We start from the raw sequence: 57,671 nt of genomic DNA on the forward strand, positions 1-57,671 counted from the left end.
TCCATCTACACTGTAGTAGAATTGGACAAGAGCTTCTCCGACGTAACGGGCACATGGTCTGAGAAGTATGTTGAATCGATGGCCAACAAGCTCATCGTTGAAGGCTACGAAACAGGCCTGTTCCAACCGAACAAAGCAATCACTCGTGCAGAATTCGCAGCCCTCGTTGTTCGCGCCCTTGGCTTGAGCAACAAGACGGCGACTTCTAACTTCTCCGACGTGGCTGCAGGCGCTTGGTACGCTAACGCTGTAGCGGTAGCTGCAGAAGCCGGCATCATCAAGGGTTACGCTGAAGACAACACGTTCCGTCCGAATGCTGAGATCAGCCGCAAAGAATTGGCTGCAATGGTAGTACGCGCTAGTGAATATGCAGGCACGAAGTTGGCTGCCGACACTTCCGCACTTGCAGCATTCAAAGACGCAGGCAAGCTCGGTTGGGCTGAAGCTGAAGTATCCGCCGCTGTGAAAGCGGGCATCGTGAACGGCTTGAACGCAAGCGTTCTTGCTCCGAACGGTACGGCTACTCGCGCCGAAGCGGCAACGATGCTGCAGCGCTTCTTGGCGAACGCGAAGTTCATCAACGAGTAATCCTAGTACGACATAATGGAGTCACCTTCGGGTGGCTCTATTTTTTTCTGCCGTGGGACGGACAAAAACCCCAACTCGCCCGCGAACTCTATTAAGGAGGAGGTGAATGCTGGGAATCTATTTGTAAAAAGGATGCGAGGATAGGNTATTTTTTTCTGCCGTGGGACGGACAAAAACCCCAACTCGCCCGCGAACTCTATTAAGGAGGAGGTGAATGCTGGGAATCTATTTGTAAAAAGGATGCGAGGATAGGATTAGAGAAAAGACAAGTCGGCGGAGAGGGGAATGGAACTTATTATGGAACGGACGAACAAATGGTTCCGCAAGCTATCCGGAGCCATGGCACTGATGTTGACGGTATCTCTACTCATCCCAATGCTTGCGTACGCGCAGGCGTACATCTTCAAAGCGGCTTACAATCGTTCGACCGGGACGGTGACGGCAAGCGTCTACACGGACGAAACAGTCGCAAGCAGTGTTTATCTTAACGTATATGACAACAACATGAACGTCATCGGCAGCGTGTTTTTGAAAGCGCCTTCGGGCACGCACACGATCGGGAATGCCGTTTATGACCGATATGATTTTACTTATAAAGTAACGGCAAATGTGCATGACGCGCTGAAGCTGACAAGCTGGTACGCCGCCGATCCGGACGGCAACGGCACGGTGACGAGCGACGTCTATACCGTCCGTTCGTCGCACAATAACGGCGGCGGAGGCGGTCACTGGCCGGGTACGCCGGCACCGGGAGCGATCGACGGGAAGGTGACGGCTGACCGGAACGGCGGCATATCCGCAGATGAGCTGGCCGGCGAGCTCGCAGCGTACAACACCGTAACGATCGATGTATCGGAGAGCGGCATCGCCCTGCTTCCGGCGAAACCGTTGATCGAAGCGGCAGGCGACCGCACTCTGATGTTGATCAATGGCGGCATTTCGCTCGAACTTCCGGTTGGGGTAATACATTTTGACAATTTGGCAAAAATAACCGCAACGGACAAGGAAAAGCTAACCATTCGCGCAAAGATCGCCCCGTTAAAGGGATCGGAATTAAACAAGATCGACGCGGAAGCGCGAGCCGCCGGAGCGAAGCTCGTATCCGAACCGGTGGAGTTCGCGCTGACAGCCTTGGGTGACCTTGACCACACTGCGGAAATCGACGACTTCAGACGCACCTACGTGAAGCGGACGCTGCCGATCAACGCTCCGGTTGCGGACGCAGCCAAGCTGGCGGGCGTCGTGTACGATGAAGCTGCGAAGCGCTTCCACTTCGTTCCAACAAGCGTGACGCAGGACGAGGACGGGAAAGTGAGCGCAGCTGTCTTGAAGCGTCCGGGCAACAGCGTATATGCGGTAATCCAGCGGGACAAGACGTTCAACGACATCGCGGGACACTGGGCGGAAGACAACATTGAAGCAATGGCCGGCAAGCTGATCGTCGAGGGCGTCACTCCGCTGCGGTTCGAACCGAACCGGGATATAACGCGTGCGGAATTCGCGGCGCTGCTGGTGCGTGCGCTGGGCATCAAGATTGAGGCAGGCTCCTCCGCGGACTCCAAGTTTAGCGACGTAGCCGGTGACGCATGGTACAGGGACATTGTGAGCGCGGCTGTAGATGCGGAGCTAATCCACGGTTATCCGGACGGCACGTTCGGTCCGAACAAGACGATAACGCGTGCGGAGATGGCGGCCATGATGTCACGCGCATTGGCGTTCGCTGGCGGCTCCGGCACGTCAGTCGAAGCGGAAACCGTCAACGAACTGCTGTCCAAGTTCAGAGACCGTTCGCAGCTTCGCTGGGCGGAGAAGGATTTCGCCATCGTCATACGAGCAGGAATCGTCCAAGGCATGACCGAGACGACGCTCGCACCCCGCAGCAATGCAACGCGCGCGCAAGCGGCCGCTATGCTGCATCGATTCTTGGATTCCGTAGACTTTATTTAAATACGGTTAAGCCCCTGCACACCGGATGCGGGGGCTTATCCATTCTGTGATCGTTCCAGCAAAGCCGACACCACCTGCAAAAAAAAAGTTAATTACACTCACTGCGCCTGCGACAATCTGCGTTTGAATACTTGTTCGATTTCGAGCAATATTTGTTGCGCTCCGCTTCTCTTGGATGCTACGAACGGTACATTGTGCGTTTTGCAAAGCTCGTTCCCCGGTGCGGATCCGTTATGCCCCACATAAGGAACGACGGCGACCACAACGTCGGAGCTTCGGATATATTTCTCCATGCGCCGTTTATTTTCGTCTCCCGTAATATGATAAAGCGTCATGCCGACTTCATGGAAAGCCTGCTGATACCGCAAGCGAAACGCCTCGGCTCCAATAAGTGTGATCGTTTTTCCTTCCAATAAACTGTAATCGATGGGGAATTTCTTTTCGTCTTCTTCCGTTTCTTCAGCTGCTCGCTGTTTTGGTTTATGGTTTGCCGTTTCTTGAGATTGATTTTCGTTTTTTGTTTTATGTTTCCAAATGACGCGAACGGTGTCGAGCCTTTCTTCGTAAAAAGCGATATCTATAAGTTCCCCGTCCTCCATTCCTTCGCAATCCTGCTCGTTGAGGTGGAGTGAGAGAGGTTCGTCCCCCAGTTTGATCATTCCGCCGATAGCCGATCGTCTTATTACGAACTTATGATGTTCGGCATCCCATTCCGCAATACAATAATTGAGCTGTATACGGTTTGGCGGTTCTTTGCCTGCCCCTTTCTCCGCTATTTTAAAAATATAATGTTTTCCTCCGTCGGAGAAGTGCTCGGTGCCTTCAACAGCCAGTTTATCGCCGTGCTGAATGCCTAGTTTCCGAACGATTCTTTCATTGACATGATAGCCGTCATCCAGTTCCGGGAGTCTTCCGCCGACTAATTTTCTTTCGAAAGTATACGCAGCCGGTTCAGCGGCGGGCTTCGACTCCGGCGTTTCGTTGTCCGATTCAGAAGAGGCCGGCGGTTCGGCTCGTGTTTCTGCGGCGTCAAAACTTAGAGAACTTATTTTAGCCGTACTCTCTCCAATATCATAAGGCGGAATAGCTGAAACGATCCGCAAAATGTCCATATACTGTTCCATCGCTGTCAATTGGGATTCTATATTGTCCGGGGTAATGTGAGCGGCGATTTTTTTCAGTTCGCCTTGAATCATAGTGAATAATAATTGTTTCATAATTCTCCTCCTCTCGTTGGGAAATTTTCCTTTTTATTCATTCCATATCAAGATACAGCTTCACAGCGGTTCTAATTGATTGTCTTATTTGTTCCGAATCAATATATCCGCATTGTTGTCCCAAACGCTCTTTGCTAATAGATCTAATTTGATGTGCCATTACTATTGAATCTTCTGCAAGTTGACTGTCTTTACCGTTCAATAGCACTTCAATCGGATACACTCTTCTGCCGGGTTTAAAACTTGTTATCGAGACAATCGTTACGACAGGAAGCACTTCATTGACCACTTCAGATGAAATGACAAGTACAGGTATGCTGCCGGCTTGTTCCGTTCCTGCCGCCGGATTCATATTCGCCCAAAAAATCCCCCATTGATACCTCACCATTCAGAATTCCCTCTGTCGGTTTCTGAATCGATAAATTCGAATGCCTTCATGTTTTCGGTCAAATCGCTCATGAATAAAGGATCTTCCGCCGCTTTTGACATTTCGTGCTTTAGCATTTCTTTCTCAATTCGTTTCGAATATTCCTCTAATGCTTCTTTAACGCCGGCATTTACAGAAGGAATGTAGTTTTCCTTAACGTAAATTTTATATTTGTCAATGAGATCGGGCGGCAAGGTAAATGTGACATTTTTCGCTTTTGGCACATAAACACCTCACTTGATGAATTATATTGCATATTATTATTGTATCGGATTATTGTGATATTCAAATAGTTCTTTACGCTTAGTTATTATTCACATTTCATGACCGCCCCCGCGCCCACCAACGCGCGACGGCTGCAAGGCCCGCGCCGTGCCGGAATTCGCCGTTCGCGATCAAGCGGACCAGCTCTTCCGTCTCCAATATATGTACTTCCAGCTCCTCCCCCGGCTCCAGGTGCTGCTCTCCGGCTGTCAGTTCTTCGGCTGCAAACAGGTGTATAGATTGCGTCGTAAACCCGAACGAAGGATAAAACGCCCCCAAATCCGTCCATCTCTCAGCCGTGTACCCGGTTTCCTCCGATAGCTCCCTGCGGGCCATCACAAGTGCATCAACGCCCTCTTCCAAACCTCCCGCCGGAAACTCCCATTGCCAGCTGCGAATCGCATGCCGGTATTGCCGCAAACATACGACACGGCGGCCTCCGTCGAGCAGCGGCATAACGCAGACGCCCTGCCGTCCCGTCACATATTCATATTTCATCTCCGTACCGCTGCCGGTCTCCACTTCTTCCTCGACCACATCGAAGAAGCGGAACCGGGTCGTTCTCGACTGCTTCACTTTCCACTTCGGTTCCATTCCATGTACTCCTTCCGTTTACCGCGGCTTTTTTTCTCTAATGTCCTACCCGTTATTGTACTAGAAAGTTCGCGAAATCGGCAGATTGTATGTTTGAATGTGCCTACTTTATTACATATAATAAACTTTATATTATCGCGGCATAGGAGGAAAATAATGCGGATGTTGAGCGTGCGGGAGGCGTTTCAGATGTTAAAGGAACGCGGTATCGCACTGAACAAGCAGGAGCTTCGGAAGTGGCTGAACAACGGGTACATAGTGGCGGTGCCGCCAATCAACCGAAGGGTCGGATGGCAAATTTCGGAAGAAGCGTTAAATGAATTCATCGATAAGTATGAAAACGGACATTTCGAGGAGTTGAAACGGCGCCGCCAATCGCAGCTCGAGCAAAAGCCGTACGGATTGGGGGAAGGGACCACCCGGCGCGCATCGCACGAAGCGGCTCCTGACTCTTACGTGCGCAGTCTGGAGCAGGATATGATGCTGCTGCAGCAGCAGTTATATAGTCTCAGGAGGGAAATTAACGATCTGAAGAAGGTCCTCGGCTTCCCGATTCTCATCAACGCCGAGGATGCGTGGGATTCGAACTGAACGGGACGACCGCTCCCCTGCGAAATATTGGGAAGCGGTCGCCTTTTCCGTTATGAAGAGATCATTTTGCGCGTTTTATTTCCCGAATTTCTGCACGATTTTCAATGAAACCAATGGATAACTCTTTGAGAAGCTCTTCATGCCGGCTCTGCCCTTGCTCGATTCTGTCTAGCCTTTCTTTAATTCCAACGACATCCTCCTCGACATTCGTTAAGCGTTTGTCGATCGAATCCACCTTTGCAGCAATAAACTCCTGCCCTGTTTTTAACGCTTTAAGTGTCCCAGTTACTTCCTTCATCCATACTTTCATTTCGTTATCCATAACCTGTCCTCCTCTCCCTTTTTCTGCGTAACTTTATATTAATTTATTTACTGCATAAAATGAATCCCGTCTTCGACATTTTTCTCCCTTTACCCTTCCGCGAATCGCCCACTTTCAGCAACGAATTACACACAAACAAAGAAAACCCGGGGGAGAACGCGCACTGGTGCAGGTGCTGCACCGCGCGGTTCTTCCGCCGGGTTTTTATCCAGCCGGCGCTTGCGCGCCAAGCTTCTTTATTACATCATGCCGTCCATTCCCATGCCGCCCATTCCGCCCATGCCGCCGCCAGGGCCGGCTTTTTCCTTCTCCGGCTTGTCGGCGACGACAGCTTCGGTTGTGAGGAACATGGCCGCTACGGATGCAGCGTTCTGAAGTGCGGAGCGAGTTACTTTCGCAGGGTCGACGATGCCCGCTTGGAACATGTTCACGAATTCGCCTGTAGCTGCGTTGAAGCCTACGCCTACATCTTCTTTCTTAAGGCGCTCAACGATAACGGATCCTTCGAGGCCAGCGTTGGCAGCGATGATGCGAACCGGCTCTTCCAAGGAGCGAAGAACGATGTTCACGCCCGTCTTCTCGTCGCCGTCCGCTTGTACGGCTTCAACTGCTTTATATACGTTCACGAGGGCCGTACCGCCGCCGCTTACGATGCCTTCTTCAACAGCCGCACGAGTGGAGTTCAATGCGTCTTCGATGCGGAGCTTGCGCTCTTTCAACTCGGTTTCGGTAGCTGCGCCGACTTTGATAACGGCTACGCCGCCTGCGAGCTTCGCAAGACGCTCTTGAAGCTTCTCTTTGTCGAAGTCGGAAGTCGTTTCTTCAAGCTGCGTTTTGATTTGGTTCACGCGAGCTTGGATGTCCGCCTTGTCGCCTGCGCCGTCCACGATGATCGTGTTCTCTTTGGACACGCGGACTTGGCGTGCGGAACCGAGTTGGTCGATGCGAGTCGATTTCAACTCAAGGCCGAGCTCTTCTGTGATTACTTGACCGCCTGTAAGAGCGGCGATATCTTGGAGCATAGCTTTGCGGCGGTCGCCGAAGCCCGGAGCTTTAACGGCCACGCAAGTAAATGTGCCGCGGAGCTTGTTGACGATAAGCGTCGCTTGAGCTTCGCCTTCAACGTCTTCAGCGATGATCAAGAGCTGCTTGCCGGATTGAACGACTTTCTCGAGCACCGGAAGAATCTCTTGGATGTTGGAGATCTTCTTATCCGTGATCAAGATGTACGGGTTGTCGAGAACCGATTCCATCTTGTCAGTATCCGTAATCATGTAAGGAGAGATGTAGCCGCGGTCGAACTGCATGCCTTCCACGACTTCAAGCTCCGTGTTGAAGCCCTTGGATTCTTCTACGGTGATAACGCCGTCGTTGCCGACTTTCTCCATAGCGTCCGCGATCAATTGGCCGACTTCTTCGTCAGCGGAGGAAATCGCAGCGACTTGAGCGATGGATTGTTTGCCTTCAACCGGCTTGGAGATTGCTTTCAACTCTTCTACCGCCGCTCTAACCGCCTTCTCGATGCCCTTGCGGACAACCATCGGGTTAGCGCCTGCAGTAACGTTCTTCAAGCCTTCGCGGATCATCGCTTGAGCAAGAACGGTTGCAGTCGTCGTACCGTCGCCTGCTACGTCGTTCGTCTTCGTAGCGACTTCTTTAACGAGCTGAGCGCCCATGTTTTCGAATGCGTCTTCGAGTTCGATCTCTTTCGCGATCGTTACACCGTCGTTGGTGATGAGCGGGGAACCGAATTTCTTCTCGAGAACGACGTTGCGTCCCTTCGGTCCGAGCGTTACTTTAACGGCATTGGCAAGCGCGTCCACACCGCGGAGCATCGAGCGGCGGGCGTCTTCGCTGAACTTGATTTCTTTAGCCATGATTCGTTTACCCTCCTATAATTAAATCATTTATGTGTGATGATAAAATGGTGCGTAAATGCCGAACTGCGTGCGATTGTCGCCGCGCAGCCGGCCGCGCCCGGCATCCTTCATTAGCCGATGATGGCAAGGATGTCGCTTTCGCGCATGATCAAGAGCTCGCGGCCTTCATACTTTACTTCCGTGCCTGCGTACTTCGAGAAGATCACGCGGTCGCCTTCCTTCACGTCAAGCGGAATGCGCTCGCCGTCTTTGAACGTGCCCGCACCCACGGCGACAACTTTGCCTTCTTGCGGCTTTTCTTTCGCCGTGTCCGGAAGAACGATGCCGCTTGCAGTCGTCTCCTCTCTCGCGACGGCTTCGAGTACTACGCGATCACCCAACGGTTTGATCATGACAAAATGGCCTCCTTCAATAACATCTGGTTTTAGATTTTATTTTTGTTAGCACTCGAGGTTGCTTAGTGCTAACATCCACGATTCAGATTTTACTGATTTTGCATTCCCATTTCAAGGGGGGAATGATGAAAAATTTTTTAATGTTTTTGCAACCCCCTCATTGTATCCTTAATTGGAAGCATTTAGCCTCGTCCTGAAGGCGGGTTTTCCATCTCAAAGCTCTTGATTCTCTGTCCGATCCGCGGAAACACTTGAAACGCATTCCGGTAAAAGACGTCTTCATGATGCTTCTCGGGGATGAGCCGCCTCACGAAATCGATGTACACGTCGACCGGAGCGAGCGGCCAATCGGTTCCGAACAGCATTTTCTCATAATGGTCCGCGTACACAAGCGCTCTTCTGAAGTGATCCATGAAGAGAGGCTCGCTCATAAAGCGCTCGAATTTCCGCCGGTTTCCGACGACAAGACCGGACAAGTCCGCGTAGACGTTCGGATTTTTAGCTACGACCTCGGCCGCGTCCATCACCCACGGATCTCCCAGGTGGCATATCATGAAGCGGACATCCCTGTGCCGATAAGCCAACTCGTCGACCGTCAACGGATGGGAATATTTCAACAGTCCGTTCATGGAATACGTATCTCCGGTATGAATAACGACGGGTAAATCGAACTGGTTGGCCATTTCGTAGACAGGTCCGTAGATTTTATCTGTGACGTAGTAATGATAGTATCCTGCGTAAAGCTTAATTCCGGCAACGTCGGAGGAAGCGAGCCTTCTCTCGATCCGTTCGAGCTCCGCCGCCGCCTCAGGAGAAGCGAGCCTTACCGGATTAATCCCGATGCACTCCATCAGGAAGCCGGGCATCGTCCCGGCCGGGACCAAGTCCAGCCTCATCGGGTTTGACGCCCGGAAATCGGGAAATGTCCCGCTATCCGTTTCTTCAACGCCCATCCCGATGCCCAGTATGACGTCATTCCGGTCAAATTCATTCTTTAATCCGGATACCGAATAATCGACCCCGGACAGCTCCCTCGCCGTCTGATGAAAGCTTTCGATGTCGGACAAATGAATGTGAATATCGATGATTTGCATGATTACAGCCCCCTGTTGTCCTCAAAGCGGATTTCCGCCATGCCGCGCAGCTCGCGATAAGTGCACGGTTCGCTTGCAAAAGCAAAGAATACGGGAGTCCCCCATACGACTTCCCCGTCCGCCATCGGCACACTCTGGGACGTCCCGTGGTTGACGACCAGATTATTCGTGTACATCCAAGCGTGCGAGCCCGGAAACCGGTTTACCGCATGAAGAATGTGCGAACGTTCATCCGAACCTAAGCGGATCACGCCCTCGGAATCGATATGCATGCCGATTTTCCCGCAGCCGTACCGGATGCCGTTCTCCGTCTCCATCCAACCGCCGCTTGCCGTGCTGCCGGTTCGGAAGAAGGCGCTTGTCGTACTCTCGAATCGGGCGAAGGACAGACCTGTCCGGTTCGTGACGCGGGTTACGCAGCAAAGCACCGGAGCGCCGGGAAGAAGCAGCATGAACAGCGTGAGTTCGATGCCCCGTTTTTCCCGGTGTTTCTCAATACGCGTGCGCAGCGCGATCCCGCTCCATACATTGCCCAGGTTATCCGTCTGCGAGACAAATTCGGCGCTCCGTCTTTCCTCCTGAAGACTGAGCGGAGATATGCCCTGCACGGACGCGGATATGCCGCCAAGCCAAGGGTTCCACCAAGAGCGGGGACCCGGCTCCGGATAAGAGCTGTCGAGCCATTCTTCTCCGTTAAACGTAAGAGAGTAAAGCGCTGCGCCGAAGCTCGGCGACGCTTCAATGGACAGAGGCCCGTTCGAGCAGCGGTACGTTTCCCCGGCGATTCCCTGCACGACTTCCCGCTCTACCGCCGTTGCGGAAACGGGAATGATTACCGCGGACCGCTCAAACCGCACATGGCCGGCATTGAATTTCATACGCACCGGTTCGATTGTCCCGGACCTTACACCCGCTATCGGATATTCAGACGAAAACAGAGCCTCCTCCCGCCGGTACTCGCCATGAATCGGGCCAAGCGAGCCGCTCGGCGAGGACAATGACATTGCCCCGTCCAGAGGCTGGTTCCGGTGCTGCCGAAGCTCCAGTGCCGCATCCTCATCGACAAAAGGATTCCGGTCTTTGGCACACAGCTCGATGTGATCCCTCAACAGCGGGCGCACCGGTTCTCTTCTCTTTACCGCGCAGGAGCGAAAATCCCACCAATCCGAATACGTCCCGATTGTGAGAAAGACGGACGAGGTGCGAACCGCGTCGCCATCCGCCGCCCGGCCGAGCCGATGCTCGATGCCCAAATGCCACTCCGATTTTACAAGCTTTCCGTCAGGCTGCCAGCAAATACCGAGAGGCAGCTCCTTGCCGCGGCTGAACAGCCAATTCTCGGAAATTCGGTCCAAGTCCCAATCCTCGTAGTCGGACGAGTACCGCTCTTCAAGGTCATAATAATGTCCGTCATATGGGAGCACAAGACGATTCGGCTCATGAATAAATCCGTCAATCAAATACAAATCGTCTTCGCCGTGTTCTCCCCTTGCCGAAGACTCACTCCGGACTTCAAAATAGCGCTCCACGATCCCATTCGCATTCAGGCGGGCAACCGCGGTAAACGCGACGCCGGGAAACTCGTCCGAGCGATACTCCGCCTCCAAAACCATCGCGTCTCCGTCGGGATAAATCTTCACGGATTCCGCCTTTTTCTTGGAAAATTCTTGGGAGTACGGTTTGCCGATTTTTGGAGAGGTCCACCAAGTGTGGGGCCCGCCCTTGAAATGGGACGTCCAAAAATGATTGTTTACTTTATTTAATCCGACCGTATACGGCCCGTTCACCGCGACCCAATGATCGCCTGCCGCTCCGCCGTAACGCCCTGAATTCCCCTTGAACATTCCGTGAAGATTGCGGGTGAACGTAACGGGGGCGCCGGATTCGGGCACTGCCTTCATCTCCACATCCTCGGAATAAAGCCCGAAATCCCGCAGCGTATACGGAAGCTTGACGGAGGCCCTCCCTTTCGCGGGAATGCGGACGGAAATGCGGGTATTCGCAAATTCCGCAAACCGTGCGGAAGGCAGGTCGAACTCAAATTTCGCCGGCTGCTTGTAATTGTTCTCGAACGTTATAAAAGCTTCTTCCGTCGTTCCTATGTACTGCTCGTGACCTGTGACTTCCAGCTTTACTTTGGCGGGGAACTTGGGAGCGATGCCTGTCCGGAATTCCGCTTTCCTCCCGTTAATCGACCACTCGGATGCGACCGCCGGATGCGTCTTCCAGTCGCTCTGCTCCTCCGGCATCGGTTCGAGCTCGAATTCGCCCTCCACCGTCACCGTGTCGTCCACCTGAACGGTTTCGTTCATCGAGAAGCGAATGTTTTTGTCGTCCCTCCCCCGAATCGTGCATACCAACGGTTCCCCCGTTTTGTTTCGGATGACGTAGCGAACCGGATAGCGGCTGCCGAACACAAGATCATGATCTTCGATTTCCGTATGGATCGAGAAGTCATCCGTCTCGATCAGGCGCAGCCCCCTGCCCGTCTTCTCGAACTCGACTCTGAGCGAGATATTGTTTTTGGCCCAGACGTATTCGAAGTAATCAAATCCGTTCTCCGATCGGCCGTCCGGGCGGATCTCCGGATTGAGCCGGCTGTCGGCGTACCAGTCGATGTGCTTGAGGTAAGGCTGTAACGCTTCCGTCTGCAGTACCGTCGGAATAAAATTCATGAGGTGAACGCTGTCGTCTTTCTTCTCCCAGAAGAAACCGCACTTTTTATACATCGGAACCGCTTTCGTGTTTCCCGCCCACGTGAACAGATCGAGTCTGGGCCAACCCATCTCCACCGTCGTTTGCACGGCCCGGATAATAAGCGATTTTCCAACCTTGCGGCCATGGTAGTCGGGTCTTACGTTCAGCAGCGGCACATAAAGCGCGCCTTCGTCCTGCTTGTAATGGGAGAAGCTGCAAAATCCCACGACTTCATCCCCGTGAACGGCGAGGAACACTTTCAGGTTTCCTGCGTTCTCCATTTCACGGGCAACGCTCTCCGCGCTGCGGATGCGATTGCCGCCTCCCCAGCTTTCCCAGCTGGCGTTCCACATGTCGGCGACAGCCTGGGCGTATTTCGGTTCATACTCCACAATTTGTACGGCATCCATCACATCTGCGGAATTCATGGGCTCACTCCCTGTCAGGATTTTACATCTGAATTGTATGGGAGTTCGGGCGGCTGGTAAAGAGAATTTTTATATATATTTATTTGTGGTCCGGCTCCGATTTTTTGGCGCATAAAAAATCAGGGGAGGCGCGGTGTAATGCGCCCCCCTTGATTTTAAGGCGTTACGATCTGCCATTGTTGGTTGTTGCTGCTGCTGCCGCTCCACTGGGCCGCGTCGGAACCGTTCGCGGTGCGGCCCATGCCGTCCAAATACAATCCTGTCGCGCGGAAGAATGCATGCTGCTGGTCGCGCGAGCTCTCCTGATTTTGCCCGTTCTCCCATATATAATGTTTTAAGACACCGTTGTAACCGTAGTCGGGAATCGTCCCCTGAGAACCTAGATGCTTAAAAGTAGTGAAATACTCATTGTCGCCGATCTGATCTCCCGAAGGCGACCGACCGGAAACGTACGGAATATCGTCCGGCCTGTGCGCCTGCCCTGTAAAGTAACGCAGCGCCCTGTCATACATGGTCCGGTTATCGAGGAATACGGCCATTGTGATCATCGCTCTCCAGGCAATCATATCCTGGTTGCCGTGCCGCCGAATCCCCGTTATAAATTCTCCATTGAACTCTCCCCTTCCTACGCTTGACGCTTAGAGGGAGGGGATACTTGGGAGCAGCAAGCTACTGCTTGCTTCATATCCAAGCGATCCCTGCGGTTCCCGCAGTTCGCCCGCCTATGCGAGCAGTCGAAGTCCTTCTTGCAAGATGTTTCGTGCGGCATTTACATCCCGGTCATGATGTTGTCCACACTCGGGACACGTCCACTCCCGCAAATTCAGGTTCTTCACTTCCGGGTTTGGGCACCCGCAGCAGGAACATTGTTGACTGGATGAGAACGTCTTGCCAATGATGCTTATCGTGCGGCCATACCATGCGGATTTATATTCCAGCATCGTGCGAAACGCCGACCAGCTTGCATCAGATATGCTTTTTGCCAAATTGTGATTCTTAACCATGTTCTGCACCTGCAAGTCTTCCAAACAAATCACTTGGTTTTCATTGATCAGTTTCGTTGACAGCTTGTGCAGGAAATCATTGCGGGTGTTCGCTATTTTTTCGTGCAGTTTCGCGACTTTGACGCGGGCTTTCTCCCGGTTCTTGCCGCCTTGTTTCCGTCTTGACAACATACGCTGCGCTTTGGCCAGCCGATTCTCGTACTTACGGAAATACTTCGGGTTTCCGATCTTCTCTCCGTTCGAGAGGACTGCAAAGTCCTTCACCCCTAAGTCCACGCCAACGGCATTCGGAGATGGAGACAAAGGCTTGACGTCTGTTTCACATAGAACGGAGACAAAGTATTTGTCGCTTGGATTGCGCCGGACGGTTACCGACAGAATACGTCCTTCGATCTCTCGGGACTTGGCGAATGTAACAAGTCCGAGCTTCGGCAAGCGCAGATCATTTGCTTCGGCTCGAATAGTTCCATTATTCACAATCGTATAGCTTTTGTTCGGATTGCGCTTGCTTTTGAATTTCGGAAAATCGTTTTGCTTGCGAAAGAACGCCTGAAACGCTTCATCCAACGCCCGGAGACTGCGCTGCAAGGCGGTGCTGTCCGCTTCTTTGAGCCATTCCTTATCACTTTTAAGTACGGTCAGCTCCGCGCAACAAGCAGCGAAATTCAGCGTTTTTCGCTCATGTTCGTAGACTTCCTTTCGCCGAGCCAGGAAATGGTTAAATACGAATCTGGCACAGCCTATCGTTTTGTCGATTAACGTCCGCTGCTCCGGCGTAGGATATATTCTGAATTTGAACGCCTTGTGCATTGTTTTGTCACTTCGCTTTGTGCATGATATGTGCATATATTCATTTTATCACATTCATGCCCGTTTTGCGAACGTAGGTTCTATTATTAACATAATATCACAAAAATTCACACGAGATACCCTGTCGTTTTGATGAATAAGTTCGATGACTTCAAAGAACTAAGCGGATACGACTCGTACGGAAGCTATTTTGGTTTTAATCCGAAAAGGGAATTAGAACAATCGGGCTATCGAGAGGGCTAAAACCCTCCCTCTGCCCGAAGTCGGTTCATCCCCGACTTATAGAAGATCGGGGCATTCTCAACTGTTTCCGGTAAAATGTTCCGTTGTTGGCAATTACCGTATCAGGCTTACCCGCAGTGGAATACCCCGGATAAACCAGCATATCCTTAAACTTTTGCAAATCCGCGGGAGTCCAGCCGTTATAGGTGCTTTTGATGATTTCGGAGGCTTCCACCAGCTTCCAGGCGTATAATCCCGCATTTAATGCCTCTGTGCCTCCGCCTGTAACTTCGGTTAAATTGCTCCACGTATTAAAGATTTGAACGGATTTGTCGGCGTGGCGCGTATCGCCTGTAACCGCCCACATCAACGCATTCAAGTAGGCTGCGGTTACATCCGATTCGAATTCGCTGCCGTGGGTGGAATGTAACCGTTTTCAAATCAATCTCGAACCAAGGGCCGGCGTCAGCCGACCCTCTGTGTAACATCCGAGATGCAAAAGAATATGATTCGAGTTACTTCGTGCGGATCAAACCGACGCCGGCTCCAGCGACTGAATCGCGTTCAGAAGCTTAGAGGCCGCATCGTCGATTGTCGCTTGATCCGCATCCGCAGGAAGCGCATTCGCTTCGGCGACCGCGGCTTCAAGCGCTTGCCAGCTCTCTTCGGTATATTGCGTTTCATCGAGAGCGGCAGCTTCAGCCAGCAGCACCTTGACCAGGCTGTCGTCAATCCATGGCTTCGCCGTGTTATTCATCGCCGCCTGAATATCTTCCGCACTCAAGACGTAATTATATACGCGGAATTCGTCGATCAAACCGTTGAACAGCGGATCGGGCCACTGGCTCTTGCCGATATAGTTTACTCTCGGTTTGAAATCGCTCGGCTTGATGGTGGCATTGGTGTTGGTAGCTTTCAGTTCGCCGTTCACATACAGCTTCTCCATACCGCCGCCAAGCGTCACCGCCACATGCACCCATTCATTCGCCGGCAGCTGCGTCGTTTGGACGAGCTGCTCGCCCCCGCCGTTCTTGATCGCGAAACGCAGCGTATTGCCGCCGGATCTCGGCGTAAGGAACAGGTATTGACTCGTATTGTTGCCGAAGTCGAAGATACGCTGCCATGCGTTTCCGCCTCTCCAGTTCACCCACGCGGCGACTGTGACAGTATCGGCTGTGGACAAAGCGTGCCAGGAAGGCAGCGTGACGAAGCTGTCGGTTCCGTTCAGATCGATCGCCTGTCCGAATTTTCCTTCCGCGTAAACAGGCGTTCCGTTAGCGGTTCCGTGCGATCCGCCGAATGCGTTGTCCGCATTGCCCTCAAACGAATAGAGCGACATAGGAACCTGAACCAGCAAAGCTTCGGCCTGTTCGCCGATCCGCTCCAGTTCTTTCAGGTACGTGTAGTAGCTGCCCTTCGTATAGTTAATAGGCTCGCCGATGTAACTCTTCGCCGTTCTCTCGCTTTCCAGCTTGAACGGCGCAGTAGCCGTAACGTACAGATTACCCGGAGCAACGCCGATTTGCGGGATGCTTACGGTAGCGTACGTGCTTTCGGTGACGGTTGCGGCGCCGAGCGCGTCGGTATCCGACGAGTTCCGGTATACCTTAACAACCGTTCCTTCCGCCGCAAGCCCGGAAACTTGAACCGTATCCGCCGATCCTTCCTCGTTATTCGTTACTTTGATATCGGTTTCGGAAAGTGCAGCGGTAATGTTGTCCGTCTTGTATTTCACGATCAATTGAGGTCCGAATTGACCCGGGACGCTGGTGCCGGAAGTATATTCTTTCGTCAACGGGTTCACTTCCGCGCTAGGAACCGACAGCAAGAACGTCGCTCTGGCGCCATGGTTCGCTTTTATGATCTCCGTCACGTCCAGGTACCAGCTTCCGTTGACGCCATACACCGTATTCTCACTTTCGGGCGTTATCATTGCCGATGCATTCGGTCCTTCGAAGAAAGCCAGAGCATCTTCCGTGCTTCCATTGAAATACTCGGCTTTCAATTCCGCTCCGAGAGTGCCGCCGCCGCCAGGCTCCTTCCAGTCGTCCCACTCGATATGGTGCGCGCGAAGAAGCGACGATCTTGTGTTGGAGCGATACATTTTCAAAGTCACGGACTCGATATTTTCATCCTCGAAATCCGGTACGTTGTTAAACGTAACGATTCCGAATCTTTTATTCCCTTCTTCCGTCCCATTGGAAAGAATCGTCATCCACGTTGCGTCGCCGGGCCCCGTAGTGTTAAACCGCAGTGTGGCATCCTTCTCGGCCTTCAAATGGATGAGTCCGTTTTCGCCCGGGTATGACTTGGCCGTTCTGGCGCTCTCCATCTTGCCGGGAATCGTTGCGGATACGTACAGAACGCCCGACTCCGAGCCGATTTGCGGAATGCGCACTATTCCGTAGGTGCTTTCTGTTACGGTTGTGCCAAGCACGTCGAGATCCGTAGGCGTACGGTATACCTTCACTACGGTGCCTTCCGGCAGACCCGACACTTCGATCTCGTCGTCCAGACCCTCAAGGTAGTTTGTCACCTTGATTGAGGATACGCGAGGCGCCGGCGTTTCGTTAGGCAGATAAACCGCATCGGAAAATCGAGCACCGTTCCGTCCGCGGAGATCGCTGCAATCTTATACGCCGGGAAATCTTCGAAGCCCGGTCCGACGTCCGTATACGACAATAACGGAGATTGCGAAACAAGGGCCGTCCACGGGGAGTTGTCCGCCAGCTCCAAAGTGCCCGGTTTGAATACCGGATCGGTTAAAGCAGCATCCTTGTCATACGTGCGGAAGAGACTGAATTTCACCGCTTGCTTCGGTTTGTTCCATGCAAGCGAAATGCTGCTGCCGTCTCTCTTCACATACGGATATACTTGTCCGCGCGGCATTTCTTCTACGCTCACGCTGCTGAAGCTCGCATCTTGGACCGCAACGACACCCGCATAGACCGCATACGGGAACGGGGTAAACATTCGCTTCACCATCTGCCAATTCGCGCCGTCCTTGGACACATACGCGTGAATGTAATGCGAATCGTAGTCGCGAACGAGCTTCAGGTACGGATAGTCTTCCGCGCGAAGTCCGATCAGCATTGCGTTCATCGGGCTTTTCTTTTCTTCCGAGAAGGCGTGGCGGGAATCCCTTGTACGATTCTGCAGAACGAGATTTCCGTCCTCATCGGCGCCGAAATAAATATACCGGGTGTTCTCTTGCAGCTTATCGCGCAGCATGATGCCGCTAGCGCTGCCGCTCCAGCTGTCCAGCTTCGCGCTGACGGCGCTGCTGCCGGCCACAACCTTGTTTACAAAATGCAGCGAATCCCGCAGATCCCGATCATATATGATCAGGTCGTTGCCTTCTCCGAGGCCGCGTCCGTTCGCGCCGGCGATCGCGATGCTCGAGCCCGACACCGTCGCGCTGCCCGCCGTCGTGCCGATGCGGTCGTCACGCCAGTCGGTATCGGTCAGTCCGGACTCGGGAACGGTCAGGTCAACCTTTGCCCGATAGGATTCGTCTCCCGCTCCTATCTCGTTCACACCGGAAGCTTTATAGTAATATACCTTGCCGTTTTGAACCGTCGAATCTTTGTAGTAGTTCCCTGTAACTCCTGTTGCAATGAGCTCGTACTTGCCGTTTTCGGTTTCCGAACGCGTGATGTTGTAGGATTTTGCTCCGGCTGTGGTTTTCCAGGTGATTCCCGCATAGCCGTTGCCTGCCAACGCGCTTGCAAAGTCAACGGTATCCGGCTCCTTGTCCTTGTGATAGTCGGACGTCAATTTCAATACCATTGCGGTTTTAGGAGGTACGGTCACTTTCCCGTTGCGCGCAATCGGAAGCTGCTGCCCGGATACGAGATCAAGGACTTCGCTTCCTTTGTAATCCGTAGGTATTGTCACTTCAAAGGATCGCTCGTTTCCGTACACGTCGCGGGTCGTATTGAAAATCATGAAATACTTCCCGTACCTTGCAGTCAGCAAATCCGGATAACCGGCATAAGGCGTATCGGCCTCAAAGTTATCGCGGTCCGTCTTGCCGACGCCGGGCTGATACGTGATCGGGATAATTTCTCCCGCCATCGATTGCGGCGCCTCGGCGCCATTCGTCAACTGGTCCTCGAAGAAGACCATATCGATATTGTCCATGCGAATCCAATAATCTTGATATTGGAATTTGCCGTCGGTCGCGATGTGGACAATATGGTCGTAATTGTCGCCAAGAACGTGAAGTCTGCCGTTTGCCCGATAGCCCTTGTTGAGCTCGTTCAGGTTGGCGAACATTCTGAAATCGCCGTCGCGCATCGAGATGAACATATTGTCAATGTCGGCCCAAGCAAACTGTTCGTAGTCGGCCGGGTTCACACCAAGCACCGCTATTTCTTCTTCCGAATAATAGTCGAAATCCGTCTGCGGAAGAACGACGCCCGCCGCTGCGCTGTCAAACCGGTCAACATCGGCGCGGGTTTCCGTAATGTATTTGTACGTTTCCGCCAGATGGTAATCTTCTCCGCTATTTGTGCCTCTGGTTCCGAAGGTGAAATTGAACAGTTGGCGATCCGCAAGCTGCTGCTGCGCGAAACCGACCGCTTCCTTCGCATACCGCCAGTACTCGTCCCATTCCGGACCGCTGTACTTTTGCTCGTTATGAACCATCGCCATTTCCAGGGAAGCGTACTGCAGCGCCATTCCGGTTGAAGTTCTCGCGCCATACGCGTAGAAACCTGGCAGAGCCGTGTTCCGCTCATCCGTGACTTGTTCCGCTCTCATAATTCGTTTCCCGTCGTCATCCACACTCGTGTACCGGGTGAACCCTCGGGCATGCATGTTTTTCAATGCCAGTTTCAGAATTTCATCGTTCAATTCCTCATCGCCGGGGTGGTTTAACGTTTTGTAGAAGTACTTCACAAGGTAGTTGGCCGCCTCGCCGTAATTGGCGACATATCCGTTTTCCCTTGTCTGCCCCGCTTCCGTCAGGCCGTAGTAATGCTTGCCGTACGGCAGCCGCCTGACGACGTTCCCGTTCGCATCCAGCTTGCTCTTCGCGAGTCCCTTAGCGACAATTTGCAAGTAATCTTCCGTAAATCTAGCCGTCCGGTCGTGATAGAACAAGGAATGGTACAAATCCAATTCTTCGCCGCCCGGACCGACCAGCACTTCTTCTCCGAGGAACGGTTTCCCCCCTAACGCTTCAAGAAGAATCTGATGGCTTCGCTCTTTGCCTTCATAGAAAGGGGAGCCGATCATGCGCAGTCCTTCGTGCGCTTCCCATGCGCCTTCATACGTATACACGACTTGATTATAGATGTAGGACAGTCTGGAACGGGCAAAGTCGAAATTCGCTTTCAGCACACGCTCCCACGCTTCACGACGGGATAATTCACCGCCATTCCAGTCTGCTCCCGCAAGCGAGTACAGTCCATCGACCGTTCCCGTCACAAACGGCTGATCGAGGAATGCGTTGAATGCGGCCTCGCCATAAATGGCGTCATCCTTGATGAGCTGTTCGACAATATACAACGCCTCGCCTAATGCGCCATAATAGCCGCCCCAGTCGCCTTGATGGCCGCCCCATGTCACGAGCCTGATGTTGCCGTAATAGTCTTTGACATGGTTGTCGATGACTTTGAAAATACGTTCCAGCGCTGCTCGTTTCTCTTCCGCCGTCTTGGCAGGAGACCAGTCATAATGGAGCGCACTCGCATAAAACTTCAGTTCGTCCTTATACCGTTCGATCGATAATTTGGCACCCGCGCTGCCGTCTATTCTAGCGGAATACGAATTGAAGTTATTGATCAGGTTTGATGTATACTTGTCGATGATGGACTGCTTCTCTTCGTCCGTTATATCGTCTCTTACATAAGATTGACCTTCCTGGAGTTTTGTGCCCTGCACCTCGCCGGATACGTCCAGATACGCTTCGGTATGCGTATAAGCGTTATAGTACCCTCTTGAGGGCTGATCCACGATCGCACCGAAGTTCCCGCTGAACGTCCTTAATGTTATTTCGACAGCGTTGCGCCCGTATGTATGCTCTAACGGAAGCAACGTCGTACTGTAGTAGAAACGGTTCGGCAAAGCGCCGCTTGAGCCCATCTGGAGCGCCTGATAGTCTCCGACGCGGCGGTACCCGATTTGCTCGCCGTTGATGTATACCATCGTTTTGTAGCTTGACGCGTCGCTGCCCCAGAACTTAACGGTGAAATAGTTTTGGGCAGCCGGGTCGACTTTCATCGTGAAGGACATTTCTCCGCCCTGGATGTCGGCCGGAGTGCGCGGAAGCGCGACCCGCGCGGATTGGCCCAAAGCTCCGGTGATTGCGTCGGTGAACTCGCCTTCGAAATCGTGTGCCTGTTCCGATTCCGGGTTGCCGAATATGAGCTTGTCCAGGTGGCCGCTCGTTGCTTGTTCCTCCTCAGCCATAACCGTGCCGGCTCCGATCGCCCCTGTCGCGGGCATTGCCAGTGCGGCGATAAGAATGACAGCCAAGATTTGTTTGGTACGCCTGAATGTCTGCATGAAACCGGGTAGCAAATTTCTTTGCATCATGTACCTCCTTGTGTTTTGAAAGAGCTGATTGCGGCGAAAAGCAGATTCGATCACATATGCCGTCGGACCCCCCTTTATATTGCGGTTGTTGCCGCTGCAGCATGAATGCGTTTACATTCGATGCTGCTAATTAGCATATCATGGATACAAATTAGTATGGATGTACATTTTTTAAGTTTTGACTGCAAGATTTTTAAGAGATTGCGAGAGATTTGGGTTCGGACAGGCAGAGGCGATACCCCGGTTTCGGCGGCTGCAACTGATATGCCGGTCGTACAGAGGCAAAAAAATACCGCTACAGCACCCATTCGTCGAATTGGGTATCTGTAGCGGTCATTTGTTTCCGTTGCATATGCGGTGACGGCGCATATTGGCGGTTTGCGGCAGCGAAGCGGTAATATGTTTCCGCTGCAGGTAAGCAATCGGCGATATTTACTCCGTAGCGGAAATTTGTTTCCGCTAGCGTCCCGAACGGAGCCGCTTAGTCCGGGAGGCGCTTATCCTTCGCCGAATCGGACGGCTTATCCTCCGCGCGGACTTCCGTAAATTGTCCTTCCACCTCGGTTCTCTGTTGGCGGTCGGCTGCGGTGGTGCGGGAACCTTTTTCCGCCTCGGGGTTGTCGTCGTCTTTGAGCAGTTCTTTCGTTCCCTCTTTAAACTCGCGCAAGGTGCGGCCGAAGGCGCGGCCGAGCTCGGGCAGCTTGTTCGGTCCGAATAGGATGAGCGCAATGATGACGATCAGCAGGATGCCGACCGGTCCTATATTTCCAAGCATGGGCGTTCCTCCTTCTTATTTGAGCAGCCCGCCGTAGCCCATGGCGACGATGTCGGGGCGCTCGATGCGCTCGCCCGCGCAGATGCGGGGCAGCAGAACGTCGAACGAGGTGAATTTCTCGTGCATGACGGCGCCGGGCAGTCCAAGTATCGGCGTATCGCCGAGGTATGCCATCATGAGCATGGAGCCGGGCAGCATCGGATTGCCGTATGAGACGATATCCGCGCCGGCCTTCTTGATCGCTCCCGGCGTCCGGTCGTCCGGATCGACGCTCATTCCGCCGGTGACGAGGATGAGATCGGCACGCTGCTGCTGGAAATACCGGATGTGCTCGACGATCGTGTCGGTTGAATCGGGCGAAAACCGCTGTCCGATCACTTCGGATCCGAAGGCGGCGAGCTTGTCTTTGAGCACAGGCCCGAATTTGTCTTCGATCCGGTTGTTGAACACTTCGCTTCCCGTGGTGATAACTCCTGCTTTCAACGGGCGAAAAGGCTTCACCGTAACAAGATGATGCCCGAGCTTCTGTTTGTGTTCGGCGGCTTTCCGCTCGAATTCGGCAATCGTTCGCTCTTCAACGATGAGCGGCACGACGCGGGTCGCCGCCAGCGCCGTGCCGAGTTGGACGACGGCATTGTTCAGAATGGTCGAGAACACGACGTGCTCGATCGCGTTGACGGTATTGACAAAGCTTGCGTCGATTTTCGCCAAGCCGTTGATGGTCGACTTCAGCGAAATTTTCCCTTCCGCCGGCGGCGTCAGTTGTAAGTTTTCCCCGGCTGCGGCGGACGCCATTCTGTACGCGGCGTCGTCCTCGTGCAGCCACCCGTCGGGTACGTCAAGTATGTAAATATGCTCTTTGCCGATGTCGAGCAGCAGCGGGATATCCTCTTCGGTGATAATATGGCCCTTGCGGAACGCCTGGCCTTTGAACTCGCCGGGCACAATCCGCGTGAGATCGTGGCCGAGTCTAAGACCGATTGCGTCCTGCACCCTTACTTCTTTCAGCATGTGGTCAGGCTTCATTCGTCCCGCTCAGCCTCCTTCCCGTGCAAAGTTTCGAGCGCTGCGGACAGTTCGTCCATTATGGAGAGCATGGCCAAAGATACGCCCTTAGGGCTGCTCGGCAGATTGACGATGAGCGTGTGCCCGCGCACGCCGGCCGTTCCGCGGAATTGTGCGGAGAGGCGCCCTTTGGCTCTTGCGCCCGATCTGATGATCTCGGCAAATCCGGGCACCTCCCGTTCGACGACCCGGCGCGTCGCTTCGGGCGTTATGTCCCTCGGTTGAAGTCCGGCGCCGCCGGTCGTAAGAATGAGATCCGCATGATGATAATCGGTCATCTCGATCAGCGCCGCCATCACTTCGTCGGTTTCGTCCGGCACGACGCGGTCGTCAACGATTTCGCCGTTCAGTTCTTCTTCGGTCAGCTCGCGGATGACGAGCGCGCTGGTGGACTCCCTTTCCCCCCGGGAGCCTCGGTCACTTGCCGTTAAAATCGCCACTTTCCACCGCATGCTTCGTTCCTCTCCCTCTGTCTCGTACAAAATCTCCGCTTTTTCCGCCTGTTTTTCTAGTTAGCAAGGTCGGGCCGATTTCCATCGCTTTGTCCAATGCCTTGCACATGTCATATATGGTGAGCGCAGCGGCCGAAACGGCGGTCAGCGCCTCCATCTCGACACCGGTTCCTCCCGTGGTGCGCACGGTTGCGTCGATGTACAGCTCGTCGTTGCCGTTGTCCTCGAATTCAATGTCTACGCCGGTAATGAGGATCGGATGGCACATCGGTATGATGTCCGGCGTCTTCTTCGCGGCCATAATGCCGGCCACTTGCGCGACGGCGAGCACGTCTCCTTTGGTGACGGCATGCTGTTTGATCGCCTGCAGCGTCTCCGGCTTCATGACGACGGTCGTCGATGCGGTAGCGGTACGGAGTGTCGCCGTCTTGCCGGATATGTCGACCATGCGCGCCCGGCCCTGTTCGTTCATATGGGTGAAGTTGTCGTTATTGTGGTCGGCCATCGCTTCGTTAGGTTCCTCCTTTCCGCGAAGCCTACACCGCTCCACCGCCGTGCTTCGTGGCGAAAGCGGCAGGCCGCGATTGGCGATCATGACTAATTATGTATAGCGTCAATTACTAGGGACGTGAATGATCCGCGCTTCCGTGACGACGAAGCGCACGGTCGCGTCGTGCGGCTCGGCCGGCACGGCGTCGATCAGCTGCGCCTCGAAGGCGGGCGCCACGGTAACGGTGGCGCCGGCGCCGATGCGTTCGAGGAGGCGGTCGTAGTAGCCGCCTCCATAGCCGAGACGCCGGCCTGCGGCGTCGAAGGCGAGCCCGGGGACGAGCATGAGCGAGATCGCCCCCGTCTGTTCGAGCCGCGGCGTCTGCGGCTTCGGTTCGCGGATGCCGTAAGCCCCCGGCTCGAGGTCTTGTTCCCCTGCCGCGACGTGCAGGGTCAGCTCCCGCGTTGCCCCAGGGTCCACCCTCGGCAACGCCACCTTCACGTTCCGCTCCCAGCACCAGCGGACGATGCCCATCACGTCCGCTTCCGAGCGGAACGGGACAAATGCGGCGAGCGCCTTACCCTCGCCACGCCCTTGCAGCAGCGTCTCCGCCCACGCCTCCAAAAACCGGAGGCATATGGCGTTCGAGCGCTCCGTTCTCTCCCGCTCCGTCAATCCGTCGCGGATCGCCGCCATCCGTCTGCGCAGCGCCGCCTTCTGTGCGGCAAGCGCCGGGTCGCGGTTGCTCTCGGTGTTCGCGGAATTTTGCCGTTGATCGTCATTCACGCCCATTGTCCCTCAATCTCACTGTATTGCTGGCTTTCTTTCTATATTGTACCATAAGTTCTCACCCCGCCCGCAACAAACGTTCGCTTACCGGTGGCACCGGACGCCGGAATTCGTTACACTTGGAAATAGCGTGAAATGATTCGAATGCAGTACCGTTTTTTACGCTATCTATAATAATTCGAAACATATGAGGAAAATAAGGGTATTCTTTACCACTATTTATTAAATTTTTTTGACGAAAATGTCATCATGCCTTTCATGGGACGCGGAGGGACCACATACTATGCTTCTTCAAGCTTCGGGTATCGGCAAAAATTTCGGAGCGACCACCATCTTGTCCAATATCCACCTGCAAATACAAGAGCGCGAACGCATCGGTCTTGTCGGCGCGAACGGCGCGGGGAAGTCGACCCTGCTGCGCATCCTCGCCGGGGAGTCGTCTTACGACGAAGGTCAGCTGTTTCTCGCCAAAGGCATGTCTATCGGATACTTGGCGCAAAACAGCGGCCTTCAGTCCGACGAATCGATCCAACATGAGATGCGCGCCGTCTTTGCCGATTTGCTTGCGGTTGAGTCCGAGCTGCGTGAGTTGGAAGCCCGAATGGCCGATCCGGCTCTGGCTGCCGACGAATCCGAATATAACTCCGTGTTGGCGCGTTACTCCGCCAAATCCGATGCGTTCCGCGAACGGGGCGGTTATGCGATAGAGGCGACGATTCGCGGGGTATTGCACGGAATGGGATTCAGCGGCATGCCGCCGGACACGATCGTCTCCACCTTAAGCGGCGGCCAAAAGACGCGCCTGGCGCTCGCCCGGCTGCTGCTCGTCAAACCGGACATTCTTATGCTGGACGAACCGACGAACTACCTCGATATCGAAACGCTCACTTGGCTGGAGTCGTATCTGCGCAGCTATCCGGGCGCCGTGCTCGTCGTTTCCCACGACCGGTATTTTCTCGATGCGCTCGCGGACACGATCTATGAAATCGAGCGAACGTCCGCCAAGCGGTATACGGGCAATTACTCTTCTTTTGTAGAGCAAAAGGCCGCCGAATACGAACGACAACTCAAATTATACGAGAAACAGCAGGAAGAAATCGCGCGCATGGAAGATTTTGTACGCCGCAATATCGTCCGTGCGACGACCACGAAGCGGGCGCAAAGCCGCCGCAACATGCTCGAACGCATGGAGCGCATCGACCGGCCGCAGGGCGATTTGAAGAAAGCGTCTTTCCGCTTCGAAGTAGATCGCTTGTCCGGGAAAGAAGTACTGCAGGTGCGCGATCTTGCAATGGCTTATGAAGGCACGGCCCCGCTGTTTTCCGGGGTCGGCTTCGACTTGCGCCGCGGCGACTCCGTCGCGTTAATCGGCCCGAACGGCATCGGCAAATCGACATTGCTGAAGGCGCTGGTCGGCCAGATGCAGCCGGCGAACGGCACCATCCGCTGGGGCACCAACATTACGATCGGATATTACGACCAGGAACAAACCGGGCTGAACTTGAACAATACAGTTCTTGAGGAATTATGGAGCGAGTACCCTCACCTGGAGGAAGTGCGAATAAGGACGGTACTCGGGAACTTTTTGTTCAGCGGAGAAGATGTTTTGAAAAAGGTTTCGACATTAAGCGGCGGCGAGAAAGCCCGGGTCGCTTTGGCGAAGCTGATGCTGCGGAATGCGAATGTTTTAATATTGGACGAGCCTACCAACCACCTCGATCTGGTAAGCAAAGAAGTGTTGGAATCGGCGCTGCTCGATTACGAAGGCACGCTCTTATTCATCTCTCACGACCGTTACTTCTTGAATCGAATGGCTGAACAAGTGCTCGAATTAAGCCCCCGCGGGATTCGACATTTCCTGGGAAATTACGACGACTTTCTTGCCAAAGCGCAGGAATTGGATGAGGAAGCCTCGGAACGTGCCGGAACGGCAAAGCCCGCTGCCGCCGTTCGGAAGGCGGCGGTCGAAGAGCCGGCGGCGATCGGCGCGCAATCGTACGAAGCCGAGAAACAAGCCAAACGCGAAGAACGGAACCGCCAGAGGCGTCTTGAACAGCTGGAGAAGGAAATCGCATCGGCGGAAGAAGAGCTTGCATCGTTGGAGGAACGGTTGACCGATCCGGAAATATATAACGATTATGTCTCGGTGCAGAACCTTCAGTCTGAAATTGATGAGCTGAAGGCGAAGCTTCAAAAATGGTACGAAGAATGGGAAGCTTTATTGTCTTAGAGCGGATGGCATAAGAGGCGCATCACCTTCGTTTGGGGAATGCGCCATTTGCCTCTTAGTGCACACATTTTATCCACAGTTTCGGGGTAACTGCCTGTGGATAATGTTGATAACTAATAATTAAGCCCATTAAATACGCAAAAATTGATGTGGACAAAAAAATGCCGCCATTTCTTTGGCGACATTTTTCTTTGAATTTTTCTTTGATTATCGAATAACGAAAGCACGTTTAATTTTTTTGTTTGCCAAACGCTCGCGTATCTGACCCATCTTTACTTCCCGGCGGATATCGAGGATCGTCTTTTCCCATTCTTCAACCGAAACTTTTTCGGTATTTGCCTCGTGGTACATCCTCGCGTAATCGTGCATCGTTGGGTAATCTCCGATTAATTGACGAATAGGCGCATAATAGTTTACGAGCTGGACGGCTGCATCATGGAAATATCCAAAATCATCAACAAGATGTTCGACAATAGCTTCCTCACAAATATCAAACTCGTGGAATGCTTTGGTCTGTTTCTTCATGATATATCCACCTTCCTTTTGTAAACATGTAATGTCCTTCTAATCGTAGTAGGCGCTCCAGATGTTCATTGGAAAAAACGAATTGATACCCAAGTTGTAAAGAATCGAGCTTTTGATGTTCTTTATCCCGGGTGATTTGGTCGTAGAACCAGTGCATGCCTTTATTCCATTTTATTGCTTTTCGAACAATTATGCTAGTTCGGTTATCGGCCATGGGTCCCATGATGATGTCGGGATGTGGTTTGCAGGGATCCTTATCCTTATCACGATTTTTTCGATGTGAGAAGATGAATGATGCCCAATTCAGGCTTTCTGCACCGAAATAAAGAATAAAAGGTTGGAAATCAATTTGTGTTTGATTTAACTTGATTCGTAGCACGCTTGGTTGTCCTTTTAGTCCTCGGGTTTCCTCATATGTAGAAATTGCCCACTGTTTTGCCTGTTCAAGCGAAATAGTGGTGTAAAATCCAGCGCCAAAATCTCGGTCGGGAACCCAATATTCTCGATTCAGCAATTTCTCCCGGAACGATGGAAGGCGGTTGCTGAGAGTCCCGTGAAAAAGGGTTTCCGGGGATAAAAACTGTTGTATCTGCATGTCACATCTCCTAATAAAGAGACCGAGGCCTCGCCCCGGTTCTCTGTCCCTCAATTTCGCAACTGTGTGACAATAACATCGTTGGTGTCGCCGGCAATTTTAAACGGCACGTCGTGACGTTCCACATGGCCGTTATTCCACGTGACGGTAAATCGCATCGTATAATTGCCGTCGCTCAGCGTTTTCGAAAAATCCGTATTGACCATCTGTGCCGTGTAGTTGACTTGGTTTCCGCTGCTCATATTCACCGTGTCGCCGGTGGCTGTTAACGTTGCGGTAACTTGCTTCGGCTTCGTCGCGCTGGTTGAAGTATCGGTCACAGCCGCTCTTAACTCGAATGCCTCACCCGCCCAGAAGGTATCCGGCGAGCGTGCTTTGTTAGGGAACTTTGCGTTCCAAGCTTGCCGGTAATTCTCCCATTCCGGAGTATGCAGCACCTGACCGGTGATGCTTAAGTCGCCTACAACGATCGTCTTGACTTCCGTGTCTGCAGCGCTATGCGGGTCCGTCACCGTTAAAGAAACGGTCCATGAACCGGGACGGTTCCGGGTATCCGCACCCGCGATCGATGCATCTTTCGTTGTAAACGTCTTTGCATAGCCGCCAGGTCCGCTGACGGTCCACATGTACGTGAGCGCATCCCCGTCGGGATCGCTTGAAGTATTCGTGAGAACGATGGTATCGCCTTCCCACGCCGGATTCGGCGTCCACGTGAAATCGGCGACCGGAGGGCGATTCACCATAAGCCAACGATAGTCGGACCAATTCGACCAAACGAACCAGTCATATACTCTTACTCTCACCTTTAATTTTTGCCCCGCCGGCAAGTCGGTGTTTGGTGTCCAACTGTTTGAAGCAGCCGAGGTGTTCTGCCAAACTTGGCCCGAACTTGCCACCGTCCATGTATTGGCTTCATTAATAATTTCCACTTCATAATATTGGAATACCGTTCCCGGATCCGGATCCGTCTGCGTCCAAGTAATCGCCGGCCGTTTGGTTTCGACGATCGTCGGCTGCGCCTGTGAACCGGTCGGATACGTAATCGTTGCAGTCGGAGCATTATTGATAAAGAGCCACGTTTGAGCGGACCACGCCGACCAGTCGGCGCCGTCATTAACCCTGACACGTACTCTCATCTTTTGACCCGTCGGAAGATTGGATGTCGGTGTCCAGCTTGCAGCAGTTGAGGAAGTCGACTGACCTAACTCTCCTGAGTCAAGGATATACGCAGTATTTGATTCATTTGTAATCTGGAGCTGGAACCCGCGAAAGACCGTTCCGGGATCGGCGTCCGTTTGCTGCCAACGAAGCAGCGGACGCATTGATGTTTCCATTGTCGGTACTGCTTGAGTGCCGTTCGGGTATATCATGGAGGCAACCGGTATATTATTTGGCGGAAACGGATTCGTAACCGTAATGCTCGAAACCGCCCAATTGCTCCATGCCCCGTATTCATCCATGACCGCTAATCCAATCTGATACGTTCCGTATTCCGACGGCCGGATCAACTGCGCCTCAACATATGATCCGCTCGGCGTGACGTAGTAATATTTCCTGTCGAAAACACCTCTTGTCGTTTGATAATTTTTCCCGTCCTCCGGCGCCGAGTAAGTCCATGCATTGGCCCATCGATCCGGATCATAGCTGCTGTCATTGTACCCTACTGTATTGTCGGCTTTCAGGTATGTTGTTAATTGTGCGACCGGTTTCCTATGAACGATGATCCGCTTTGTAAACTCGTTAGACGGCTTCCTGTAGCCGGCGAATACATTGCTCGGATAACGGTAATTCGGATGCGGATCGTCTAAGGCCGACAAAGTTACGTCGTATACGCCGACTTTATCAAAGTAAACTTGGTTGCTCGAGTACGTTTGCCCGTGAAGAGCCGAATACCCCTGATTGTTGATGAATTTCGGTGTATGGCTGTACCTCCATTGATAACTGCCGGAGATCGGGTCGTTTTCCAGATCGCTGTAGGTAATGTTGGAGTAACGAACTTCCGCTCTCGCCGATCCTTCTTCCCACAAAGCATAGCTTTGATCCCAATGTACCGATGCAGGGGATATAGCTTTAGTTGTTACCATTCCGAATCGAACAAACGACTTGTCGGAAAACGGTCCGATTTTTCCACTGCCGTACTGGGAGTCTGACACACTGAAATAAGGGACGCCACCGACGAATACATCAATTTTTGAGCCTAATGCGCGAATCATAATATTCTCGCTTGTCTTATCTTGGAACGGGTAATTGCTTTGACGAAGCACCGTTCTGGCGCCGTTCACGTATTTCGACAAATACAACGTTGCCCCGTCTGTTTCTACCGTATACTTATTGATTGAATCGGCCGCACGAAACGCTATCCCCGCCATATCACGGTCCCCGTCGGCGTCATCTAAACTCATGCTGAAATTGATTTCCACGTCGCTTACGGAAAAACCGGAAAGGAACTGTCCAAGTGAAAACGGTTTTGCAATTGCGGGTAGGTCAGATGGTTCCCCATATGAAATCCAAGGAATGAGAGTATACGAGCTTGGCTCATCCGCACCTGTCACCCTGTTATGAAACGATAAATACAAACCATCACCGATATACGTCCCAAACCTTTCCCTATCGGCCATAGTCGCTATAGACGAGCCAATCGATACTACACCACCTGGATCGAATTGAGAATACACGGAACCGTCTTGCCTATAAACTGTACTTCGATTAGTCCATAATCCATCGGGTGTAAATTGCCCAGACTTAGGCGCTTGATAATTTCCGTTCCAATCGACCAGGAAACTGGATCTCATTGAATCAAAATCATAAGTTGCGCGATCCGCTAACGTTGTCGCGCCTGTTGTCATATTTATTCTTTCAACATAATTCGCGCTGTCACCCCAACCGTCCCAATCATATGTTCTTACGAGAACTTCTTTTTTTAGAGGATTTTCAGCTATGACTGGTTTACCTTCAGGTTCATCTTTGCTTCGGATTTTATTGCCTTTGAGTTTTACCCTCCATGCTAGCGTATAATCCGAATTAATTTTTGTCAGGTATGTGATTCCACGATTGCTATAATTGCTAGAATGCCCAAATTCATAAATATAAAGATCGCCATTTTGTCCTTCGAAAAACTGATCAGGAGACGTGTTTATTGTCTCTTCTTCATAATTTATAGTGATATTAACATTCCCTAACATCGGAACGATTTTCGTACTTACAACTTTTGCGTTTCTATCAAATTCTTCAAATACCCAATGCTCACCAAGTTCAGCGCTGTATGAGGAAGATACTATGACAAGGTTATCTCCCTTAACAAATACATTGTCAACACCACTGATGTAATCATCGTAAGCTAACGATGAGTTAATATAAACTCCGGTTTTTAAGTCGTAAGCATGCAATACCTTAAATGAATAGTCATCCCATTTCGAAACATTATAATCCTCATCACATTCACGACATGAAAGCTCAACAACATGATACAGTGTATTGATTCCGGCCTTAAATACCCTCGTATTAGGATTAATATCAACTCTAGTAATAGAAACATTACTTCCGAGTGCATCTTTTTCCGCTTGAGAATAAAATTCCCACGTATTTTCGTGTCTGTATTGTTTTTTTACATAATACGTCGGGATGTTATCTGTATTATCTTCCTGCCAAATTCGATCATACGGTGAACCATCCAGGTATATGTGTTTCCTCTCAACGTAATCCATGTCATAACGACTTACTTTTGATTTGTTAAATGCATAATAATTCCCTTCAAACTGAAAATATAGATGACTTCGGGTTGTATAATAGTTTGGTTGGGCGTAATTATTAAAACTAACATATTTCCATCCACCCGCACCATTAGGTACTAATAAAGGCCCCGAATATTCTGTATTCTCTAATTTGATTGCTCGATATGGATTAAGACCGTTATTTCCGTAACCGTTGTCGCTTAATCCGAACATCCACGGGCCATACGACTCGTCACTGTCACGGAAATAAAACTGTCTCTCCGGTTTCCGTCCTAATCCACCTACCAAGTTGTTACTACTTACTGACCATTTTTGCCCTTTCGATGATATGACTCTAGGCGACGTCGTTTCATACAACGTCCAGTTATTAAAGATACTGCTTGGAGAAAATGGCGTTATGGGATTCAGATCCGTCTCAGGATTCCGACCTTCAATTGCAAAGGATACCTCCGGGGCCAAGTTTATTACGTCAAGGATAAGCCCAGTCGGTTCGGAAAGGGTGTCGTCTGATTTTCCGTAATCCTCTGTCGCCTTAATGTAAAATTGATACTTCCCTACCTTTGTCGGCCTGTATGTCGCCTTGGTTAAATCACCGGTGAGCACTTGCCATGGATCATCGCTAAATCCATTGTTATTGCTGTCGTACCGCACTTTATATTCGACGCTTCGAATAATATCCCCATCGATGCTGTATGACCTGTTATATAGCGTATATGTGTTGTTCCGGAGCCCGAGCGGCACGATCTCCCCTTTTGCAACAGGCGGCTCGTCCGGCAGGACGGTAAGGGTGTGCGAGTCCGGTCTAAGCGATTTTAAACCGGTATTGTCGTATACATGAAGCTCTAAGGTCACAGTTCCTGGCGTGGTGTACCTGTCCCGTTTGTTCGTCCATTCGTCCCTCGTATGATCAATGGTACGCCCCGACACGGGACTATAACTTTCCGCAGAAGAAAACGGGGAAGGCAGCGGCCGGTTTTCCTTCACCACATCCGGACCTGTAATGACAGGGATTGGGTTAGGAGGTACAACCTGCACACCCCCCTTAGCCGTCAAGCCTTTCCACTCAATAACTACTCGAGTATTGCCTCCTTCGATCCCGGTTACGTCGCCTCGCCAATCAACGGAAGCAATACGTGGATCCTCAATCGTCCATGTCGCCTCCGAGTCAGGGACATACTTCCACAAGGACCATTCCGCAGTTCCAACCTGGCGTTCCTTATAACGGCCGTCGAAATCCGCCGAATCTCCGATGGCGATAGCCCTGGAATCAGGATCCACATCTAACATGTATTCTATCTCAGGTTCCGGCTCCGGTTCTGGATCGGGAGTAGTTTTAGCCAAAACGTTCAGCGTCGCGGTGTCAGACAGAGCGTTCCACGTCCCACGAACCGTTGTCGTGCCGGCCGATTGCCCTTCGGCTACCCCAACCGCGTTTATCGTAGCGATCGCGCTGCTCACGGTTGACCAGCCAATCAGGGAGGAGGAAATAGGCTCCCATGTCGTTGTTCCTTTTACGCGGGCCTTGGCCGTATAGGATCTCGTTTCGTCCACATACATTGTCCAAGGATCCGGCTGAATTTCCAGGGCATCGTACTCCTTATCTGGCGGCGGTGCTGCAGCCGGTTCGTAATAGAAATAAACGTAATACCTGCTGAACTGCGAGCTGTCATAAGTGAAAGCTCCTGGTCCCTCTCCGCTTACCCACGTTGGACCAGCTGGAGGCGGTTCATCTTGCTTTTTCTTGTAACCTATGTAGGTATAGTCCGCATTCGTGGGATTCCTGTAGTCGTACTCTTGCCCATGAACAAGCGTCTCATCACGGTCATCGAAGATCCCGTCAAGGCTTTGTCCGTCAGTGGTAAAATGGCGAATGTACGCCGTGCCGGTTTCCGGTGCTATTGGCTCTAGTGTAATCGTATAAAGAATTGGAAAGTAATATCTGTATGCTTCAACTGCATCCGCAAATTCGCCAGAAATAGTTAAGTCTTCACCTAAATCTTCTGGATCGATTGTTGAAAGCCATCCGTTTCGCACAGACACGCTTCCGGAAACCGAATCTGTCCCATAACCTGAAATACTGGATAAATCAACCGTAAATGTGCGATCGGTAACGTAACGTTCAATGTCGGTATAATTTTGACCGTATCTAGACTGCCTATAAATCTCCGCACCCGTTAATTCTCCGTCTTGCATAGAAACATCAAATCGCTCAGCTGTAATATTTATAATCTTTCGCCCAGAAATCGTAATATCCAAGCTGTATCTGAAAAGATCCACTGGGTCTCCCGGCTTTTTCCCTTCCCCAGTCCATTGTCCCGCTGTATTTTTCCAAACATCATAGTAGCCATTACCGACCCAATAATGGACATTGTGATCCGAACCGCTGGCAACCGTCGCAATTGTTGCAGCTTCGGCCTTGTTAACAATAGGTGAAAATGTAAAATGGATCGAAGTAAGCAATATGGAAAAACACAAGGTAAGGGCCAAATATTTTCGATGCTTCACGACGCCTCTCCTTAAAACGGATTTTCCATCAAAACGATGTACTCTCCTACATGGAAAAAGCCGACATACACCACTTTATCAAGGGTAAATGCCTTATAATTTTTATCTCCACCGCCTGTATTATCCCGTGGGGTAACAATGGCATATTGTTGTTCCAAATTTCCATCGGGGAGTTTCACATCTTTGCCAAAGACGGAACTCCGAAGGCGAGGTTCATATTGGTCCCCTGTAAGCAAAGCAGTTTCGCCAATTGCACCGCTGTTTTTTATGAAAAACACCTTTTGTCCTTTCCAGATATCATGAACAACCACGTCCCCAATTTGGATCGGAAGATGTTCTTTTGTAATGACATACAGTTTTGTGTATGGTTCATCTTTTTCAAAAAATTTACCCATAACATCAGTAGTTAAATATTTTTTGTAATTCTCACTGCCGAAGTATTTGCGAAAATGATCTACACTTTTAGATTGAATCTCCATTTCTTTCGGGGTCAAAAACACCTTTTCCCCTACATAGACGTACTTGCTATATCCATCCCACTCTACCGTCTGGCCAAGTGCTTCGCTCACGAATCGAAGCGGCACGAACGTACGCCCTTGACGCACAACGGCAGCTGTGTCAAAAGCGACTTCCTCGCCATTCACAAGAGCCTTCTTCTCACCGATCACAAGTGCAATGTATTTTCCATCCATCGAAATTTCTACGCGATCCACTTCATCATGCCATGCTACTTTCGCCCCGAGATTTTCAGCAACGAAGCGAACCGGTACAAGTGTCCGATTATTAGAATCCACAAACGGCTTTGCGTCGGGGAACTTTAAACGTTTTCCGTCCATAATTACGTTAATATTTACAGTAGCCGGTGCAGCATCAATTCCAGGTCCACTGAATACGGTCATACCAATCACGGCAACAAGTGCAGTTAGCAATCTTCTTTTCATAACAATCTCTCCTCACAAATGCTCACTTTACATGTTTATCGACGGATTGCGGAAAGGTTTTTATATTGCACGATAGATAACAGGCTCAAACTGCTCGCCTCCCCTTTTACACTAGAACGAATAAAGCAAAAGGCGCAAACACCCTCCACCTACCGAAACCTCACACTAGCCACGCTCGATAGCACGATCGGTTCCACTCGTCCGGTGCCCGTCACCCGATGGTGCACCTCCACAACTGCAATCACCGACGGACCGTACACGGTCACATCGACGTTACGCACCGTCTCTTCCGCAGTCCCGGCCCGCACAACTACACTCTGGTGCAGAACAACCGGATATGACGGAGCGCTGACGAACTGAAGCATATGGACAACCGGCGCTTCCGTCAAATAACTGCCCGTCTGCGGCTTTCCCTGGCTATCCAATCGCATATTCATATGCAAATATTTATAAAAATCCGCCGTCCCCGCAGCCTGATCCCACACTAATCTGCCATAAGCAGCCTCCATGGGATCAATGTTAATGGCGGCGGCATGCGCTGCACGATCGAGAACAAGCTTCGTCTTCGTCTTATTTGCAGATTGCAGCATCCAATCCAGCGACACTACAAACAAAGCCACTGAAAAAATAACCGCCATCAATCCGAACAGCAGGACGTGCGCGCCTCCGCGCTCGTCCCGCAGCAGCGACACCCCGTTACTCATAAGCCTCGCTCTTCCCATACAGAACTATCCTGTAAAATCCTTCATTCTCGCCGGAGCCGCCGCCAAAACCAAGCGCGCCCAGCATCCGGGTAATATTAGGAGCCGGATATTTAACAACCAGCCTTATGGTCGGATCGGCGGAATCCCGGTACACCTTGGAGACGGTGCTCCCTTCGAACGACGGATATGTCACGCCTCCGACCGTCACCGCCCCCAAACCCAAACCGGACAATCGGTTCGCCGCGGCAGCCGCCACAGCCGGACTCACATATCCGAGCGCCTCGGCTTCCTTCAACGCATGGTTCGCCACAACATTCAAGTGGTTCGCCTTCATTATGTACACAAAGAAAGGAACTCCCGCGAAGCTGATAAAGAGAAGCAGCGGGACGACGAACATCGTCAACAGCAAGCTATCGGCGCCTCCGCGCTCATTCTTTACCATTCACAACGCCTCCTTGCTCGTTTCTGAGCACTACGCGTCAATCTGCAGATTGACTCCTAATTCGTTACATAATCGAAACCGCGCACCGTATTCGTCACCGATTGATGACCGTCCCGGACGGCGTCGTTCAAGCCGGCCCCGCCTTGAAAAATAAATACCGCTATCCCGAACAACAACACCAGCAGTCCTAGAGAGACCAATAACTTCGTCATATTACGGAGTCGTAGAGGTTACCGCGCCGGAGCTTGCATCAACACCCAAGTTACCGTTAGTCAACGATGTACTCACATCGCGTCCACGATCCACTACTTGCGTCGCCACCAAGTCGCCTATAAAAAGTACCGCACCCAACAACAAAACCGCCAACGCCAATGCCACACCGATTTTGCTCATATCATTTTCCTCCCAAATGAATAAAATTTTATTTTTAAAACGCATTCCGTATTTGATCCCTCGTCGACACTCCGGCATCCCCGACCGCGGGTACGATGAGCTCTCCGAACGTGAATAGCGCGGCTCCCAACACCAATACCGCAAGCGCGATCGTCGTAAGCAATTTCGCCAAGCCAAATCACCTCCCTACCCGCCTGTAAAACTGACCGTCAACTGCTCCAGCACCGTTAAAACCCACGGATACACAAACAGGAACAAACATACGAGAAAAGGAATCATGATATAAAAGCTGATCCAAACCGGAGCGTTCTCGATCCGCTTGTTCAGTTCCGCCTCCAAAGTCGAATCGATGGATTTCGAGTGCTCGATAAGCAGCCGACTGACGTCGGACGGTTTCGCCGCCGATATCGCCATGAAGGCATTCACGAGCGGATACACTTCCGAAATGCCTACTCCGTCTTTGAAGGCCATGATCGCTTCTCTCTGGTCCTTCCCCCACTGCGCCGCCAACTGCTGGATATGGGGACGCAGCAGGCGAAGCGGCCGTCCCGCTCGCAAAATCATCTCGCGAATATCGGTATGATCCGTTACGCAAATCGACAACCGATGCGCAAACTTCGATATTTCCAGCAAGCACCGCGACCTCCGTCTTGCCGCAGAAAACATCAAAATCCATTCAGGAACGAACCAAAGTATAAATCCGGCCAGCGCCGCGAGAACGAACAACCGGAATATTTCCGCCATTGCAACGGCGCCGACAACCCCGAATCGGGATAAAGAAAGCATCAAGATTAGGTACACTCCGGCGCAAACCGAACCATACCGGAACTGCCGGTATTGCCGGTATGTCCAACGAACGCCCGCCAGTCTAGCCTTCTCTATAAATGCTCGTTCCTTAACGGAGAGAACGGGCAGCAGCAGCCCTTCCTCCCGCCGCCCGGCCCTCTGGCGGAAACGTTCCACCAGCGCGCGGATCGGATCACGCCTGGTACGGGCGAAAGGAAGAAGCAGCACGCTCCACACCATGCCCGATCCGGCGGCAAACGAGGCATACCACAACCATTGCATGCCATCACCTCTCTTCGCGCTTCAAAAAGTTTTCCGACCGGAACGAACGACCATCACCATCGATACAAACATCACAGCGGACGAAATCATGAGCGCAAGCTTGCCCATCGGATTGACGAAATAATGCCGGTAATTCATCCCGTCGGCATAGATGTTGAAAAACACGATAAAGAAAGCAAACGCGATCATTACGACCGTCCCGATCCGGTACACGGTCACCATCGCCAGCCGCTTCTCCTCATTCTTCCGGGCCGTCTGCATGTCGATCACCAGCTTGTGGAGCGAATCGATGACATCGTTGCCGTACTTATGCTTGATGAGCAAAATATCCGCCAAATCTTCCGCCCACACATTGTCCACTCTTCGTGCAAACTCATAGAGTGCGTCTTCCAGCGAGTACCGCATGTGCGACTGCAGCTCCAGAAGCTTCCACTCGGACCGGACGTGATCGGGCATTGTCGGCGACGACCGGGCGATTATGTCTTGGACCGTGCGGCCGACGCTGTAATGAGCGATCATATTTTGAACGAGCTTGATCATGTCCAGCGCGATGCGGTGACGCTTTCGCTGCAGCCGGAATTTCACGTAAAAGTATGGCAGCGACCCAATCAGAATTGCGATAAATCCGTTTAGCAGCCACGTGTTTGTGGGAATCATCTTGTCCGCATCCAATGCAAAACGTTCCCGCAGCCCCGACACCATCCCGTTCACCGCAAACCAACCGATAACCCCAATAAACAGCATCGCTCCCGCTACAGCTTCCACCGGCGCTTTTATTTCGGCTATTTCCATGTCGTCCGCTAATTTTCGTACAACAGGAATTTCTTTCAACGACACGCCCGCCGCTTCGGTACGGGACGGCCCAAGAACGATACGCCGGCGCCTGCGTTCTTTCAGCCGGTGAGAACACCACGCCAGCCACGTAACGATAATGAGACCGGCACCCGCAACCCATAACGCATAAAACACCGCCGTAGCCCAACGCACCGTCATTCCCACACCCCCAATGCTCTGAACGGCTCGCTTTCAGCTCCATAAGAGTACATATGATTGCGTAACGGCGCGCTTAGCTTGTGGCCGGTGAAGCGCCACGTTTTCGCCTCGAAATCCCACAGGACAAGCGGCCGCACTTGCGGGTTTGCCGATTCATCCACCGACAATTCCGTTATTTCGGTTACGATGCGGCGAACTTTGCCGCCGATGCGCACCAACCGCAAGAAGACGAGAATATTGAAAGCGCGCGCTACCCGGCGTTCCACGTCTGCATAATCATGCATCCGTCCGTCCTGCTTCACCATGTCGACGACATCCGACAGGAACGACTCCCGGTATTTCGTATGCATCGTGCCCATGACGTCGTGCCCGCGAAGCGCCCCTTGCACCATCTGCGACACTTCCGCGCCCTTCGCCTCCCCGACGATCACCCATTCGGGGCTCATAACCAACAGCGGCTTGAACGCTTCTTCCATCGACAATTCCGAATCCGACGACTCCCGGGCCGCCAGGATATTCCGCTGCCCCCGAAGCCTCTCGCGCAGCGCAATTTCAAACTCCTTCTCCAACGTCCGGATGCGTTCTTCCTCCGGAATTTCCGATGCGATCGCAAACAGAAAAGTCGTCTTGCCGGTGTTCGTACCCCCGCCGATCAGAAAGCTTGCGTGATATCGGACGAATAGTCGGAGCAGCTCCGCCATTTCGCCGTTGATTGTCCCGAGCTCAATAAGCTTCTCGAGCGTTACGTCCTTCACGATGAAGTTCCTTATATGAATGCTAGGAACATCCGTGTAAGGTTCCCTCGTCATCACGAGCCGGGAGCGATTCCATAAATACGACTGCACGAAAGGCTGCCGTTCGCTGATCGGCTTCTTCCCGCATAAAGCGAGCCGGTCTTGCAGCAGACGGACTTCTTCCAAGCTTGCGAAGGAACGGTGATGGAGAGTCTGCCTGCCGTTGCGAATGAGAAAGATGCGACGTCCGATCACCTGCACCTCCTCCACATCCGGCAGCTGCTTCAAATCTTCAATGAGCCCGGCGCCGCAAGTCATCGCGAATACACATTCCGTAGGAGAAAGGGTGTCTATTAGAGTAGCCGGATCGATCTCTAGCCGATATTCGGTCAACAGAGTATCTATTACGGCTTTCATCCTGGCCTGTGCGCCGGGTTCTCCAAGCCCTGCTTGCAATATGTCCCTATGAAGCTCCTCGTCCCCCTTCGAACGATTCGTAAGGTGCTCATATATGATCTGGGAAGCGTCTTCCAAGGGCAGCCGGTTGTTTGTACCGTCAGCATGCTGCTCATGCTTCCCGTGAATTCTTGGAACACCGGCATTTTTCGATTCGATGTAATGAATATCTCTTACATAGTTAGCCGCATTGAAACGAACTCTCGCTTTCAACCCAGTCATCCGCTGCCCCCCTAAGAAAACAAAGCCGAAAGAATAGAGAATACTCCGTTTCGGCGGCCCTTGTTTTGCTCCGGCAAAGGAGAAGCGCCGGCGGCAACCGATAATACCGATGCTAGCCGGTGTACGCCTGACGCAAACGATTCGGCTCCAGGCATGTCGCATAACGGAATTCCTTCTTGGACCGCCTTAACTCCCGCACCTCCCGCAACGTTCGGAAGCACCCCGGCAACGTCCATACGCAGCGAGCCGGCAATCTTCTCCGGCTTCTCTCCTTGCGGATCGTATCCGTTCAGTATGAACGACATTCGGCCCGGATCGAGACCGACGTATTTCCAATAGCAGTCATACCACTCGTTCCAGCTCCACAAATACGAACCGAATCTTTGCTGTGCAACAAGCCATCTTACGTCCGCATGCCTTACCGCGCAAATCGTAGCCGCATTATCGGGAATAGCGGATACGTCCACGATCGTGATATCGAAAGTCGTTCTGCATACGTCAAGCAAGTGCTTGACCATGTCCGGGGTGACATCGTCCGCCGTGTCCCTCCGGTGCGTCCCCGGCAATATTCGAAGCTGCGGGGATTGACGATACGGAATGCACGTATCCCAAAGCTCGGACCGCTTCAGCACTCCGGTTTGCAATTTGGACCGAAGCGTCAGGTTGGAGCGGTCCCTCTCCGGCAAATGCAGGCACGCCCGGATTTCCGGGTTTTTCAAATTAAGATCGAGCAGCCCGATCTGGAGCGGAGAATGACGGGCAAGCGCCAAAGCCGTGTTGATCGCCACGGCGGTCGCGCCGTCTTTGCTGGCAGCCGACCATATGGCCGTGACAATACCGGGTCCGGCCGTCGTTGGATCGTTATCCGAATCGTTCACGACGCGAATGATTTCTTCGTCGCTTATTCCCAGCGGCGCGATCCGTATTCCGGCTTCATCCGCCAGACGGTAGAGAATCTCCAGCCACAAGGAGTCATAGACTGTTTCGTCGGGAATGACCGTTATTTTGGCTTGGGGCTGCCGGTTTCGAACCGTTGCGACCCATTCCCAAGGATACGATTCTTGGAACAGGCTCGAATGAAGAACGATTTCATCATATGAACGATCCAATTCGGAGAAAAATGCCGCCTTCTCATGCACAACGGTCAATGAGCCGTCAACCGCCATGGAAGATTGCACAGCCGTCAACAGATCCCCCTGTTTCATTCCGAGAAGCGCGCTCATTTCGATTCATCCCCTTCCGCTGGCAATGTTTTCGACAATAACTCATAACCTGGTGTAACCCGAGCCGGAGAAGTATCCTGCAAAGACAAATCCGGAAGCGCAAGCTTAATGGTTCCCATGATCCGGGCCAACGTGTAAGCTTCGTAAACCTCTTCCGACATAATAAACGTGTTCACATCCGGTTTGCCGTTCGCCGCCCCTCTTACTCTCTGATGCTGCCGGCCGGTCGGTTGGAACGCTGCATCCAAAGAGGCGGTATCCGTCACTTCGGCTCCCTCCGCCGTCCGTACGCCGGCTACTCGTAATCCTTCTATAATTTTGAGAGAGCCGACCAGCTCTCCACCGATTTCCTTCGCTTCGGAAAACTCCACCCATACGTCCACACGGTCGCCTCTGCGAATCATGTTGCTTACGTTTGCGACGTCGTCCGTCTTAAAGGAGATGTAACGTTCCCCGTCCCTCGGCGTAATTTGATCGTCCGCCAGCTTCCAGGGCAATATTTGTTCTTCCGGTCCTATGGGGGCAACCGCCGTCTTTCCGACGACATCCGCCGCTTTCGTGACGGCCCCCGGCTGCAGAGCATTCACAGGTACGGTTGCTTTGCGCAGCATGGACGCGTCGATGATTTCTCCGCTAGCGATAAGTCTCGCCGGCATTAATGCTGCGGTTGTGTCGATTTGCTTCTCCACCCGGTTGGCATACCACGAATAGCCGTACACGGATGCCGCCATCATGGCGATACCCACGATCGTCACGATCCACTTGCGCATAGTAAAAAATCACTCCTGGTCACAAAAATCCTGAAAAAAGAAAACGCCCAGCTACCGCTTTCATTCAAGCGGTAACCAGGCGATGCTTTCGCTCTGTGAAATATTCAACTGCCTAAAATTTAACACAATGAGAAAAGGCTCGTCAACACATTATTTTCGTTGCTGAGGCATAGAAAAATATACCAAAACCCCTGCAACGATATTATTATTAACATAAATTACTTTCAACAACAAGCGAGGTACATATGAAAAAAACGTTTGCGGCGTTATTTTTGTCAACGGGTGCGGCTTTATTGGTCTATGTTATGTCCGGAATTTCTTTGCTCGCGACTACGTTTGTTATATTAATTTGCGCACTGGTTATCGGAAGTTTCATATGGCGCAAAAGCTCGGAAAATAAGCGGCTTGACTTGAAGAGGCGAGTAGTAACCGGTCTTATAGCCGGCGCTCTGGCAACCGCTCTTTATGACGTGTTTCGTTTTTTACTCATTAAAATAACCGGCATTATGTTCTGGCCTTTCGATATTTTTAACATTTTCGGCAAGGCGCTTGTCGGCGCGGAACAGGCCGGTTTCTGGGTTACGATTTTAGGATTCGTATTTCATATCGCCAACGGCATCGGCTTTGGGATCGCTTATACGATTGCCTTCGGCGAGCGGGGCATCTGGATGGGTATTCTTTGGGCCATGATCCTGGAAGCGATGATGGTGACCGTATACCCCGGTTGGCTTGGGCTAAAGGCTTTGGATGAATTTTTGTCGGTGTCCGTATTCGGTCATTTTGTCTACGGAATTACTTTGGGGTACATGGCTAAGAGACTAATTCTTAGGAAGGAGGTTGCCTCTTGAGCGATCAAAGTAGTTTGGCCGCGAAAATTTCGGGTATATGGTGGGTGCGGGTACCTCTTTTGGCAAGAAGGCTATCAACAAAACTGACTCACAATTTGCTTGACGGCTTTTACTTGAATGCTTGGCCGGTCGTTTCCGCTATTGCGCCGCCTCTTGTGCTGTTGTCGGGTTTGGCTGCCGGGTGGCTGGAGCCCGAAAGCAGGCAAGTATTTTCCGAATCACTTACGCTGATGATGCTCATGGCCGCAATCGGCACCATGAGCGCCCAGCTTGGAATGATGTTTCTGCTGGGATATATTGCGGGTGATGTTTTTGCCGGCAGCGCGCTGAAAGATATCATTTCCAGCCCCATACTGTATGGAATACCGAAGATCATTGAATATGCAATCATGGCGATTCTGCTCATCAAGTTTCCCGTGGCTATCAAAATGCTCGCAGCCGAAATCAAGCTGCCGGGCATCCGATTGAAGGCGAAATTCGTGATCGCCGCCATTCTCCACGTTGCATTAACCGGGGTGCTCGTATATTTATGGACGCAGGCGACCCCTGTATTGCTGCGGCCGTTGTTCACATGGCGCGGATTTGATCCGACGGTGCGGGCAATGGCTCCGCTGCAGCAGCATGGGATGGTGATTGTCGTCATCGCGGTTACGGCTTCGGCCGCACGGATGGTGATTCAAGGGTGGACCGCGTTTGAAGCAAATCTCAGCTCCAAGCTGGATCCTCTGCAAGAACGGCTGTTGTCGGCGCCTGTTGTGCAGTCTTTAACCGAGAATCTGAACAAGTGGTTCCTTTTGATCGCGGCGACGATATGGTCTTGTTTATTGCTGTCGGGCGTGTACCAGTCGTTCTTTGATGCGGTTGTGATCGCCGGCGTTACCTTTTGCCTTCTCGGAATAAGGAAAGGAGTCATTCCGTTGCCGCTCGGATTTTGGGCTCGGCTCATGGAACGAATTCCGCTGCTCATACGGCTTGGGATCGGTTTTTTCATTGTTCACTATCTTTCGCAAACGTTATTGGCCGGTCTTATGGGTCAAACGAATACGTTCAGACCGGTCCTGTATTTAACCGTGGTTTCGATGATTATCATCTTTTTGCTCACTCCGGGTACGGCGGAGAAACCGGTCAAGGAAGGGGATGAGCAAAAGACATGATGCGCAGGTGGACCGTAATACCGATTTTCATCGTCTTTTTCGCGTTGTTTCCCGAGATTGCGTATGCGGATAACTGCAGCAGCTTGGGCGATTGCTTCGGCACGCTTAGAGCCGCGGTTGCCGCGACAGTCGGCCTTGCCATATTTGCCACCATCCTCAGCATCGGTCTTGATTTTATTCCTATTGTCGGCACTGCGAAAGGGATTATCGAATCCATCACCGGAAGAGACCTGATAACCGGAGAAGAATTGGCCAAATGGGAAAGGGCCATGGGCATTATTCCGTTCGTCGGAGCGGTGCCGGGGCTGGTGAAGCTAGGGAAGCTGGGCGACGATCTGGCCGATGCAAGCAAGGCGATGGATACGGTTGGCGAGGCAGGCAGTTCCCTTAAAAAGGTGGACTATGGAGACCACTATACGAAAGTTGACGGCAAGAAAGCGTTGAAACCCGACATTGAGTACACAACCAATGAAGGTTACCGCTATACAACCGATAGTAACGGAAGAATAGCGAGCGCGGAGGCCAATTTGCAGCTTGGTAAAGCAGACCGGAATAAATATGCGCAAAGGAAGGTCGGCGGGGAGGACAGGTTATCGAGCGATGACGGCGGACATCTGGTGGCGAGCATTTTCAAAGGTTCCGGCGAAATTGACAACATGGTACCGATGGATGCTACACTGAACAGGAGCGAGTATAAAGTGTTGGAGAACACTTGGAAAAAGGCTTTAGAAGAAGGCAAAACGGTTGAAGTCAGAGTTGAACCTATATATAGCGGGGACTCGGCCCGTCCTTCGAAATTTGAAGTGGAATATAAAATCGACGGCAAGAAATATGAAGTGAATTTAACGAATTATGAAGGGGGTCCGTAAATTTGGAAACAAAACAAATGGAAGCTTTATACCAAAAAATAGCCAACGTCTTGAATAATATGATTCCGGAAGATTGGAAAAAGATCTTGCTGTACGCGGAGTTCAGAGAAGGATTTTCTCAAGTGTTTTTTTATTACTATCCGCAGGAAAACCGGGGAAAACCGGTATATAGCTTGGATATAACGGATATTTTTAATGTGGATAGACGTCATCACAAAGGTTTAAAGCAAGAGCTCTATGAATGCTTCGAGCAGCTTTGGAATGAATTCAAGGCGCAGGAACAAGAGCAATGGACGAGTTTAACTTACACGTTAGATAACACGGGCCGAATGAAAATCGACTATGGGTATGAGGACATTTCGCAAATAAGCCCTGTTGAGAAACAAGAGAAGTGGGAAGCTCGATATTTAGACTGAAACCTATGACGGCATAATATTTATAATATAAATGACATAAAAATCCGTTTGGCAAACATAGGGCATGCACTGCACTTTATGCAAGCAAGGAGGAGTTTGAATGTCCTTATTTGACAAATTTAAACAGGGTGCATCCGAGGCTGCAAAAAAAGCGCAACAAACCGTTGAACTTACCCGTTTAAAGACACAAATTTCCGTGAAAGAGAAGGAAATCGAGAAGAGCTATAACTTCATCGGCAAAGCGGTTTTTGAAGCATTTTCGAAAGGGGATATGTCCCAGTCCGAAAGTGAAGTTCGTGCCGTATGTCAGCTCATTTCTCAGTTGAAGCAAGAGATAAAGTTACTGGATCAAAAAATTATCGACGTTCGAAATGAAAAAGAGTGTGTTTGCGGTACATCCGTCTCGGCAAACGCCAAATTTTGTCCCGAGTGCGGGAATAAATTTGACTACGGCACAAATCTTGAGGACTGAGCGGACTGCTCGTCGACGAATACAATGTCAAGCTCGCATCACAGACCATTCTTCCAACGAAAACAACGGCTCCGCCTTCATGTCGAGCGGGGTGAATTCTCCGCGTTTCCACTTCAAATAAGCGGCCGCGGCGATCATGGCCGCATTGTCCGTGCACAGCGAAAGAGGCGGCACCGCGAGCGGGATGCCGGTTTCATCGCAGGCTTCGCTAAGTTTGGCGCGCAGCCCTTTGTTCGCGGCCACACCGCCGCATAGCAGCAATTGCTCGGCGCCGAATTCCTTCGCGGCGCGGAGCGCCTTCGTCACAAGCACGTCGACGGCGGAGTTCTGGAAGCCGAGGGCAAGTCCGGCTTTATTGACGACGTCGCCCTTCATCTTCGCTTGATTTACGACGGCAAGCACCGCGGACTTGATGCCGCTGAAGCTGAAATCGTACGACTCCTGCTCCAGCCAGGCGCGCGGAAGCTCGATTTCCTCGTCGGCTTCCTGCGCAAGCTTGTCCACGTATGGGCCGCCCGGGTACGGAAGTCCCATGGCGCGCGCGACTTTGTCGTACGCTTCGCCGACGGCGTCGTCGCGCGTTCGTCCGATGAGGCGGAAGCGGCCTTCAGATTCGACATGCACGAGCTCCGTATGCCCGCCGGACGCGACAAGCGCGACAAGCGGATAGCGCAGCTCCTGCACCAGCGCGTTCGCATAAATATGTCCGGCAATGTGGTGCACGCCGATAAGCGGCAGCTCAAGCGCGAACGCAAGGGCCTTCGCCGCGACGATGCCGACGAGCAGCGACCCGACAAGTCCCGGGCCTTGCGTCACCGCGACGGCGGTCAAATCGCGCAGCTCCACGCCCGCTTCCCGCACCGCCTCTTCCATGATGCGGGTCATCGTCTCCACGTGCTTGCGCGACGCGATTTCCGGCACGACCCCGCCGAAGCGCCGGTGCGTCTCAATCTGGCTCGAGACTATGTTCGAGAGAATATTCGTTCCGTTCTCCACCACCGCGACCGATGTTTCGTCGCAGCTCGTCTCCACCGCCAAAATGAGGCACCGTTCGCCGTTCGTTATGTCCGTTGCCATCCTCCGGCCTCCTTTCGTTACACTTATCGTTATAAAAATGCCTCCATACAGTCGTAACCGGAGTTTGTCCGGTTACGACCTGGCCAACAGCCGATTTCGACTCGCTTAACCGGAGTTTGTCCGGTTACGACCGGGCCAACAGCCGATTTCGGCTCGCTTAACCGGAGTTTGTCCGGTTACGACCGAGCCAACAACCGATTTCGACCTTATACCGCCGGCAAATCCGCCCACATGATCAAAGCGTCCTCGCCGTTGTCGGAGTAGTACCCGCGCCGCACGCCGACACCGCGGAAGCCGAACTTCGCGTACAGCCGCTGCGCAACAACGTTGCTCACCCGCACCTCGAGCGTCATGCGCGCCGCGCCGAGCCGGTACGCCTTCACGGCCAACTCGGCCAGCAGCCGCTCGCCGAGCTTGCGGCCGCGATAAGCCGCACGCACGGCAATATTCGTAATGTGCGCTTCATCGATAATGATCCACATCCCGCCGTAGCCGATGATGCGCCCTTCGTACTCCATCACTGTGTAATGGGCAAAATGATTTTGCGTCAACTCGTTCATAAACGCCGCTTCCGACCAAGGAGCGGTGAACGATTCCACCTCAATCTCGCATATCGCCGGAATATCCTGCTGCCGCATCATGCGAAACGTCACATCAGGCGCTGTCGCCGCCATCGTCTACTACCTTCCTCTCGTTATTCCGGTGCGCGGGCGATCAATTTCGCCTCCGCCTCGGCAAGCTGCGTATAATTCGGCGCGAGATCGTGCGGATCGCGCACCAGCGCCGCCGCCCCGTGCCTGCGCGCCACGGCGGCGATATCCCGCGCCCGCATCGCATGCGGCACGCGCAGCGCCACCGTGCCGCTTCCCTCGGCAGCGGCGCCGACCTCGCCGGCGAACGAATCCTCGTCGCCGACGACGAACACAACCGCGCCCGGCCGTTCCGGCGCGCGCATCACCTGTTCCGCATACCCCCGGAACAGTTCAATGCCGTCGGCGCGCACTCGCGACCACGCGCCGCCAACGTCCACGGCGTACACCGCCGTGTAGGCTTGCCCGCGCCGCGCGTCCAGCGCCGGCACCACCCAAGCCGGGGCGCTCACAGTCGGCGACGCGCCGCAAGCCGCCAACCAGCCGCCGAGCGACAGCGCCTCCAAGCTCGACACCGCATACAGCGGCAGTCCGAGCGACCACGTGAACGTCTTCGCCACCGTAACGCCGATCCGCACGCCCGTGTACGATCCAGGGCCCACGCCGATCGCAACCGCACGCAAGTCGCGCGTACGCACCCCGCATCCCTTCATCAATTCATCGATTTCCGGAAGCAGCCTGACGGAATGGTTCCGCTCCGAAAGCGACTGCGTCTCTCCCAGCACTTTGTGCCCCTCGACAATTGCGACCGACATCGCGGCCGTCGACGTATCCATCGCGAGCACCGGCCCGTCTGCAAGCCCTCGGCCCGCCGCGGCTGCGCCCGCTCTCACATCACTCACTTGCCAGTACCCCCAATTCCGCCAACTTCCCGCACCATGCCTCATACCCGAAGCCGCGGGGCGTCAGCGCAAACTCCCGCTCCGTCGCCCCCAGCACCGAAATATACATATCCAGCCGTTCGTCGGGCAGCAGCTCCGGAATGCGGCTCGCCCACTCGACGACCGTCACGCCGCTCCCGAAAAAATACTCCTCCAACCCGAGCTCCTCCGCCTCTTCCGGCGAAACCCGGTACACATCCATATGATAAAAAGGCATCCGCTCGCCCTCATATTCCTTAATAATCGTAAATGTCGGCGAATTTACCGTCTCCTTCACACCGAGCGCTTTCGCCAACGCTTGCGAGAATCTCGTCTTTCCCGCGCCGAGGTCGCCGTCAAGCGCAAGCAGGTGCCCCGGACCCGCCCGCATGGCAAGATGCTTCGCGAGCCGCTCCGTCTCGTTCTCGCTTCCGGCGTAAAACCTGTACCGCTTCCCCGCCATCGCCCGCAACCCCTTCCATGGGAAAAATGTTCCCGCCAATCTCAACTAAGCAAAGTGATTGTACCCGCGCTTGGCGACCGCTTCAACCCGTCCGTCAGCCGTCAACAGCTCCACCCCGGGCTCGCCCTCCCGCACTTCGCCGATCACCGCCGGAGCGCACCCCGCATCGGCCAGCGCCGCAAGCAGCGCGTTGGCGCCTTTCCGTGGCGCCGTGCCGACGAGCTGGTAATCCTCGCCGCCGTACAAAATAAAGTCCAAAGCATCCCTGCCGACGTCCGCAGCATACCTCGCCAACGCGCCGTCCACCGGAATCACGGAAGCATCCAATGCGATCCGGACGCCTGATGCTTCCGCGATCTCCCACGCTTCGCTCGCGAGCCCGTCGCTGATGTCGTTCAACGCGTGCGCAAGCCCCACCGACATCGCAAGCACGCGGCCCGCCGCCACTTGCGGATCAGGCCTGCGGTGCGCCCGAATCAGCTCCGCGTACGGCAGGTCGCCTTCGACTTCCTGTTCGGCCGGCAGCCGACGACGCATCAAATAATCGAGGCCCGCCGACGACAGGCCTAGCGCCCCCGTCACGAAGACGACGTCGCCGGCCTTGGCGGCGGAGCGCAGCAGCGCGCGCTCCCGCTCCACGCTCCCGACCGCCGTTACCGTGACGACGAAATGCTGCGGGGACGATGTCGTGTCCCCGCCGATCAACGCGACGCCGTATTTCGCGGCGCACGCGTATAACCCCTCGTACAAGCGCTCCGCCCGCTCGGCGGAAAACCCCCGCGGCACGCTAATCGCCGCAAGCGCGTACAGCGGCTCCGCGCCCATCGCCGCCAAATCGCTGATGTTGGACGCCATCGCCTTCCAACCCGTGTCCTCGTCGCGCATCGTCCACGGGAGGAAGTGCACCGTCTCCACCATCGTATCGCACGTCAGCACCATGTGTTTCCCCGGAGCCGGCTCCACGACCGCCGCGTCGTCGCCGACGCCGACCACAACTCCCGTTCGCTTCGAACCGCCCGCGCCCGCATCCGCACGCCCAGCCGTCAACCGCCGGATTAACGCAAATTCGTCCATGAAGCACCGCCTGTTATCCGTTCCTTAATTCCCTTGTGTTCCCTCATTATATCGGCAGAAAGCGGCGGCAAGCAAGGGAGGGGACTTTCCCCGCTTGCAAAAAGGCGCCCCCGGCAGCATCTCGCCGGCAGGGCGCCTTCCTCCAAACTTACATCCGCGTCGCAGCTTTGCCGACCTCGGTCAGCTCCTGAACCCGAACCGTCATCGATTCGCGCGGCTGGTCGCCTTCCTCGTGCACCGTCGCCATCTGCGTCGTAGCGTCGACGCTGTCGATCCACACTTGTTTCCCGTTCATCTCCACTTGGAATCTTTCGGGGCTCTCGATAATTTCTTTCGCGCGGTTAACATCCATGTCCAGTACCTCCGTTAGTCATCGGCTGGCAGCCGTAGTTCAACCTGTAGTGTTTCCAGCTCCGCCAAAATTATCCGGCCCACGGCAACGGGCTCCTCCAGCCTCTGAGCATAAACTAAGTCTTTCCAATGAAAAAATGTTTTGTTTTGGTAACGCTGTCTTACTCAAAATGTGGCTTCGCACCGTTTGGTGTGACGCTGAAAAGCGCATAATAGATATCAAAATTAGGAGGACATCCCATGCATACGATTTGGAAAGGCGCCATCTCGTTCGGACTTGTGAATATACCTGTTAAAATGTATGCCGCGACCGAGGACAAAGACATCTCGATGAGAATGCTGCACAGGGACTGCGGCACGCCGATCTCGTATTCGAGACGGTGCCCCAACTGCGAAATGCCGGTGGAGAACGAGGCGATCGTGAAAGGCTTCGAGTATGAGAAAGGACGTTTCGTCAGATTCGAGAAGGATGAGCTTGACGCACTGGCGGCGGACGCTTCCCGCGAAATTAAAATTTTGGATTTCGTCGATTTGGAGGAGATCGATCCGATTTATTTCCAGAAGACGTACTATTTGGGCCCCGGAGATACGGGCGCCAACGCGTACGGTTTGCTGCAGCAGGCGCTTAAAGACACCGGGAAAATCGGCATCGCCCGGGTGACGATCCGCAACAAATCGTCGCTCGCGGCCATCCGGATCGTGGGCAACTGCATCTCGATGGAGACGATTTTTTATCCGGATGAAATTCGCCCGGCGGCGCAAGTGCCGAACCTGCAGACGACAATGAACGTGAGCGACAAAGAACTGACGATGGCGAAGATGCTCATCGAGCAGTTGTCCGTTCCGTTCGAGCCGGAGAAGTACCACGACGAATACCGCGAGCAAGTGATGGAGCTGATCGAGAAGAAGATTGCCGGCGAAGAGATCGAGATCGCTCCGGAACCGCGCCGGACCAATGTGATCGATCTGATGGCCGCGCTTCAGGCAAGCTTGGAAGCGGCGAAAGACAAATCGCCCGATGTGGCGGCGGCGACGGACAGAGGCGCTGCCGGAGCAGGTGCGCCGGGTGCGGGTGCGGGTGCGGGTGCGGCCAAGCCGAAGCGCACGCGGAGGAAGGCCGCCGGAGCCGAGGACGACGCGAAAGACGGCGCCGGGAAGGAGCCGGCGCGCCGGAGATGAGCAAGCCCGTCTTGCCGCGGGAGCCGTTCGGCCCGATCTCGCGCGACGATATTCCGAAGGGCGACGAATGGGGATATCAGCTGAAATGGGACGGCGTCCGGGCGCTGGCGATCGTGGATGACGGGGAAGTCGAGCTGTATTCGAAGAAGCTGCTGCGCAAAGACGCGACATATCCGGAGATCGTCCGCACGCTTCGGCGATTGAAGGGAACGTTCCTGCTCGACGGGGAGATCGTATACTTCGATCCGGTCGAGCAGCGGCCGGTGTTCCAGAAGGTGCTGCAGCGCGAACGCACCCGCACCGCCGCGGCGCTTGCGCGCAGCAGCGAGGAGCAGCCCGTGTGCTACGTGCTGTTCGACCTGCTTCATATCGGCCGCGACGACATCCGATACCGGTCTTACAGCGATCGTCTCGCCGCGCTGCGCGAAGCGTTTCCGCCCGGCGGCGATTCCGCGCTGCTCGTGACCGACCTGTTCTCGGACGGCGAGACGCTGTGGAATTGGGTCGAAGCACACCGGTGGGAGGGCATCGTGAGCAAGCGCTTGTCCGCGCCGTACCGCGAAGGGAAGAATCATCAGGACGCGTTCAAGAAGCGCGTCATCCAGCGCTACGACGTGACGGCCGTTGGCGTAACGATCCGCGAAGGCCGCGCGGCGAGCCTCGTTACCGTGTACGACGGCGCCTACTTCGGCCGCGTATCGCTCGGGCTGAACGGCCGCAGCCGTTCCGCCCTGGACGCTTATGCCGCTGCGCACCGCGCCGAAGCGATGCCGTTCCGCGCCTTGCCCGCGGACCTCAAGCGCGAAACGGTCGCCTGGCTCGCGCGACCGTTCAAGCTCTCCGTCACCGGTCTGGAGGTGACGCCTGACGGGCTGCTTCGCCATCCGAAGCTCGCCGATCCGCCCGCGCTCGAGCGCTTCCTCGCCGCAGCGTTAGAGTCTCCCGGCCCGACCCAGCGATAGGCTCGCTCGTCTCTTCCCGCTCGAGTCCACCGCGTCCGTCCCCGGGCTCGAGTTAGGGTCAAAAGTTGACCTTAATCGCCGAAATAGGGTCAATTTTTGACTGTATTCATTGTCCGGGCGCGCATTTTTCCAGGCGAGTTGGCGGATTAGGGTCAATTATTGACCCTATGGAGACTCCGTAATCCCAGCCAGCCAAACGTAAGGTCAGATATTGACCCTATCCACAAAAATAAGGTCAATATTTGACCCTCTGAATCAATACCTGACAAATAACTTCATTTTTTGAAGTTATTGCGCGCTCGACATCCGCCCGATTTCAGACAAACCGCCATCAGCCATCAACCAACGACCGAAACGAAAGGAGGCGCGCGACCGACCATGGCAACCGCTTCGAAAGACAAAGGGGTCATCACGATCGACGGACACGAGATCATCGTGACGAATCCGAACAAACCGCTGTGGCCGGAAGAGGGCATCACAAAGCTCGAGTTCCTCGACCGGCTCATCGCGTTGTCGCCGTACCTGCTCCCATATACCGCGAACCGCTACTTGACGACCATACGGTGGCCGCACGGAATTCACGACGAATCGTTTTATCAAAAAAATTGCCCCAAAGGCGCGCCGGAATTCGTGCGTACGGCGCAGCTCGGAGGCGTCAATTACGTCGTGCTCGACTCGATTCCGACGCTGCTGTGGCTCGGCAATCTAGCGTGCCTTGAATTTCATCCTTCGTTTCATTACATCAACGACGAACTCCCCGCGGAATGGCTGATCGACATCGATCCGTCCGTGGAGGAGGAGCCGCGCATCATGCGCGCCGCCAAAATCGTCGTAGACTTGCTGCACTCGCTCAACATCCGCTGCATCCCGAAGACGTCGGGCGCCACCGGCGTGCAAATTTACGTTCCGATCCGCCGCGGCTACACGTTCGAGCAGCTGCGCAAGATCGGCAAGTTTCTTGGGGACTTCCTCGTCCAGTCGCATCCGAAGCTGTTTACGATCGAGCGGATGAAGAAAGACCGCGGCGACTTGATCTATTTCGATTATTTGCAGCACTGGTACGGGAAAACGCTCTCCGCGCCCTACACCCCCCGCGCCAAACGGGGAGCAACCGTCTCGACGCCCCTCTTTCCGGATGAATTGGACAAGGGAATCACGCCGAAGGATTTCCACCTCCGCAACATCGAGAACCGTCTTACCCGCCTCGGAGACATTATCCGCACCGTCGAGCCGCAGTCTCTGGATCACGTGCTCTCCATATTAAAGTAGCGGGGACACAAGCCTTCCCAACGCTTCCTTCACCTTCTGAATGACGGGACGGTTGGCGAACGAGGCGAGCGTCACCTCCACACTGTCCGACATATCGCGCATGAAGTCGTCCGCAAGCTTGCCGATCGTGCCCGCATCGAACACGGCCGCAATGATTTCAAAATTGCTGTAAAAGCTTCGCAAATCCATATTCGCCGTACCTACACATGCAAAATGGCTGTCAACGACGATCGTCTTGGCATGGATGAAACCTTTTTGATACCGGTATATCTTCACTCCCGCCTGCAGCAGCTCATCCACATAAGAAAGCGACGCCCAGAGCGTCAACCGGTTGTCGGCCACTCCGGGGATGACGATGCGGACGTCCACCCCAGCGATAGCCGCCGTCTTCAAAGCCATAATAATGCTGTTGTCGGGAATAAAATACGGACTCGTTATGAGAATGCGCCGCTCCGCCGAGGAGAATGCCGAGAAGAGTACTTCCTGAATCGCGTCCGCATCGGTGTCCGGTCCGTCAGGCAATATTTGCAGCGCCTCGGTTCCCTGGACGTCGTGCTTCGGGAACAGGGCGTCCGAATATTCGAGCCGCTCCTCGCTGACGAACCTCCAATCGCTGATGAACGTTCTCTGGAGTCCGTACACCGCATCTCCGCGTATGTGTAAGCAGGTATCCCGCCAGAACCCAAGCTTCTTATCTTTACCCAAGTACTCGTCGCCGATATTGATTCCGCCGATATAGCCCCAATAACCGTCAATGATCGTAAGCTTCCGGTGGTTTCTGTAGTTGATGCGTTTGTCAAAAAAGGCGATATGGGCCGGAAGGAAGCATTTGACCTGCGCCCCCGCGTCACGCAGCTCATTCCAGAATGTATTGGGCGTTGAATAGGAGCCGATCCCGTCGTAAATGATGCGCACCTTCACTCCTTCCAGCGCTTTGCGGATCAGCGCTTTCTGGAATGTGCGGCCGACGTCGTCGTCATTCCATATATAATAGAGAAGATGGATATGGTCTTTCGCGCGCTCGATCCGTTGAAGCATATGTTTATACGCGGCTTCCGCCGATGAAAGCACTTCGGTCGCATTCCTTATTGTGACCGGCGCATCCGGAAAGCTTCGCAGCATGCCGAACAGCCGTTTCTGTCCGTGCATGGCCGGATTCGGGAAATGCTCCGGCGATTCGACGGACGGCAGCCGCCACATGCGCTGCCTCTTGCCTTCCTCCGCCGCCGCGCGGCTCTTCCTGCGCACCTTCCTGCGGCGCCCGTATTCTTTCGCGAGAAAATAATACATGATGAAACCGACCAGCGGAAACATGACCAAGATCGACAACCAAGCGACGGCTTTGGACGGACGACGAAACTCTGCCGCCATGATCGTAATGAATTGGAATAAATACAGCACCAAAATGACGACGAGCCAAATCAATCGTCCCACCCCCTAAGCTTACTCATGGTTTGCTGTTTCTTTCGAAGCACGCCGATGCAACGAAAAAACTCCGCTTCGTCTTACGGAAGCGGAGATTGGTTGTAAGAAAAACTTCCGCTGAATGACGTACCCGCAAGAAAAACTTCCTCTATTCGCGGTCTTGCTTCTATGCATGTGCTTCGAAGAAGTTTTTCTTTAAGTACATCGATAGAAGTTTTTCTTAAGATTCGCTTAATTTATAGTCTGCGCAAGACGGCTTTTCGCGATTTTCAAATAGCCGTACACGTTCTGCAGCTCGCTGTCTTCCACAAAGCGAAGCCGCATGGAACCTGCCTCTTCCAGTATATACGGTTTTAACGCCGCGGCTCCCCCGCCGATTACGTAAAAGCATTGGATATCGGGGTATTTGTTCCACCGCTTCTTGATCAGCTCGACCATCTTCCGCGCGGCGCGCGTAAAATAGGAGTCGACAATGCCTCGAATATCCGCCTGCCCTTCGCCGATTCGTTGAATCGTATAGTTGCGGTTCTTGATTCGCTGCACAAGCTTCGCACGGCTCGGGAACGTGTAGCCGTACATATCTTCAACATCGCGGATGATGCCGTCCAAATACGTGGACATCCCCATCTGTTCGCCGTGGCTGAAATGATTGTCGACCGAAAGCCGCTTCACAACGGGGAAATCCGTCGTCAATGCACCGATTTCGCACACTCCGATGCAGCCGTAGTACAGTTCTTCTTCCTTCACCTGGAGCGTTTCATGCGTCGCCATATGATATACGGCCGCCGCTCCTTCGATCGCAACGACGGCTTTCCGGATGACGACCTTCACTTTCCGTCCTTTAAACCGGGGGGTCGAATGGAACGTCACTTCATGCTCGCCGGCGAGCCGCTCCTCGAACGTTCGGTTGAACTTGGCGTACGTGCGGACCGGGAGTCCGGTTCCGACGACATACTCCACCTCTTCGGCGGCATTGTTAACGGCGCTGCCGTACGCTTGCGACATGATGCCGGCATAGGCCAGCGCGGTGAGCGCCACAATGAGCGACTGGTCGGATACCGCTTTATTATCGGTTTCCTCGAGCTCGAAATTGTCTTCATGCTCGACGGCCAATGCGCCTACGAAATAACGCCTGCCGTTCTTCCCGAGAGACGGACTGTGAACGGATACGTCCAAAGCTTGCAAAGGCGACTCTTCTTCTTGAAGCACCAGACGTTCATATCCCGGCGCAATTACGTTCGGAACGACAATCGGCTCCCGAATGCCTTCCAACACAATTTTAACACTATCATTGCCCACATCAATACCGACTAACTTTGCCATTCTTCATCTTTCCTCCTTCCGATGTGCAACCCGATGAAGATCGAAGCGAAAAACCTTACAAGTCATTGAAATTTCGAGATTGTTCGACGAAATTCCTGCTTTTTCTCTATTTTACTGGGTATTTTTTCTTAGATAGCAGGAAAATCGTCGAAATATGGCGAATATTGCTAAGGCTTTTCTTGACAAAAACGCTCATACTATTTGAGTCAAGCGAATACTTCAACTGACCTAAGGAGACGATATGCTTCCCCATTGGAAAGAGAAAAAGCTGACACTCGTTGTAATCCCTGAAGCGAACAGCCAGGTGCGGCAATTCCGGTTGCCGGTTCTCTGGATGTATTTGATTCCTGCCGCCCTGCTCATTCTTGTCGCCATTACGGCGGCTCTGGCACTGCTTCAAGGCGTAATGCTCAACACCAACGGCCAATTGAAAGCCAAATGGGACATTGACCGCGAATCGATGGAAAAGCTTGTAGCAGCCAAAGATCAGGAAATCCAACAGCTTCAAAGCGAGTTTGTAAAGCTGCTCGCCGAAGCCGATCAGATGCGGTCGAAAGTGGAAGATTTGCAAGGCTTGGAACAAGAATTGCTGTCCATCACGGAAAGCGGCGGCCCGGCCAACAAACCCGGCAATAAAGCGGTTCCCGTCGCGGTCAACGCTAAAGCAAGCCTCACGCAGGAAACCGAATCCGTCGGCGGCGAGCTTTATCCGATCGAATCCGAAGACTTGCTCGCCCGGTCCCAAGAGACCCGCGTGGAAATGCAGACGCTCGGCGGCGAAACCGAAAGGCTTCAAGCCGCTCTCCATGAAGCGAAGAAGGATGCGGAACGCCTCGCTTACATACGCAGCATAACGCCGTCCATCTTCCCGACGGAGTCGAAGCGGATCACCTCGATGTTCGGATACCGCAAAGACCCGTTCACACGCCGCTCGGCGTATCACCGCGGCATCGATTTTTCCGGCGATGTGAACGATCCGGTGTACGCGACAGCCGCAGGAAAGGTGAGCCGCACCGGATATGACCGCGCGATGGGAAACTTCGTGTTCGTCAATCACGGCAACGGCTTGGAAACCGTGTACATGCATTTAAATAAAGTTTTAGTGGACCATGGCCAACGCGTTGCGAAGGGCGAGAAGATCGGTCTGCTCGGT

General features: G+C 53.3%; 53 protein-coding genes and 1 pseudogene (1 of these 54 running past the window's edge). 13 read left to right on the top strand and 41 right to left on the bottom strand.

Annotation, left to right across the window (positions count from 1 at the left end; all coding sequences use genetic code 11):
- Together JET16_RS28175 and JET16_RS28180 are read left to right on the top strand one after the other, a co-directional pair.
- On the top strand, window positions 1-588 hold a 588-nt coding region (locus tag JET16_RS28175; protein WP_199624357.1), incomplete at its 5' end, for an S-layer homology domain-containing protein.
- 285 nt (window positions 589-873) lie between these two features.
- Window positions 874-2,535, top strand: a complete 1,662-nt coding sequence (locus tag JET16_RS28180) for an S-layer homology domain-containing protein (protein ID WP_199624360.1) — start codon at window positions 874-876, stop codon at window positions 2,533-2,535.
- A 98-nt stretch (window positions 2,536-2,633) separates the two neighbouring features.
- On the opposite strand, the gene JET16_RS28185 is transcribed toward JET16_RS28180, so the two are convergent.
- The 4 genes from JET16_RS28185 to JET16_RS28200 all read right to left on the bottom strand — a co-directional run bounded on the left by JET16_RS28185 (window position 2,634) and on the right by JET16_RS28200 (window position 5,037).
- Entirely contained in the window at window positions 2,634-3,752 is a 1,119-nt protein-coding gene (locus JET16_RS28185; protein ID WP_199624363.1) for a DUF2325 domain-containing protein, read from the bottom strand.
- Window positions 3,753-3,789: 37 nt separating this feature from the next.
- Window positions 3,790-4,140: a type II toxin-antitoxin system PemK/MazF family toxin gene (locus JET16_RS28190; protein WP_199624365.1), complete on the bottom strand. Its 351-nt coding sequence runs from the start codon at window positions 4,138-4,140 to the stop codon at window positions 3,790-3,792.
- Window positions 4,134-4,403, bottom strand: a complete 270-nt coding sequence (locus JET16_RS28195) for a hypothetical protein (RefSeq protein ID WP_199624367.1) — start codon at window positions 4,401-4,403, stop codon at window positions 4,134-4,136. Before JET16_RS28195 ends, JET16_RS28190 begins: the two co-directional genes overlap by 7 nt.
- Before the next feature lie 97 nt (window positions 4,404-4,500).
- On the bottom strand, window positions 4,501-5,037 hold the full coding sequence (locus JET16_RS28200) for an NUDIX domain-containing protein (RefSeq protein ID WP_199624369.1): 537 nt from the start codon (window positions 5,035-5,037) through the stop codon (window positions 4,501-4,503).
- Window positions 5,038-5,193: 156 nt separating this feature from the next.
- On the opposite strand from JET16_RS28200, the gene JET16_RS28205 reads away from it, so the two are divergent.
- Window positions 5,194-5,628 carry a hypothetical protein gene (locus JET16_RS28205; protein WP_199624371.1) on the top strand — a complete coding sequence of 145 codons (435 nt, stop codon included), beginning with the start codon at window positions 5,194-5,196 and terminating at the stop codon, window positions 5,626-5,628.
- 61 nt (window positions 5,629-5,689) lie between these two features.
- Here JET16_RS28205 and JET16_RS28210 read toward each other — a convergent pair whose 3' ends face one another.
- The 15 genes and pseudogenes from JET16_RS28210 to JET16_RS28280 form a co-directional block, all read right to left on the bottom strand.
- On the bottom strand, window positions 5,690-5,950 hold the full coding sequence (locus tag JET16_RS28210) for a hypothetical protein (RefSeq protein WP_199624372.1): 261 nt from the start codon (window positions 5,948-5,950) through the stop codon (window positions 5,690-5,692).
- Window positions 5,951-6,189: 239 nt separating this feature from the next.
- The gene (gene groL / locus JET16_RS28215; RefSeq protein WP_199624374.1) at window positions 6,190-7,827 is read right to left on the bottom strand and encodes a chaperonin GroEL; all 1,638 of its coding nucleotides are present in this window, start codon (window positions 7,825-7,827) and stop codon (window positions 6,190-6,192) included.
- 113 nt (window positions 7,828-7,940) lie between these two features.
- Window positions 7,941-8,222 (bottom strand): co-chaperone GroES, encoded by a 282-nt coding sequence (gene groES, locus JET16_RS28220; protein WP_199624376.1) that lies wholly within the window; start codon window positions 8,220-8,222, stop codon window positions 7,941-7,943.
- 185 nt (window positions 8,223-8,407) lie between these two features.
- Entirely contained in the window at window positions 8,408-9,319 is a 912-nt protein-coding gene (locus tag JET16_RS28225) for an amidohydrolase family protein (RefSeq protein WP_199624377.1), read from the bottom strand.
- Window positions 9,320-9,321: 2 nt separating this feature from the next.
- Entirely contained in the window at window positions 9,322-12,444 is a 3,123-nt protein-coding gene (locus tag JET16_RS28230) for a GNAT family N-acetyltransferase (RefSeq protein WP_199624379.1), read from the bottom strand.
- A gap of 155 nt (window positions 12,445-12,599) precedes the next feature.
- The gene (locus JET16_RS28235; RefSeq protein ID WP_233532389.1) at window positions 12,600-12,983 is read right to left on the bottom strand and encodes an RICIN domain-containing protein; all 384 of its coding nucleotides are present in this window, start codon (window positions 12,981-12,983) and stop codon (window positions 12,600-12,602) included.
- A 183-nt stretch (window positions 12,984-13,166) separates the two neighbouring features.
- Entirely contained in the window at window positions 13,167-14,258 is a 1,092-nt protein-coding gene (gene tnpB / locus JET16_RS28240; RefSeq protein ID WP_199624381.1) for an IS200/IS605 family element RNA-guided endonuclease TnpB, read from the bottom strand.
- Between the two features lie 268 nt (window positions 14,259-14,526).
- Window positions 14,527-14,892 (bottom strand): annotated as a pseudogene (locus JET16_RS28245) (alginate lyase family protein); the annotation flags it as partial.
- A 117-nt stretch (window positions 14,893-15,009) separates the two neighbouring features.
- On the bottom strand, window positions 15,010-17,016 hold the full coding sequence (locus JET16_RS30995; RefSeq protein ID WP_199624383.1) for a LamG-like jellyroll fold domain-containing protein: 2,007 nt from the start codon (window positions 17,014-17,016) through the stop codon (window positions 15,010-15,012).
- On the bottom strand, window positions 17,013-21,023 hold the full coding sequence (locus tag JET16_RS28255) for a fibronectin type III domain-containing protein (protein ID WP_199624385.1): 4,011 nt from the start codon (window positions 21,021-21,023) through the stop codon (window positions 17,013-17,015). The genes JET16_RS30995 and JET16_RS28255 overlap by 4 nt, the downstream gene beginning before the upstream one ends.
- A 481-nt stretch (window positions 21,024-21,504) precedes the next feature.
- Window positions 21,505-21,798 carry a twin-arginine translocase TatA/TatE family subunit gene (gene tatA / locus JET16_RS28260; protein WP_199624386.1) on the bottom strand — a complete coding sequence of 98 codons (294 nt, stop codon included), beginning with the start codon at window positions 21,796-21,798 and terminating at the stop codon, window positions 21,505-21,507.
- Between the two features lie 15 nt (window positions 21,799-21,813).
- Complete coding sequence (locus JET16_RS28265; RefSeq protein ID WP_199624387.1) at window positions 21,814-22,824, bottom strand: molybdopterin-binding protein; 1,011 nt, start codon at window positions 22,822-22,824, stop codon at window positions 21,814-21,816.
- A complete protein-coding gene (locus JET16_RS28270) occupies window positions 22,821-23,315 on the bottom strand; it encodes a MogA/MoaB family molybdenum cofactor biosynthesis protein (protein ID WP_199624388.1) in 495 nt (164 codons plus the stop codon). Before JET16_RS28270 ends, JET16_RS28265 begins: the two co-directional genes overlap by 4 nt.
- Window positions 23,281-23,820 carry a cyclic pyranopterin monophosphate synthase MoaC gene (gene moaC / locus JET16_RS28275; protein WP_199624389.1) on the bottom strand — a complete coding sequence of 180 codons (540 nt, stop codon included), beginning with the start codon at window positions 23,818-23,820 and terminating at the stop codon, window positions 23,281-23,283. Before moaC ends, JET16_RS28270 begins: the two co-directional genes overlap by 35 nt.
- Before the next feature lie 108 nt (window positions 23,821-23,928).
- Complete coding sequence (locus JET16_RS28280; RefSeq protein ID WP_199624390.1) at window positions 23,929-24,597, bottom strand: 5-formyltetrahydrofolate cyclo-ligase; 669 nt, start codon at window positions 24,595-24,597, stop codon at window positions 23,929-23,931.
- 280 nt (window positions 24,598-24,877) lie between these two features.
- Here JET16_RS28280 and JET16_RS28285 point away from each other — a divergent pair, with 280 nt between their 5' ends.
- A complete protein-coding gene (locus JET16_RS28285; RefSeq protein WP_199624391.1) occupies window positions 24,878-26,824 on the top strand; it encodes an ABC-F family ATP-binding cassette domain-containing protein in 1,947 nt (648 codons plus the stop codon).
- A 207-nt stretch (window positions 26,825-27,031) separates the two neighbouring features.
- Here JET16_RS28285 and JET16_RS28290 read toward each other — a convergent pair whose 3' ends face one another.
- The 14 genes from JET16_RS28290 to cpaB all read right to left on the bottom strand — a co-directional run bounded on the left by JET16_RS28290 (window position 27,032) and on the right by cpaB (window position 42,126).
- Complete coding sequence (locus JET16_RS28290; protein WP_199624393.1) at window positions 27,032-27,349, bottom strand: hypothetical protein; 318 nt, start codon at window positions 27,347-27,349, stop codon at window positions 27,032-27,034.
- Window positions 27,315-27,944, bottom strand: a complete 630-nt coding sequence (locus JET16_RS28295) for a DUF3990 domain-containing protein (protein ID WP_199624395.1) — start codon at window positions 27,942-27,944, stop codon at window positions 27,315-27,317. Before JET16_RS28295 ends, JET16_RS28290 begins: the two co-directional genes overlap by 35 nt.
- A 50-nt stretch (window positions 27,945-27,994) precedes the next feature.
- Entirely contained in the window at window positions 27,995-34,180 is a 6,186-nt protein-coding gene (locus tag JET16_RS28300; protein ID WP_199624397.1) for a PKD domain-containing protein, read from the bottom strand.
- Between the two features lie 11 nt (window positions 34,181-34,191).
- Window positions 34,192-35,121, bottom strand: a complete 930-nt coding sequence (locus JET16_RS28305; protein WP_199624399.1) for a copper amine oxidase N-terminal domain-containing protein — start codon at window positions 35,119-35,121, stop codon at window positions 34,192-34,194.
- 149 nt (window positions 35,122-35,270) lie between these two features.
- Window positions 35,271-35,825, bottom strand: coding sequence for a hypothetical protein (locus JET16_RS28310; protein ID WP_233532393.1), 555 nt, complete (start codon window positions 35,823-35,825; stop codon window positions 35,271-35,273).
- Window positions 35,818-36,267, bottom strand: a complete 450-nt coding sequence (locus JET16_RS28315; protein ID WP_233532394.1) for a hypothetical protein — start codon at window positions 36,265-36,267, stop codon at window positions 35,818-35,820. Before JET16_RS28315 ends, JET16_RS28310 begins: the two co-directional genes overlap by 8 nt.
- Before the next feature lie 56 nt (window positions 36,268-36,323).
- The gene (locus JET16_RS28320; protein ID WP_199624403.1) at window positions 36,324-36,479 is read right to left on the bottom strand and encodes a hypothetical protein; all 156 of its coding nucleotides are present in this window, start codon (window positions 36,477-36,479) and stop codon (window positions 36,324-36,326) included.
- Window position 36,480: 1 nt separating this feature from the next.
- The gene (locus JET16_RS28325) at window positions 36,481-36,660 is read right to left on the bottom strand and encodes a hypothetical protein (protein ID WP_199624405.1); all 180 of its coding nucleotides are present in this window, start codon (window positions 36,658-36,660) and stop codon (window positions 36,481-36,483) included.
- 34 nt (window positions 36,661-36,694) lie between these two features.
- Window positions 36,695-36,832: a hypothetical protein gene (locus tag JET16_RS28330; protein WP_199624407.1), complete on the bottom strand. Its 138-nt coding sequence runs from the start codon at window positions 36,830-36,832 to the stop codon at window positions 36,695-36,697.
- 14 nt (window positions 36,833-36,846) lie between these two features.
- Complete coding sequence (locus JET16_RS28335) at window positions 36,847-37,728, bottom strand: hypothetical protein (RefSeq protein WP_199624409.1); 882 nt, start codon at window positions 37,726-37,728, stop codon at window positions 36,847-36,849.
- A gap of 21 nt (window positions 37,729-37,749) precedes the next feature.
- Complete coding sequence (locus tag JET16_RS28340) at window positions 37,750-38,721, bottom strand: type II secretion system F family protein (RefSeq protein WP_199624416.1); 972 nt, start codon at window positions 38,719-38,721, stop codon at window positions 37,750-37,752.
- Window positions 38,718-40,133 (bottom strand): ATPase, T2SS/T4P/T4SS family, encoded by a 1,416-nt coding sequence (locus JET16_RS28345; RefSeq protein ID WP_199624418.1) that lies wholly within the window; start codon window positions 40,131-40,133, stop codon window positions 38,718-38,720. The genes JET16_RS28340 and JET16_RS28345 overlap by 4 nt, the downstream gene beginning before the upstream one ends.
- Before the next feature lie 11 nt (window positions 40,134-40,144).
- Window positions 40,145-41,356, bottom strand: coding sequence for an AAA family ATPase (locus tag JET16_RS28350; protein ID WP_199624420.1), 1,212 nt, complete (start codon window positions 41,354-41,356; stop codon window positions 40,145-40,147).
- Entirely contained in the window at window positions 41,353-42,126 is a 774-nt protein-coding gene (gene cpaB / locus JET16_RS28355) for a Flp pilus assembly protein CpaB (RefSeq protein ID WP_199624422.1), read from the bottom strand. Before cpaB ends, JET16_RS28350 begins: the two co-directional genes overlap by 4 nt.
- 245 nt (window positions 42,127-42,371) lie before the next feature.
- On the opposite strand from cpaB, the gene JET16_RS28360 reads away from it, so the two are divergent.
- The 5 genes from JET16_RS28360 to JET16_RS28380 all read left to right on the top strand — a co-directional run bounded on the left by JET16_RS28360 (window position 42,372) and on the right by JET16_RS28380 (window position 45,885).
- Window positions 42,372-42,974, top strand: a complete 603-nt coding sequence (locus JET16_RS28360; RefSeq protein ID WP_199624424.1) for a DUF6789 family protein — start codon at window positions 42,372-42,374, stop codon at window positions 42,972-42,974.
- Window positions 42,971-44,128, top strand: coding sequence for a hypothetical protein (locus JET16_RS28365; RefSeq protein ID WP_199624426.1), 1,158 nt, complete (start codon window positions 42,971-42,973; stop codon window positions 44,126-44,128). Before JET16_RS28360 ends, JET16_RS28365 begins: the two co-directional genes overlap by 4 nt.
- A complete protein-coding gene (locus JET16_RS28370) occupies window positions 44,125-44,997 on the top strand; it encodes a DNA/RNA non-specific endonuclease (RefSeq protein WP_233532395.1) in 873 nt (290 codons plus the stop codon). The genes JET16_RS28365 and JET16_RS28370 overlap by 4 nt, the downstream gene beginning before the upstream one ends.
- Before the next feature lie 2 nt (window positions 44,998-44,999).
- The gene (locus JET16_RS28375; RefSeq protein WP_199624428.1) at window positions 45,000-45,413 is read left to right on the top strand and encodes an immunity protein YezG family protein; all 414 of its coding nucleotides are present in this window, start codon (window positions 45,000-45,002) and stop codon (window positions 45,411-45,413) included.
- A 100-nt stretch (window positions 45,414-45,513) separates the two neighbouring features.
- Window positions 45,514-45,885: a zinc ribbon domain-containing protein gene (locus tag JET16_RS28380; RefSeq protein ID WP_199624430.1), complete on the top strand. Its 372-nt coding sequence runs from the start codon at window positions 45,514-45,516 to the stop codon at window positions 45,883-45,885.
- A gap of 27 nt (window positions 45,886-45,912) precedes the next feature.
- On the opposite strand, the gene tsaD is transcribed toward JET16_RS28380, so the two are convergent.
- The 6 genes from tsaD to JET16_RS28410 all read right to left on the bottom strand — a co-directional run bounded on the left by tsaD (window position 45,913) and on the right by JET16_RS28410 (window position 50,361).
- Window positions 45,913-46,962 (bottom strand): tRNA (adenosine(37)-N6)-threonylcarbamoyltransferase complex transferase subunit TsaD, encoded by a 1,050-nt coding sequence (gene tsaD / locus JET16_RS28385; protein WP_199624432.1) that lies wholly within the window; start codon window positions 46,960-46,962, stop codon window positions 45,913-45,915.
- 206 nt (window positions 46,963-47,168) lie between these two features.
- Complete coding sequence (gene rimI, locus JET16_RS28390; RefSeq protein WP_199624434.1) at window positions 47,169-47,636, bottom strand: ribosomal protein S18-alanine N-acetyltransferase; 468 nt, start codon at window positions 47,634-47,636, stop codon at window positions 47,169-47,171.
- 20 nt (window positions 47,637-47,656) lie between these two features.
- On the bottom strand, window positions 47,657-48,388 hold the full coding sequence (gene tsaB / locus JET16_RS28395; protein WP_233532396.1) for a tRNA (adenosine(37)-N6)-threonylcarbamoyltransferase complex dimerization subunit type 1 TsaB: 732 nt from the start codon (window positions 48,386-48,388) through the stop codon (window positions 47,657-47,659).
- Window positions 48,389-48,446: 58 nt separating this feature from the next.
- Complete coding sequence (tsaE, locus tag JET16_RS28400) at window positions 48,447-48,935, bottom strand: tRNA (adenosine(37)-N6)-threonylcarbamoyltransferase complex ATPase subunit type 1 TsaE (protein ID WP_199624438.1); 489 nt, start codon at window positions 48,933-48,935, stop codon at window positions 48,447-48,449.
- 45 nt (window positions 48,936-48,980) lie between these two features.
- Complete coding sequence (thiL, locus tag JET16_RS28405) at window positions 48,981-50,009, bottom strand: thiamine-phosphate kinase (RefSeq protein ID WP_199624440.1); 1,029 nt, start codon at window positions 50,007-50,009, stop codon at window positions 48,981-48,983.
- Between the two features lie 148 nt (window positions 50,010-50,157).
- Window positions 50,158-50,361 (bottom strand): H-type small acid-soluble spore protein, encoded by a 204-nt coding sequence (locus JET16_RS28410; RefSeq protein ID WP_199624442.1) that lies wholly within the window; start codon window positions 50,359-50,361, stop codon window positions 50,158-50,160.
- A 239-nt stretch (window positions 50,362-50,600) separates the two neighbouring features.
- On the opposite strand from JET16_RS28410, the gene ku reads away from it, so the two are divergent.
- From ku to JET16_RS28425, 3 genes are all read left to right on the top strand, one after another.
- Complete coding sequence (gene ku / locus JET16_RS28415) at window positions 50,601-51,539, top strand: non-homologous end joining protein Ku (protein ID WP_199624444.1); 939 nt, start codon at window positions 50,601-50,603, stop codon at window positions 51,537-51,539.
- Window positions 51,536-52,501 carry an ATP-dependent DNA ligase gene (locus tag JET16_RS28420; protein WP_199624446.1) on the top strand — a complete coding sequence of 322 codons (966 nt, stop codon included), beginning with the start codon at window positions 51,536-51,538 and terminating at the stop codon, window positions 52,499-52,501. Before ku ends, JET16_RS28420 begins: the two co-directional genes overlap by 4 nt.
- 378 nt (window positions 52,502-52,879) lie before the next feature.
- Window positions 52,880-53,770: a DNA polymerase domain-containing protein gene (locus JET16_RS28425; RefSeq protein WP_199624448.1), complete on the top strand. Its 891-nt coding sequence runs from the start codon at window positions 52,880-52,882 to the stop codon at window positions 53,768-53,770.
- Here the strand turns inward: JET16_RS28425 and cls are convergent.
- Together cls and JET16_RS28435 are read right to left on the bottom strand one after the other, a co-directional pair.
- The gene (gene cls, locus JET16_RS28430) at window positions 53,762-55,195 is read right to left on the bottom strand and encodes a cardiolipin synthase (protein ID WP_199624450.1); all 1,434 of its coding nucleotides are present in this window, start codon (window positions 55,193-55,195) and stop codon (window positions 53,762-53,764) included. The genes JET16_RS28425 and cls overlap by 9 nt on opposite strands.
- Window positions 55,196-55,426: 231 nt before the next feature.
- Window positions 55,427-56,518 (bottom strand): ParM/StbA family protein, encoded by a 1,092-nt coding sequence (locus JET16_RS28435; protein WP_199624452.1) that lies wholly within the window; start codon window positions 56,516-56,518, stop codon window positions 55,427-55,429.
- A 241-nt stretch (window positions 56,519-56,759) separates the two neighbouring features.
- Between JET16_RS28435 and JET16_RS28440 the strand changes: the two genes are divergently transcribed.
- Window positions 56,760-57,671, top strand: the 5' portion of a protein-coding gene (locus tag JET16_RS28440; RefSeq protein WP_199624454.1) for a M23 family metallopeptidase. 108 nt of this gene lie beyond the right edge of the window; the window shows 912 of its 1,020 coding nt (coding positions 1-912); the start codon lies at window positions 56,760-56,762; its stop codon lies beyond the right edge, outside the window.

Source organism: Paenibacillus alkalitolerans (assembly GCF_016482785.1).
Classification (GTDB): domain Bacteria; phylum Bacillota; class Bacilli; order Paenibacillales; family YIM-B00363; genus Paenibacillus_AE; species Paenibacillus_AE alkalitolerans.

Bases quoted from the DNA above. Each gene is read 5' to 3' on its own strand.
- ku (WP_199624444.1), top strand. From the start codon at position 50,601: ATGCATACGATTTGGAAAGGCGCCATCTCGTTCGGACTTGTGAATATA.
- JET16_RS28295 (WP_199624395.1), bottom strand. From the start codon at position 27,944: ATGCAGATACAACAGTTTTTATCCCCGGAAACCCTTTTTCACGGGACT.
- JET16_RS28235 (WP_233532389.1), bottom strand. From the start codon at position 12,983: ATGGCCGTATTCCTCGATAACCGGACCATGTATGACAGGGCGCTGCGT.
- JET16_RS28435 (WP_199624452.1), bottom strand. From the start codon at position 56,518: ATGGCAAAGTTAGTCGGTATTGATGTGGGCAATGATAGTGTTAAAATT.
- JET16_RS28315 (WP_233532394.1), bottom strand. From the start codon at position 36,267: ATGGTAAAGAATGAGCGCGGAGGCGCCGATAGCTTGCTGTTGACGATG.
- JET16_RS28380 (WP_199624430.1), top strand. From the start codon at position 45,514: ATGTCCTTATTTGACAAATTTAAACAGGGTGCATCCGAGGCTGCAAAA.
- JET16_RS28350 (WP_199624420.1), bottom strand. From the start codon at position 41,356: ATGAGCGCGCTTCTCGGAATGAAACAGGGGGATCTGTTGACGGCTGTG.
- cpaB (WP_199624422.1), bottom strand. From the start codon at position 42,126: ATGCGCAAGTGGATCGTGACGATCGTGGGTATCGCCATGATGGCGGCA.
- JET16_RS28185 (WP_199624363.1), bottom strand. From the start codon at position 3,752: ATGAAACAATTATTATTCACTATGATTCAAGGCGAACTGAAAAAAATC.
- JET16_RS28425 (WP_199624448.1), top strand. From the start codon at position 52,880: ATGGCAACCGCTTCGAAAGACAAAGGGGTCATCACGATCGACGGACAC.
- JET16_RS28285 (WP_199624391.1), top strand. From the start codon at position 24,878: ATGCTTCTTCAAGCTTCGGGTATCGGCAAAAATTTCGGAGCGACCACC.
- moaC (WP_199624389.1), bottom strand. From the start codon at position 23,820: ATGGCCGACCACAATAACGACAACTTCACCCATATGAACGAACAGGGC.
- JET16_RS28210 (WP_199624372.1), bottom strand. From the start codon at position 5,950: ATGGATAACGAAATGAAAGTATGGATGAAGGAAGTAACTGGGACACTT.
- JET16_RS28420 (WP_199624446.1), top strand. From the start codon at position 51,536: ATGAGCAAGCCCGTCTTGCCGCGGGAGCCGTTCGGCCCGATCTCGCGC.
- JET16_RS28310 (WP_233532393.1), bottom strand. From the start codon at position 35,825: ATGAGTAACGGGGTGTCGCTGCTGCGGGACGAGCGCGGAGGCGCGCAC.
- JET16_RS28345 (WP_199624418.1), bottom strand. From the start codon at position 40,133: ATGACTGGGTTGAAAGCGAGAGTTCGTTTCAATGCGGCTAACTATGTA.
- JET16_RS28265 (WP_199624387.1), bottom strand. From the start codon at position 22,824: ATGAAGCCTGACCACATGCTGAAAGAAGTAAGGGTGCAGGACGCAATC.
- JET16_RS28335 (WP_199624409.1), bottom strand. From the start codon at position 37,728: ATGCAATGGTTGTGGTATGCCTCGTTTGCCGCCGGATCGGGCATGGTG.
- JET16_RS28360 (WP_199624424.1), top strand. From the start codon at position 42,372: ATGAAAAAAACGTTTGCGGCGTTATTTTTGTCAACGGGTGCGGCTTTA.
- tatA (WP_199624386.1), bottom strand. From the start codon at position 21,798: ATGCTTGGAAATATAGGACCGGTCGGCATCCTGCTGATCGTCATCATT.
- thiL (WP_199624440.1), bottom strand. From the start codon at position 50,009: ATGGACGAATTTGCGTTAATCCGGCGGTTGACGGCTGGGCGTGCGGAT.
- groL (WP_199624374.1), bottom strand. From the start codon at position 7,827: ATGGCTAAAGAAATCAAGTTCAGCGAAGACGCCCGCCGCTCGATGCTC.
- JET16_RS28340 (WP_199624416.1), bottom strand. From the start codon at position 38,721: ATGACGGTGCGTTGGGCTACGGCGGTGTTTTATGCGTTATGGGTTGCG.
- tnpB (WP_199624381.1), bottom strand. From the start codon at position 14,258: ATGCACAAGGCGTTCAAATTCAGAATATATCCTACGCCGGAGCAGCGG.
- JET16_RS28190 (WP_199624365.1), bottom strand. From the start codon at position 4,140: ATGGTGAGGTATCAATGGGGGATTTTTTGGGCGAATATGAATCCGGCG.
- JET16_RS28370 (WP_233532395.1), top strand. From the start codon at position 44,125: ATGATGCGCAGGTGGACCGTAATACCGATTTTCATCGTCTTTTTCGCG.
- JET16_RS28230 (WP_199624379.1), bottom strand. From the start codon at position 12,444: ATGAATTCCGCAGATGTGATGGATGCCGTACAAATTGTGGAGTATGAA.
- JET16_RS28320 (WP_199624403.1), bottom strand. From the start codon at position 36,479: ATGACGAAGTTATTGGTCTCTCTAGGACTGCTGGTGTTGTTGTTCGGG.
- JET16_RS28410 (WP_199624442.1), bottom strand. From the start codon at position 50,361: ATGGATGTTAACCGCGCGAAAGAAATTATCGAGAGCCCCGAAAGATTC.
- JET16_RS28280 (WP_199624390.1), bottom strand. From the start codon at position 24,597: ATGGGCGTGAATGACGATCAACGGCAAAATTCCGCGAACACCGAGAGC.
- groES (WP_199624376.1), bottom strand. From the start codon at position 8,222: ATGATCAAACCGTTGGGTGATCGCGTAGTACTCGAAGCCGTCGCGAGA.
- JET16_RS28225 (WP_199624377.1), bottom strand. From the start codon at position 9,319: ATGCAAATCATCGATATTCACATTCATTTGTCCGACATCGAAAGCTTT.
- JET16_RS28325 (WP_199624405.1), bottom strand. From the start codon at position 36,660: ATGAGCAAAATCGGTGTGGCATTGGCGTTGGCGGTTTTGTTGTTGGGT.
- JET16_RS28270 (WP_199624388.1), bottom strand. From the start codon at position 23,315: ATGCGGTGGAAAGTGGCGATTTTAACGGCAAGTGACCGAGGCTCCCGG.
- JET16_RS28205 (WP_199624371.1), top strand. From the start codon at position 5,194: ATGCGGATGTTGAGCGTGCGGGAGGCGTTTCAGATGTTAAAGGAACGC.
- tsaD (WP_199624432.1), bottom strand. From the start codon at position 46,962: ATGGCAACGGACATAACGAACGGCGAACGGTGCCTCATTTTGGCGGTG.
- JET16_RS28255 (WP_199624385.1), bottom strand. From the start codon at position 21,023: ATGATGCAAAGAAATTTGCTACCCGGTTTCATGCAGACATTCAGGCGT.
- JET16_RS28200 (WP_199624369.1), bottom strand. From the start codon at position 5,037: ATGGAACCGAAGTGGAAAGTGAAGCAGTCGAGAACGACCCGGTTCCGC.
- tsaE (WP_199624438.1), bottom strand. From the start codon at position 48,935: ATGGCGGGGAAGCGGTACAGGTTTTACGCCGGAAGCGAGAACGAGACG.
- JET16_RS28290 (WP_199624393.1), bottom strand. From the start codon at position 27,349: ATGAAGAAACAGACCAAAGCATTCCACGAGTTTGATATTTGTGAGGAA.
- JET16_RS28180 (WP_199624360.1), top strand. From the start codon at position 874: ATGGAACTTATTATGGAACGGACGAACAAATGGTTCCGCAAGCTATCC.
- JET16_RS28305 (WP_199624399.1), bottom strand. From the start codon at position 35,121: ATGAAAAGAAGATTGCTAACTGCACTTGTTGCCGTGATTGGTATGACC.
- tsaB (WP_233532396.1), bottom strand. From the start codon at position 48,388: ATGGATACGTCGACGGCCGCGATGTCGGTCGCAATTGTCGAGGGGCAC.
- rimI (WP_199624434.1), bottom strand. From the start codon at position 47,636: ATGGCGGCGACAGCGCCTGATGTGACGTTTCGCATGATGCGGCAGCAG.